Source organism: Thalassobaculum litoreum DSM 18839 (assembly GCF_900102465.1).
GTDB lineage: Bacteria > Pseudomonadota > Alphaproteobacteria > Thalassobaculales > Thalassobaculaceae > Thalassobaculum > Thalassobaculum litoreum.
Genome location: NZ_FNBW01000012.1, coordinates 57,300 through 112,063 on the forward strand (window position 1 = coordinate 57,300; position 54,764 = coordinate 112,063).

The following is a 54,764-nucleotide window of genomic DNA, read 5'->3' on the forward strand; positions in this document are numbered from 1 at the left end:
CCGACATTCACGGCGTTCCCATGATCGTCCAGGTGCTGCGCCGGGCCCAGGAGGCCGATGCCGGTCCCGTCGTCGTCGCCGCCGGCGACCGGGCGATCGCCGATGCCGTGGAAGCGGCCGGCGGCCGGGCGGTGATGACCGATCCGGCCCTGCCCTCGGGCACCGACCGCATCCACCAGGCGCTCGGCATCATCGATCCGGACCGCACCCACGACGTGATCGTCAACATTCAGGGCGACCTGCCGGTGTTGGAGGCCAAGACTGTGCGCGCCACCATCGAGGCGCTGACCCGGATGCCGGACGCCGACTGGGGCACCGCTGCCTGCGCCATCACCGAGGCCGACGATCTCGACCCGGCCAGCGGCGTCAACAAGGTCGCCACCGCCTGGGAGCCGGACGGACTGTTCGGCCGCGCGCTGTATTTCTCCAAGCACCCGGTGCCCTGGGGCGAGGGCGAGGTGTTCCACCATATCGGCCTGTACAGCTACCGCCGCGCCGCGCTCGACCGTTTCGTGACCCTGCCGCCGTCGCCGCTGGAGATCCGCGAGCGCCTGGAGCAGCTCCGCGCCCTGGAGGCCGGTATGCGCATCGAAGTGGCGCGGGTGGAGACCATCCCCCTTGGCGTCGACACCCAGCGCCAGCTCGACCAGGCCCGAGCCCTGCTTGCCCCTTCCGGAGAGTAACGATGACCGACCAGCCGAAAGTCGCCTATCAGGGGCAGCCGGGCGCCTATTCCCACCTCGCCTGCGTGGCGGCGGCCCCGGACCACGAGCCGATGCCCTGCTACAGCTTCGAGGACATGCTGTCGGCGGTGCAGGACGGCACGGCCGACCTCGCCATGGTGCCGGTGGAGAACTCGGTGGCCGGCCGGGTCGCCGACATCCACCACCTGCTGCCCGAGTCCGGCCTGTTCATCATCGGCGAGCATTTCCAGCGGGTGAACCACATGCTGCTGGGCCTCAAGGGCGCGACCCTGGCGGGGTTGAAGGAAGTCCACGCCCACCCGCAGGGGCTGGCCCAGTGCCGCAAGCTGATCCAGCAATATGGCCTGAAGCGCATGCAGCACGCCGACAACGCGGGCGCGGCGCGGGATGTGGCCGAGTGGAACGACCCGTCGATCGCCGCCATTGCCTCGTCGCTGGCGGCCGAGGTCTACGGGCTGGAGATCCTGGCCGACTCGGTGGAGGATTTTGAGCATAACACCACCCGCTTCCTGGTGATGTCCCGCGCGCCCAAGCTGCCGCCGGTGACCACCGACAAGGTGGTGACCACCATCGTCTTCCGGGTCCGCAGCGTGCCGGCGGCCCTGTACAAGGCGCTGGGCGGTTTCGCCACCAATGGCATCAACCTGACCAAGCTGGAAAGCTATCTGGTCGGCGGCTCGTTCGAGGCGGCCCAGTTCTATGTCGATGCCGAGGGCCATCCCGACGAGCGGAACATGGCCCTGGCCCTGGAGGAGCTGAAGTTCTTCTGCCCGCCGGACGCCGTGCGGATCCTGGGCACCTATCCGATGAGCCCGTTCCGCGCCAGCGCGCCCCGGCCCGAGGGGGATTGAGAGCCGGATCCGCCTAATCAGTAACTTGTTCGGTGGTTTGTGGCGGAGGAAGTGTCTATGGCTAGGCCGGATGATGCGGTAAAGTGTTGGTGTAATAGATGCCGTTCTGACACTTATCATCATATTGCGGCTTCTCATGAGACCGTGGTTTCAGGCACGGATCCACGAGGTAGAGATGCTTCTCGTAGATTAATTTATTATGTGGTCGAATGTCTTGGGTGCAAAGATATTCATTTTTTGAAGATTGATATTAGCCCCGAGGATCTTATTTGGTGCAGCAATTCGGAGCACCCCTTCGATAGTCCATATGTTCAGGAAAATTATCCACCCAGAAATATTGCAAGAAGAGTACCGGAATGGATTGATCTTATTGATGTTTCTCTTGCTTCAATGTTGAGGGAATCATATATGGCTTTAAGCATTGGTGCCGTGAGGCTTGCTGCAATGGGCGGGCGGGCTGCTCTTGAGTACATTGCTATAGAAAAATGTGAAGATATGGGAAGTTTCAAAAAAAATGTGAACGAATTAGTAAATGCCGGTTTCTTGGCGAAAAACTTAGAGTCCACGATTCTAAGCGCTTTAGATGTTGGCAGCGCTGCGATTCATCGTGGTTATACCCCGGGTTTAGAATCGATTAATGATGTTTTTTCGATTGTGGAGAACATAGTTGAAAGCGTTTATTTGCTTCCAGAATCCGGTGAGCGATTAAGTTTTACTACTCCAAAAAGGCCAGAGAAGCGTAAAAGCTAGTTAGTCTCGACTTTAGTTTCAGTCCTCCACCGCCGCCAGCCTCGGCGGGGTCGGTGCTGCGTCCGTAATTGCGCTCGGTTGCTCCAGCTCGATTTCCTGAATCCGCTCGCTGCGCTTGGTGACCTTGTCGGTCGAGATGCGGATCTGGCGGATGTCGTCAGTCGCCTGATTGAAATGCCGGTCGAGTTTGCTCACCCGGTCATCAAGCCGGACGATGTCGTCCAGCAATCGGCCGACCTCCGCCTGAATCACATGCGCCTGCTCGCGCATGGAGGCGTCCTTCAGCACCGCGCGCACCGTGTTCAGCGTCGCCATCAGCGTCGTCGGCGAGACGATCCAGACCCGGCGGCGGAAGGCGTCCTGGACCACGGTGGGCAGGTTGGCGTGCAATTCGGCATAGACCGCTTCCGAGGGCAGGAACATCAGCGCCGATTCCGCGGTCTCGCCCGGCACGATGTATTTCTCGGCGATCGCCCGCACATGCACGCCGACCTCCTGGGCCAGACGCCGGCGGGCGGCCACCCGTTCCTCGTCGGTCGCCGCCGCCTGTAGCAGGTGATAGGCCTCCAGCGGGAACTTGGCGTCGATGGCGATGGCGCCGGGCGGGTTCGGCAGGGTCAGCAGGCAGTCGACCCGGCGGTTGCCGCCGACCGTCGCCTGGAAGCTGTAGGCGCTGGGCGGCAGGGCCTGGGTGACCAGATCGTTGAGCTGGATCTCGCCAAATGCGCCGCGGGCCTGCTTGTTCGACAGGATCGCCTGCAGCCCGTCGACCTGGGTCGACAGCTCAGTGATGTTCTTCTGCGCCCGGTCGATGACGGCGAGCCGTTCCTTCAGGTCGCCCATTGTCGTCTCGGTGGATTTCGACGACTTCTCCAGCCCCTCGCCGATCCGCTTGGTCACGTCGGCCAGACGTTCTTCCAGCTTCTTGGCGATCTCGCGTTCCTGGACCTGCAGCGCTTCCGCCATGCGCGCCTGGGCGGCGGACTGGCTTTCGGCGATCTGGGCGAGGCGGCCGGAAAGCTGCTCCTGGCTGGTCGACAGCCGTTCGGTCAGCTCCGCCTGGCGCCGGTCGCGCTCGGCCAGGACCTCTTCCAGGCCGCTACCGGCTCGCTGACGCAGCAGAAGGACGGCCGCGACCCCGAGGACGGCGGCGATCAGGGCGAGGAGAAGAATATCGGTTCCTGTCATGTTCTCACGCTAGCACGCCGACGCCGGGCCGTGCGCGCCGCGCGTGCAAGCCATCGGATTCTTGACGATTTCGCGGAGTTCCCCTAACTCCACCGCATTCCGACACTGGCGAATCGACCGGACATACCGACATGGCGAAGCGGCCGATCATCTGGGCACCCGATCCCGTTCTGAAAACCAAGTGCACGCCGGTGTCGGCGGTGGATGACGAGATCCGCGCCCTGATGGACGACATGCTCGACACCATGTACGCGGCACCGGGCATCGGGCTGGCGGCGCCGCAGGTCGGCGTGACCAAGCGGGTGATCGTGGTCGACGTGTCGGAAAAGGACGAGCCGAACGCCCCGATCTGCCTCGCCAATCCGGAGATCGTCTGGAAGTCCGACGAGACCGCGCCGCACGAGGAGGGCTGCCTGTCGCTACCCGACCTCTATGCCGATGTGGAACGTCCGGTGGCGGTGCAGGTGCGCTATCTCGACCGCGACGGCGCCAGCCAGGAACTGGCGGCCGAGGGCCTGCTGGCGATCTGCCTGCAGCACGAGATCGACCATATCGACGGCATCCTCTTCGTCGATCATCTCTCCGCGTTGAAGCGGAACATGTTCCTCAAGAAGATGGTCAAGGCGAAGAAGACCCGCGCGCGCGAAGAGGCGGCCTGAGCCCGCCATGGCCCGCGCGTCATGACATCGGCGGACACAACGCCCCTGCGCATCGCCTTCATGGGCAGCCCGGATTTCGCGGTCCCCAGCCTGCGGGCCCTGGTCGAGGCCGGCCACGAGGTGGTCTGCGTCCATGCCCAGCCGCCGCGCCCGGCCGGCCGCGGCCAGAAGGAGCGTCTGACCCCGGTGGACGAGGCGGCGATCGAGCTCGGCATCCCGGTGCGCACGCCGCGCAGCCTGCGCGGACCCCAGGAACAGGCGGCGTTCGCCGCCCTGGATCTCGACCTCGCGGTGGTCGCCGCCTACGGGTTGATCCTGCCCAGGGAGATCCTGGACGCGCCGCGGCTCGGCTGCGTCAACGTCCATGCCTCCCTGCTGCCGCGCTGGCGCGGGGCGGCCCCGATCCAGCGCGCGATCCTGGCCGGCGACGCCGAGACCGGCGTCACCATCATGCAGATGGATGTGGGGCTGGACACCGGCGACATGCTGCTGAGCCGGTCGGTGCCGATCACGGCCGAGACCACGGGCCAGAGCCTGCACGACCAGCTCAGCCTGCTGGGTGCGGAGCTGATCGTCCCGGCGGTCGCAGCTCTGGCCCAGGGCGCGCTGGTCGGCACGCCGCAGCCGGAGGAGGGCGTCACCTACGCCAAGAAGCTGGAGCGCGACGAGGGCCGGCTCGACTTCCACCGTCCGGCGGTGGAGCTGGAGCGGCTGGTCCGCGCCTTCGACCCCTGGCCCGGGGCCTTCTTCGAGCACGAGGGCACGCGCATCAAGGTGCTGGCGGCCGAGGCCTTCGATATCGGGGCGATCTCCAACATTCCCGGGACGGTACTGGATCCGGAGCTTACGATCTCCTGCGCCGACGGGGCGTTCCGACCGACCCGGGTGCAGCGGCCGGGCAAGGGGCCGGTGGACGTCCAGGCCTTCCTGCGCGGCTTCCAGATCCCTCCGGGGACGGTCCTGACCGGGTGATGCGGTGCCGCGTTTCAAGCTGACGATCGAGTATGACGGCCGGCCCTATATCGGCTGGCAGCGGCAGGCCGACGGCCCGACCGTTCAGGAATGCCTGGAGGACGCGGTCTTCGCCTTCTCCGGCGAGCGGGTCGAGGTCGCCGGCGCCGGGCGCACCGACAAGGGCGTGCACGCCACCGGCCAGGTCGCCCATATCGAGCTGTCCGGCACCCGGTTCGACGCCGGCACGGTGATGAACGCGATCAACGCCCTGATCCGACCGGAGCCGATCGCCGTGGTGGCGGCCGAGGCGGCGGCGGACGATTTCCACGCCCGGTTCTCGGCCAACGAGCGGCGCTACCGCTACGAGATCCTGAACCGCCGCGCGCCGCCGGCGATCCACCAGGGCAAGGTCTGGCACGTCGCCGTGCCGTTGGACGTGGACGCCATGCACGCCGCCGCCCAGCGCCTGGTCGGGCATCACGACTTCACCAGCTTCCGCGCGACCCAGTGCCAGTCGGCGTCGGCGGAGAAGACGCTGGACCAGCTCGACATCTTCCGCGAGGGCGAGGACCGGATCGTCGCCATCGCCCGGTCGCGCTCCTTCCTGCACCACCAGGTGCGCAACATGGTCGGCACCCTGAAGCTGGTGGGCGAGGGCAAGTGGACCGCGGACCGGGTGTCGGAAGCCCTGGCCGCCCGCCGCCGCGCCGCCGCCGGCCCGACCGCCCCGGCGGACGGGCTCTATCTGACGGGCGTGGGATATCCGGACGAAATCGAAGCCAAACCCCAGGCCGGGCACAAACCTCAAACCCAATAATCGTCATCCCGGGAGACCCCGGACCCGATCCGGGGGCTGCCCGGGACCCAGCCTGCCGCAAATGCTTGAATTACGGTCCCGGCCTCGCCCCGGGACGATCCGGGATGACGGGGGCGTGTTTTCGGGTGAACCGCCTACCCCAGCAGATCCGCCACCGCCTTGCGCAGCACCGCTTCGTCTTGCGGGTTCAGGTTCGGGTTGCCGGCGCGGTGGCCCCAGTCCGATACGATGGGGCGGAACTCGGCATTCGGCATCTGCGCCGTCTCGCGCTCGCTGTCCGACGCGGTGAAGTACAGGTCGGTGGTCGAGGGCATGATGATGCTCTTGGCGGTGATCGCGCCGAGCGCCTTGGCCAGGTCGCCCTTGTGGATCTCGTTGTCGGAGATGTCGGAGCGGTACCAGGTGTCGAGGCTGGCCAGCAGGTCGTCGCCGCTGCGCCGCAGGAAGTTGCCCTCCCAGCTCCGCACCAGCCAGTCCTCCAGGGAGCTGAACCCTGCGCCGCGCCACAGCTCCTCGCGGTAGAAGGTCTGGCTCATCGCCCAGCCGGCATAGACCCGGCCCATGGCGCGCAGCCCGGTCACCGGCCGGTCGCGGAAATGGGTGCCGGCCCAGGCCGCGTCGGCGGTCAGGGTGGCGCGCACCCCTTCCAGGAACACCTTGTTGTGCGGCGAGGTCTTCGCACTCGTGCAGGTCGCGCAGATCCGCTGCACCATCTCCGGGAACAGGCTCCCCCAGTGCAACGCCTGCTGGCCGCCCATGGACCAGCCGTAGATCAGCGCGATGCTGTCGACCCCGAACACCTCCTGCACCAGCCGCTTCTGGGCGTGGATGTTGTCCCAATGGGTGAAGACCGGGAAGCGGCCATGCCCGAACGGTTCCGGCAGGGTGCTCGGGCTGGTCGACAGCCCGTTGGTGAACATGTTGGGGATGACGATGAACCAGTCGGTCGGATCGAGGACCCGACCGGGGCCGATCAGCCATTGGGTATCGTAATGCTGGGCGCCGTAGGAGGTCGGATAGAGCACCAGGTTCGAGCGGTCCGGCGCCAGGGTGCCGTAGGTCTTGTAGGCGAGGCGCAGATTGGGGACGGTCGCCCCGTGCTGCAGCACGGTGGGGCCGAGGTCGTAATAGGCGTAGTCCGGCATGGGGCGCTCCGGGTTCGGACGGGAGCGGCGATTAGATCACGGTTCCCGCTTTGTCCGACAGGTGGGGAAACACCTGGTGATTTTTCAAATATCATCAAAATCGCCAGGTATTCATGGCCGACGGTCCGGGGGCCCCGTTGCCTGCATCAGTCCTTCGCCCGATAGGCCGCCGGGATTGTTCGTTTGAAGTGGGTTTTGCATGGTGTCGGACCTGCCCGAGGATTTGTCGGGCAGGTCCGCGGCAGGCGCCCGGGCCGGGGGCCAGGTCGTTGACGGTGATGCCGCTTTTCGCCCTCGACCCGCAGAATCGGCGGCTCTCCCCGCGGGTTCGTGTATTTCTTGACTGGAGGGCCGAGCTCTTCGCCAAGGCCTTGCTGTGAGCGTCGGGATCAGCCAATGGCCGAAAGACGCAATTGGCCCAAGCGGCCATGACGGTTACCATCCTACCGTCCAAATGCCGCCACCGGCGCGCTGGGGAGGATGCTGGTTGACCATCGGAATTGATTTCTGGATCGCTGCTGTCGTGGCGATTGGGGCAATTGCCGTATCAGCCTGGCTCTGGTGCAGACTGCGAACGCTGGCGACCGCGCAGCGGAAGTCCGCCGAGGAACTCGCCCGGCTGCGGTCCTTCATCGTCGTCTCCGCCGATTGGACATGGGAGCAGGACGACCAGTTCCGCTTCACCTACGTGTCGGAATCGGTGGCGAACGTCCTGGGGCTCAGCCCGGAGTCCTGTATCGGCAAGACCCGGCAGGAGATCGCGCCGGACTCCCTGGACCACCTCGCCTTCGCCGTCCATGAACAGCAGCAGAGCCTGCGGGCGCCGATCCGCAATCTGCGCATGCGCTACAAGCTTCCCACCGGCGAGATGCGCTATGTCGAGATCGACGGCGATCCGGTGTTCGACGAGGGCGGCAAGTTCCTGGGCTATCGTGGGGTCGGCCGCGACGTCACCCTCCTGGTCGAGGCAGAGCGCGAGGCCTCGGAGACCCAGCGCCGGTTTCTCAGCGCCATCGAGGCCCGCTCGGAAGGCATCTCGTTCTGGGATCGAGACGACCAGCTGCGGCTCTACAACAGCGCCTATCTGACCCTGTCCCCCGGCGCCGAGACCACCCTGCGCGAAGGAGTGCGGTTCGAGGATTACATCCGCGCCTCGGTCAACAGTGGGGTCATCCCCGACGCCATCGGACGCGAGGAGCAGTGGATCTCCAACCGGCTCGAGATGCGCAAGCACGCGCCGATGAGCCACGAGATGGTCCGCGGCGAGCGCTGGCTGAAGGTCAGCGAGATGCGGACCGCCGACGGCTGGCTGCTGCAGACGGTGCTGGATATCAGCGAATCCAAGGAGCGCGAGGTCGCCATGCGCCGGGCGGTCGCCGATGCCGAGATCGCCAACCGCGCGAAGATGGAGTTCCTCGCGGTCATGAGCCACGAGCTGCGCACGCCGCTGAACGCCATCATCGGCTTCTCCGACGTGATCCGGAACCGGGTGCTCGGCGACGCCATGGACACCTACATGCGCTATGCCGAGCACATCAACGAATCCGGGACCCACCTGCTGGCGCTGATCAACGACCTGCTCGACGTCTCGCGCATCGAGGCCGGGCGTCTGGAACTGGAGGAAAGCGGCTTCGGCATCAGTGAGCTGATGAACGAGTGCGCCCGGATGCTGCGGGTCCGCGCCGACGACAAGGATGTGGATCTTGCCGTCGAGGGCGGCGATCCGGCCGACGGCCTGCATGCGGACCGGCGGGCGGTGAAGCAGATCATCGTCAACCTGGTGTCCAACGCCATCAAGTTCACGCCGGCCGGCGGCAAGGTCCGGATGCGGGCGGTGATGGACGACCGGTCGCGGATCCAGATCATCATCGCCGACACCGGCATCGGCATCCCCGCCGACCGGCACGACGTCGTGTTCCGTCCCTTCGAACAGCTCGAGAACGCCCATTCCCGGCGCCATGACGGCACCGGTCTCGGCCTCTACATCACCCGCAACCTGGCCGAGGCCCATAAGGGCGCGATCCATCTGGAAAGCGTCGTCGGCGAAGGCACCACGGTGACGGTCACCTTTCCGACGGAGCGCACGATCGACCTGCCGAAGGATCCGCCGCTGTCCCTGGTCCGCGGACCGGAGACGAGCTGAGCCGGCGCGTCAAAGGGTGCTGCGGCGGACCTGCGCATCGGGGCGCTTCGTGATGTCGGGCAACAGTTCCAGGCCGAGCCCCGGTCCCTGCGGCGCCCGGATCCGGCCCTGTTCCACCGGCGGAAGCTGGGTCACAAGTTCGCCGTACCAGCCGTAATAGAACGCCCGCACCATCTCCTGGATGAAGCAGTTGCGGGCATGCAGCGCCAGGTGCGTCGAGGCGGTCAGCGCCACCGGGCCGGTGCAGTCGTGGAACGCCACCGGCACGTGCCAAGCGTCGCACAGGGTGGAAATCTTGCGCCCCTCGGTCAGCCCGCCGCACCAGGTCAGATCGGCGATGATCACGCTCAGGGCGTCGAGTTCCACCAGATAGCGGAAATCCGCCTTGCCGCCCCGGGTCTCGCCGACGGCGATGGGGGACGTCGTGGCGCGGGCGACCTCGCCGAGCGAGCCGAGGTGGTCCATGAACACCGGATCCTCGACCCAGGTCGGCTCGATCTCCTCCAGCGCCCGGGCGATCTTCACCGCGCTGGGCCGGTTCCACATGGAGTGCAGCTCGCACATGATGTCCATGCGGTCGCTGACGGCGGCGCGGATCTTCTCGAACGGCTCCAGGCCCTTCTTCAGGTCGGATGCTGAGATGTAGTGGCCCTGGCTGGCCTCGGCGGCGTAGTCGAACGGCCAGATCTTCATGGCGTCGATGCCCATCTCCAGCAGGGAGTGGGCGAGCTCGTCGGCGTTGTTCAGGAAGGCGTCCAGGTCCTCATACGGACCCTCGGCGCCGCCGATGCCGAAATTCTTGGTGCCCTGGACCGGCCTCTGGCGGACGTACTGATACCCGGCGCAGGTGTTGTACACCCGGATGTCGTCGCGGCTGGAACCGCCGAGAAGCTGGTGGATCGGCTGGCCCGAGGCCTTGCCCCAGAGGTCCCAAAGCGCGATGTCCACGGCGGAGCGGCCACGCTGTTCCGCGCTGGCCCCGGAGAAGCCGACATAGCCGATCATATTGGCGTGGTGCCGCTCGATCTGCAGCGGATCCTGGCCCAGCAGGTAGGGGGCGATGATGGCGTGGACATGCGCCTCGGCGGACTGGGCGCCGTAGAAGGTCTCGCCCAGGCCCTTGAGGCCTTCATCGGTTTCGACATGAACCCAGAGCAGGTTCGGGAATTCATCCAGACGGATGGTCTCGATGCCGGTGACCTTCACGGTTTTCCTCCCTCATGCCGACACACCGGTCAGCTCCACCCCGTTGCCGTCGGGGTCTTTCATGTAGATCGACGGCCCGTCGCCACGGGCGCCGAAACGCACCTTGGTTTCCTCGGGGCTTACGCCCTTGGAGACGAGGTAATCGCGGATCTCGGCTTCGTCGAAACTCGCCAGCTTGATCGCCACGTGATCGACATTGGGCGCGCCGTCCGGAGCCGGGCCGCCCGCCTGTCCCAGGGTGCCGTTGATGTCCACCAGGTCGATCATCGAGCCGCCGGCATCCAGGTGCCACAGGCCGAGCGGCGCGTTGTGCTTGGCAACCTTCAGGCCGAGCACGTCGCGGTAGAAGCCGAGCATCGCGTCGATGTCGCGGGCACGCAGCACCACATGGTCGAGACCGGCGAGGGCGAGGGGGCTATCGGTCATGGGAACCTCCCGAATTGGAGCTTGAGGCTACGACTGCGGCGACGGCCTGTCACGCCGTCACCTTCGGCCGAACACCGCGACCCAGAGATGGGGCAGCACCAGGGCGCCCTTGGCGATCGGCCCATAGCGATAGGCGATGCCGACCTCGTCGAACTCGATGCCGTAGAGGGTCTTGGCGTGACCCGGGCTGGAGTCCCAGGCCTCCACCGCGAGCTGTGCCGAGCCCTGTCCGGCGGCGGTGTTCTCGGCCGCCCAGGTAAAGTCGTAGCCTACCGCCTTGACCCGGTCGATCAGGTCGGGACCGCCGGGGCTGCCATGGCCGATATAGCTGTTGGCGGCCATGTCCTCGGCCTGCATCTCGGCGGCGCGCATGAGCTTGTCGTTGATGCGCACCGGATCGATTCCCTTGCGGGCGCGGGCGGCGTTGATCTGACGCAGCAGCTCGGCCACCGCGTCGGTCACCGGCGCCGGCGTGTCCTGGGCGACGATGATCGACCACGCCTCCGCCGTCAGGCCGCCATCGGCGAGGCGAAACATCTTCTCGTGGAAACCCACGCCGATCTTCACCGGACCGGGCCACTGCAGCACATCGGCCATCGACTGGGTGCGCAGCACAGCCTTGGCGAGGTTCCAGTGCTCCGGCAGGTTGCTGACGGCGACGGCGCTGAACACCGGCGTCTGCACTCCGGCGCGCTGCAGCCAGATCCCGGCATCTGTGCCGTCGGGCGCATGGACGCCGACATAGCCGCGTTCCACCATGTCGCCGACATGGGCCTCCGCCGCCTGCATGAGGGCGGGCGCTTCGACGAGCGCAGGCAGGCCCCGGCTCTGCCGATCCTGGTTCAGCGCACCGATCAGCTCCGCCCGCGCATCGGCATGGGCCGGCAGGGCCGCCATCGTCATCAGCAGGACGACGAGGGCGGCGCAAAGCGACCGCGGGCCGTTCAGGGAACGACCTTCATGTCGCGGAACTCCTGGAAGATCCGCAGGAACATCTCGTCGGTGCGCAGGCAGTCGTGGAAGCCGTGCAGGCGCAGCTTGAGGGTGTCGGTCATCACGTCCCAGTCCGTGCCGAACACATAGTCGGCGAAGGGCCAGGCGGCGACGTCCTTGTAGGGGATCTTCTGAAGCCCGTATTTCTCGACGATGCTGTCCCACAGCGGTCCCTTGTCGGCCATGAAATCGGTCAGGGAGATGGTTTGCAGGTCTCCGACCTCCATGTCAAAGAACCGCGCGAACTGGCCCCACACGTTCTTCCAGCGGAAGAAGTCGCCGTTGGTGATGTTGAAGGTGTTGTTCGCCGCGTTCGGGTCGGTGCCGCACCAGACCATGGCGTTGGCCAGATGCTGGTTGTCGCAGACCTGATAGACCGCCTCGTAGGCGCCCGGCTTGCCCGGGAAGCGCAGCGGCAGGCCCAGCTCCTTGGAGATCGTGGCGTAGACCGCGATGCAGGTGGTGATGTTCATCGGGTTGCCCAGCGCGAAGCCGCAGACGGTCTGCGGGCGAAGCGCCGTCCAGGTCCATTTCTTGCCCTTCTGGGCGGCGCGCAGCCACATCTCCTGGTCGTAGTAGAAGTTCGGCAGCATGTGGGGCGGGTCGTCCTCGCGGGCCGGCGTCTTGAACGGACCCAGATGCGAGCCGTACCACTTGTTCCCTTCGATCAGGTGGACGTGTTCGAGCCCCGCCGAGGCCTTCTCGATCGGTTCCACCGCGTTGACCAGCATGGCGAGGTTCGGCGCCGAATGCTCGGCCCAGGTCGGCCGGGCCTGGAAGGCGCAGTAGAAGATATGGGTGACGTCGGACAGGCCGCCGAGCTTGGCCTCGGCATCGGCCCGGTCGAGCAGGTCGACGGAGATGTAGGTGGCCGGGCTGTCGAAATCCGGCGACCGGCGGGACAGGCCGACGATCTCCCAGCCCCCGCGCCGCCCGAGATCCTCGATCAGCTTGCGGCCGATCACGCCGAGCGCGCCGACCACCACCGCCTTTTTTCTGTCCGCCATTACCCACTCCCTGAAAATGCTTTTCTGATTGGCCGGCATGGTGGCCGTGCCGGGCGAGCAGGGTCAATCCATCCAGTTCGACGTCACAGTAATCCGTGGAGCGGGCCTGTGAATCGTGAGACGATCCGCGCCTCCGCCCTCCCGAAGGCTGCGTGACGCCCTGACGATGCTGAAGTTCGTCCTGTTGATTCTGCTGCTCCTGACCCCCCAGAATTCGATCCTGGCGGCGGCAGGAGCCAAGAGCGGGCAGGATGCGATGCGGGCGAGCCTGAACGAAATCATCCTCGAACTGTCGGACAATCAGGTCACCGACACGCGCTACTCCGACGCGTTACGGGCTGAGATCAAGCGCCAGCGCGACTTCATCGTTCCGACCCTGACGGCGGCGGGACCGCTCAAGAGCCTTACCTTCCTGGACTCCACCCAGCCGGCGCCGGATCGGCAGGTGGACCGGTTCCTGGCCGAGCATGAGAAGACCAGTTTCGAGTGGACCATTTCCCAGGACGAGGAGGGGGTGGTCACGCTCCTCGTCCTAGCGCCTCCCCATGCTTCGGCGACGCCGGAAGAGAAGCGGACCGCCTTGGCGGGCGCGACCCTGACCGAGCTGATCGGTGAGCTGCGGGACGGCAGGATCGCCGAGACCCGGTATTCCAAGCCGCTGATCAAGGAGATGAAGAACCAGCGCGATTTCATCATCCCGACCCTGGCGGCGGCCGGTCCGCTCAAGACCCTGAAATTCCTCAACTCGACCCGCTCGGAGGCAGAGCAGCCGATCCACCAGTTCCTGGCGGAGCACGAGGCCGCCAAATTCATGTGGACCGTCTCGGTCAACGCCAAGGGCGTGGTCACCCTGCTGATCATGCAGCCGGGGAACTGAGTACGCACGCTGGGGTTTGTCTGGGTGGTCGCCAGTGCCGGTTCGACCGCCTCAGGTCGATGGTCCGGCCCCTAGAGGATCTGGCCCCTAAAACGCGATCTCGATGGTCCGGGGCTGCGGGGCCGCTTCGAGCGGCCAATAGAGGTTCCAGGCCAGATCGTTGATCAGATAGAAGGACAGATCCGCCACCGCGCTGACCGCGGTAAACCCGGCTGCCGTCACCGGATCGGCGGTGAACAGCAACCCGAGACCATAGTTCTTCGCCGAGCTCACAACCCGGTAGCTCGCCGTCCGGATCGGGAGTGTCCAGCCGCCGAACGGTTGCGGATTGCCGAAGCCGAGGTCCCAGACCGTCTCGTGGGTGTAGTACGCCGCTGTCGATAGCGCCGCGTTGGTGAGGATGAAAGCCGGCGCGGCCGCCGCGGTCCCCCCGAGCAGTGTGCTGTAGAGGACGATGTCGAACCCGTTCGCCATCACTTCGTAGGTGAAGGTCTTGTAGAGGTTTCGCTCCCAGACCTCGGACCGGCCGGCATCGATCACGGCACGGTCCTGCGCAATCCCCTCGGAGATGCTCGACAGCCAGATCCCCGCCGCCAGGGCCAGAATTGCCGCCAGCATGCCGAGGTGCCTCCGTCGCAGGCATGGCATCGTCATCGGGCTCAGTCCGCGATGTAGCGGATCGCCACGACCTCGATCTCCTTCGGCCCCTGGGGGGTGTGCACGGTGACGGCGTCGCCGGTCTCCGCCTTCATCAGCGCCTTGGCGATCGGCGAGATCCAGCTCACGGCCCCGGCCTCGGTATTGGCCTCGTCGACGCCGACGATGCGGATCGTGTGCTCGCTCTCGCTGCCGTCGTCATGCAGTTCGGCATAGGTCACGGTGGCGCCGAAGAACACCTTGTCCAGATGGGTCTGCAGGGCCGTGTCCACCGGCTCGGCGGTGTCGATCCGCTTGGAGAGGTAGCGCATCCGGCGGTCGATCTCACGCAGGCGCTTCTTGCCGTAGATGTAGTCGCCGTTCTCCGAGCGGTCGCCGTTGCCGGCGGCCCAGGAGACGACCTCGACCACCTTCGGCCGCTCCACGCTGCGCAGGTGCTTCAGCTCCGCCCGCAGCGCTTCCAGGCCCTTCGGGGTGATGAGGTTGCGGCCCATCTGCGCGTCGAGCGCGTCCTCGGCGTCGTCATGGACCTCGTCGGTCTCGTCCCAGCCGTCGAGTCCGCCGTCGTCTTCTTTCACGAATGCCTTGTTCATGGGGACAGTCTAGCGAGAGACCGGCGCCGAGGACAGGGCCGTGGCGGCTACTACTCGATCCCCATCAGGGAATTGGCGAAGGCCCGGGCCTCGAACGGGCGCAGGTCGTCGGCGCCCTCGCCGACACCGACCGCGTGCACCGGCAGGCCCACGCTCTGGGCCAGGGCGACGACCACGCCGCCGCGGGCGGAACCGTCGAGCTTGGTCACCACCAGGCCGGTGATGTCGACCATCTCCTTGAACGCCTTCACCTGGGCATGGGCGTTCTGGCCGACCGTGCCGTCCAGCACCAGCACTGTGGCGTGGGGGGCGGCGGGGTCCTGCTTCTTGATGACCCGGACCACCTTGGCCAGCTCGTCCATGAGCTGGGTCTTGTTCTGCAGCCGGCCGGCGGTGTCGATCATCAGCACGTCGCTGCCGGCCGCCTTGGCCGCGGCCAGGGCATCGAAGGCCAGGGCGGCGGCATCGGAGCCGTGCGGCTTCTCGATCACCGGCACCTTGGCCCGCTCGCCCCAGACCTTGAGCTGTTCGATCGCGGCGGCCCGGAAGGTATCGCCGGCGGCGAGCATCACCGACTTACCCTCGCGGGACCACTGATGCGCCAGCTTGCCGATGGTGGTGGTCTTGCCGGAGCCGTTGACCCCGACCATCAGCAGGACGAAAGGCTTGTGGCCGACCGGCTCCAGCGGCTTGGCGACCGGGGCCAGGATCTCCGCGATGTCCTGCGCGAAGGCGGCGCGGACCTCGTCGCCGGTCACCTCCTTGTCGAACTTCTCGCGCGCCAGGTTGGCGGTCAGCTTCATCGCCGTCTCGACCCCGAGATCGGCGGTGATCAGCAGCTCCTCCAGCTCCTCCAGGGTCGCGTCGTCGAGCTTGCGCTTGGTGAACAGCCCGCCGATGCCTTCCACGAGCCGCTTGGACGACTTCGACAGGCCCTCGCGCAGGCGGGCGAACCAGCCCTTTTTCGGAGCGCCGGTGTCGTCGGTCTCGGTATCCGTGTCGGTCATGCTGCCATGCTCATGCGGCGGCGCGGGCACGGCGCTCGCCGGTCAGTGTGGTGCCGTCGCGCCCGGTGAGGGTCACCTCGACGATCTCGCCCGCCGACGCACCGCCGACGACGCGGATCTCGGCGAAGCTCTCGCCATGGCCCAGGCCGTCGCGCTCGACCAGCACCCGGTCGGTGGTGCCGATACGGGTGTCGAGCCAGCGCGAGAGGTTCTCCACACCGATGGCCCGCAGCTCGGCGGCGCGGGCCTTGCGGGCATCGCCGTGGACCTGGGGCATCCGGGCGGCCGGCGTGCCTGGACGCGGCGAATAGGGGAATATGTGCAGGTACTGCAGACCGAGATCGCGGATCAAAGCGGCGGTGTTCGCGTGCATTTCGTCGGTCTCGGTCGGGAAGCCGGCGATCACGTCGGCACCGAAGGCCATGTCCGGGCGCAGGGCGCGGGCGCGCTCGACCACGCGGATCGCGTCGTCGCGCAGGTGGCGGCGCTTCATGCGCTTCAGCACCATGTCGTCGCCGGCCTGCAGGCTGAGATGCAGGTGCGGCATGAACCGGGGCTCGCTCTCCAGCAGCCGCCAGATATCGTCGTCCAGCTCCACCGGATCGACCGAGGACAGACGCAGGCGCGGCAGCTCCGGCACCAGGGCGAGCAGCCGGCGCACCATCTGTCCGAGCGACGGCCTGCCCGGCAGATCGCCGCCATAGGAGGTGATGTCGACCCCGCTCAACACCATCTCGCGATAGCCGGACGCGACCAGGGTGCGGACCTGCTCGACGATCACGCCCATGGGCACCGAGCGGCTGTTGCCGCGGCCGAAGGGGATGACGCAGAAGGTGCAGCGGTGGTCGCAGCCCTGCTGGACCTGGACGATGGCCCGCTCGCGCCCCTGCGCCTCGGTGACCAGATGGGCGGCGGTCTCGCGCACGCTCATGATGTCGTTGACCAGGATCTTCGGCGCGTCGTCGGTGGCGGAAGCGTTCCAGGTCTCCGGCCGCAGCTTCTCCTCGTTGCCGACCACGCGGGCGACGCCGGGAATGGCGGCGTAGCGGTCCGGGTCGATCTGGGCGGCACAGCCGGTGACGACCACGTTGGCGGTCGGGTTCTCGCGGATCAGCCGACGGATCGCCTGGCGCGACTGGCGCTCGGCCTCCGAGGTGACGGCGCATGTATTGACCACGATGGTGTCGCCGGCACCGGACGCCGCCAGGTGCCCCTGGATCAGGTCGGACTCGTGCGCGTTCAGCCGGCAGCCGAAGGTCTCGACCCGGTGAGAGGGAGCTGTCTTGGTGTCAGCCGTGTGCGCCATAGGGCGGTAGATGCCTGCATGGGGGACGGAATGCAAGACTCCGGGGTAGATCCGGCAATTGTGGACCGGTCGCTCCGTCCCCTACATTGGCCGGACAATCAAAACGACCAAGCGTCAGGGAGCTCCCATGAAGACCTACAAGATCGCGGCCATTCCGGCTGACGGTATCGGCCCGGAAGTGATCGCCGCCGGCCTGCAGGCGCTGGAAGCGCTGGAGCGGCGCGACGGGTCGTTCAAGCTGGAGGTCGAGCATTTCGACTGGGGCTCGGACTACTACAAGAAGCACGGCGTGATGATGCCGGAGGACGGCCGCGACCAGCTCAAGCCGTTCGACGCGATCTTCTTCGGCGCGGTCGGCGCGCCGGACGTGCCGGACCACATCACCCTGTGGGGCCTGCGTCTGCCGATCTGCCAGGGCTTCGACCAGTACGCCAATGTGCGGCCGACCAAGATCCTGCCGGGCATCACCTCGCCGCTCGCCGGCGTCGGGCCGGGCGATCTGGACTGGGTGATCGTGCGCGAGAACTCCGAAGGCGAATATGCCGGCAATGGCGGGCGCACCCATCGCGGCATGCCCGAGGAAGTCGGCACCGAGGTGGCGATCTTCACCCGCGTCGGTGTGACCCGGATCATGCGTTATGCGTTCAAGCTGGCCCAGTCGCGGCCACGCAAGCTGCTGACGGTGGTGACCAAGTCGAACGCCCAGCGCTTCGGCATGGTGATGTGGGACGAGATCGCCGCCGAGGTGGCGCAGGAGTTCCCGGACGTCACCTGGGACAAGATGCTGGTCGATGCCATGACCGTGCGCATGACCCTGAAGCCGAAGAGCCTGGACACCATCGTCGCAACCAACCTGCACGCCGACATCCTGTCGGACCTGGCCGGCGCGCTGGCCGGCAGCCTAGGCGTGGCGCCGACCGCGAATATCGATCCGGAGCGGCGCTACCCCTCCATGTTCGAGCCGATCCACGGCTCCGCCTTCGACATCACCGGCAAGGGCATCGCCAACCCGGTCGCCACCTTCTGGACGGCGGCGCAGATGCTGGAGCATCTGGGCGAGGCGAAGGCTGCTGCCAGGTTGATGGAGGCGGTGGAGAAGGTGACGGCGGAGGGGATCATCACCCCGGATATCGGCGGCACGGCGACGACTCAGCAGGTGACCGACGCGGTCTGCGAGGCAATCCGGATGTCGAATATCTGACATTGGGAGGCCGCGTCCCCGACCGTCATCCTGACGAAAGTCAGGAACAATGCTCGGACGGCGCGACGCTGGGCTGCAGGAACTGATCCGACGCTGGCAGCTTGGTCCTGAAACGAGTTCAGGACGACGGGGAGGGGCTGAAAGAAGGAGCCGCTATCCCCGCAGCGCCACGTCGGCCAGACGCCTCGGGGGCTCGCCCTCGCTCAGGCGGAACAGTTCCACCGTATCCAGGCGAGCGTGGATCTCGATGTCCTGGGCGTTCAGATCGTCGACCAGGGCCTTGGCGAGCTTGGCCTCGCCGAACCGGCCGAGCGTGATGTGCGGCACATAGGGCAGGTCGAGCCGCAGCACGTCGGAGAACGGACCGCTGTACAGGTAATCGTGCAGCCGGATCAGCGCGCCGTTGCCGGCATCGGGCACCAGGTAGACGTAGGTCTCGTCCGAATAGCGGTCTAGCCAGGGCATGGTCGCGCGGAAGCTGAGGTCGATCGGCGCGGTCTCGGCGGCGACGGTCGCCAGGTGGCTGGTGGCGGTGGTCGGGTCGGTGGCGTCGGTCGGGAAGATCAGGGTGACATGAGCACCGAGGCCGTCCTGGAAGATCGCGCCCCGGTGCCGCCCGCGCAGCGCATCCATCCAGGCCCGGTCGGCGGCCGCCATGGCAGGGCGGCCGAGCACCACGAGGCTCATCGCGCCCTCCTCAGGATCCGAGTGCGGAAAGGTCGAGGGTGCCGGAGAAGCTGGTCGCCACCGGTCCCGTCATCTCCACATGCCCGTCGGCGCGCCACGTAATGTCCAGCACGCCGCCGTCCAGCACCACGCTGGCCGAGCGGCCGGGGATCATCCCGCGCCGGGCGGCCGCGACCACCGTGGCGCAGGCGCCCGAGCCGCAGGCCTGGGTGATGCCGGCGCCGCGCTCCCACACCCGCATCCGCAGGCGGTCGGGGGCAAGCACGCTGACGAACTCGATATTGGCGCGTTCCGGGAAGATCGGGTTGGTCTCGATCGGCGGGCCGATGCGGGCGAGATCGAGCGCCTCGGCGTCCTCGACGAAGAACACCGCGTGCGGGTTGCCCATGTTGACCATGGTCGCCGGGCCGTAGGCCTCGGCACCCGGCACGGTGACCTCCCGCGTGTCGGTCTCCACGGCGATCGGGATCTCGGTCCAGCCGAGGTTGGCCTTGCCCATATCGACGGTCACCCGGCCGTCGGCGGCGCGCTTGCAGACCAGGCCGCCGACCACGGTCTCCAGCACGATCTCCTCCGCCCCGGCTTCGTCCATCAGCAGGGAGGCGACGCAGCGCGTGCCGTTGCCGCAGGCCTGGGCCTGGGAGCCGTCCGGGTTGTGGATCGCCATATAGGCCAGCCCGCCGTTCTTCGGCGGCAGGATGGTGAGAAACTGGTCGTAGCCAACCCCGCGGCGACGGTCGCCCACCGCACGGTACTGCGCCTCGCTCAGGGCGGCGTCGGCCTTGCGGCCGTCGACGACGACGAAGTCGTTGCCGAGGCCGTGCATCTTCAGGAAGGGCAAATTCGTGCTCATGACGCCTCATATAGAGACGGTGTAGGCTCGGCTGCAAGCGTACCTTGAACAGCCGTCCAACATCGTCCAACCAATCAAACAAAGAACACGAGGGAGTGAGATGCCGATCACCATCGGACACGAGCGCCTGACCGATATCGTCGCCGCCATGATGCAGGGGGCGAAAAGCTCGCCTGAGGAAGCCCGCACCATCGCCGAGAACCTGGTGACGGCCAACCTGATGGGCCATGACAGCCACGGCGTCGGCCTCGCCCCGCGCTACATGAAGCATGCGGTCGCCGGCACCATGAACCCGGGCGCGCGGCCGTCGGTCGTCACCGACAACGGCGCCTACCTGCTGCTGGACGGCAACATGGGCTACGGCCAGACCGTCTGCCGCGAGGCGATGGAGATGGCGATCGAGCGGGCGAAGAAGACCGGCGTCTGCATCATGGGCCTGCGCCGCACCCACCACATGGGCCGGATCGGCGCCTGGGGCGAGATGGCGGCCAGGGCCGGGCTGATCTCGATCCACTACGTCAACACGACCGGCCACCGGCCCTACGTGTCGCCCTGGGGCGGCTACGAGGCGAAGTATTCGACCAACCCGTACTGCACGGCGATCCCCGCGACCGACGACCATCCGATGATCGTGCTCGACATGGCGACCTCGCGGGTCGCCCAGGGCAAGGTGCGCGTCGCCTATTACGCCGGCAAGAAGACCCCGGCGGACGCGCTGGTCGGCCCGGACGGCAAGCCGACCGACGACCCGACGGTGATCTTCGAGGAGCCGTTCGGCGCCATGCTCTCGTTCGGCCAGCACAAGGGCTACGGCCTGGCCATGATCTGCGAGATCCTGGCGGCCGGCCTGACCGGGGGCGGCACCGCGCGCGAGGAGCTGATGAGCCAGAACACGATCTGCAACAACATGCTGACGATCGTCATGGACCCGAAGGGCTTCGGCGCCGACATCCCGTTCAAGTCGGAGATCGACCAGCTCGTCGGCCATGTCTCCACCGCCAAGGTCGCGGTCGGCCACGACAAGATCCGCTTCCCCGGCGATCCGGAGCGCGAGACCTCGGCCGAGCGCACCGCCAACGGCATTCCGATCGACGACAACACATGGGCCGAGATGACCGAGGCCGGGGTCGAGGCCGGGATGGACAAGTCCGATTTCGCGGTGAACTGACGGTCCATCGATTGTTGGGATCGTCTCCGCAAGAAGCGGATGGAGGCGCCTCGGCCGCCGGTTCAGGGTAGGATCACTGCAAGCGATGGAGATCCGCGATGACCGTCCAGATGACCGCGACCACGGCACAGGCCCGTAACCCGATGGACGACGACGACCGCTACCGGGTCGTCGTCGCCCGCGACAAATCCTTCGACGGCGCCTTCATCGTGGCGGTGCGCACGACCGGCGTGTACTGCCGGCCCTACTGCCCGTCGCGCACGCCGAAGCGCGAGAACGTCTCGTTCTTCCAGACGCCGGAGCAGGCGCGCACCGCCGGCTATCGGGCCTGCCGCCGCTGCAAGCCGGACGAGTCCGCCGCCCCGGATCCGCGCCTGGACGCGGTGCGGGCCGCCTGTCGGGCGATCGAGAGTGCCGAGGACGAATGCCCGAGCCTGGAGGCGCTGGGTGCCGCGGCGGGTCTGAGCCCGTTCCACCTGCAGCGCAGCTTCAAGGCGGTGATGGGCATCAGCCCGCGCCAGTACTGGGACGCGCGCCGGCTCGGCAAGCTGAAACAGAACCTGAAGTCGGGAGAGGGCGTGGCCATGGCGCTGTACGGCGCCGGCTACGGCTCCTCCAGCCGGCTCTACGAGAAGGCGGGGGCGCAGTTGGGCATGACACCGGCTAGCTACGGCAAGGGCGGCGAGGGGGCGGTGATCGCCTATGCCTTCGCCGATACGGCGCTGGGACGGGTGATCGTCGGGGCGACCAAGACCGGAATCTGCTTCGTCGGCATCGGCGACAGCGACGAGTCGCTGGTCGACGAACTACGCGGCGATTTTCCTAATGCGACACTTGCCGCCGATCCGGGCGGGCTGGGCGAGAGCCTGGGCGAGGTCGCCGGCATGCTGGAGGGGCGCGAGCCCCATGCCGATCTGCCGCTCGACATCCGTGGTACCGCCTTCCAGCGCCAGGTCTGGCAGGCGCTCACCGACATCCCCATGGGCGAGACCCGAACTTATGCGGACCTGGCGGCGGCCATCGGCAAGCCCAAGGCGATCCGGGCGGTCGGCAGCGCCTGCGCCAACAACCCGGTCTCGCTGATCGTGCCCTGCCACCGGGCGATCGGCACCGACGGTACCCTGCGCGGCTACCGCTGGGGGCTGGAGCGAAAACGAAAGCTCATCGACACGGAGGTCCGGGCGGCGGACCGGGCGGCGGAGAAATAGGCGCGCGGGCGCCGGCTCGGTCATCCTCCCCATCTTCCCGCATCTTCCCGCACTTTTTCCGTCTTCCCGGCCTCGCGCCGGGACCGAGGGTGACGCTTGCCGGAGCGTTGCGGAATAATGCCCGGATGCTCCAGCGGTTCTTCTCCTGGATCCCGGCGCAAGGCCGGGAAGACGAAAAGGGCCCCCTGTTACCCGCCGACCTCTGGACCGCCTCCTCTCCTCTTTCTCTGTTTTCCCGTCGCGGATTAAATCCGGGATTGCACCAGGATCCAGGGTGACGCCTGCCGGGGCGTTGCGGAATAATCGCCGGACGCTCCAGCGGCCCCCTTCCCTCGGTCCCGGCGCAATCCCGGATTTAATCCGCGACGGGAAGACGAAAAGAGGGAGCGAGCGGAAACCGCGAAACCCCAAGGGAAGGAACCGCCCATGTCCACCGAACCCGCCACCGTCGTCATGGTCGAATACGAGAACGCCTCGGACGAGGTCCGCGCGGTGTTCGACGACATCATGGCGACCAAGGGCATCGGCTTCGTGCCGAATGCCTGGAAGGTCTTCGCCTTCCATCCGCCGACCCTGAAGCGGCTGTGGTACGGGCTGAAGGAGGTGATGGCGCCGGGCGCGCTCGACCCGAAATTCAAGGAGATGATCGCCGTGGCGGTCTCCGTCACCAACGGCTGCGACTACTGCACCCGGAGCCATACGGGCGCCGCCCGCAAGCTCGGCATGTCCGACGCGGAGTATGGCGAACTGCTGGCCGTGGTCGGCATTTTCAACCAGACCAATGCTTTAGCGGAGGCGTACAAGATCCCGGTGGACGACGTGTTCATGCGCCCCTGGTCGGATCAGGACGGTTGAGGCGGCAACTCTCTATCACCCACGCCCGTCATCCCGTAACGAGTTCGGGATGACGGGCAGGGGGAACACTCCCCCTCAACCCAGATTGAACTTTTTCGACCTCAGGAACGCCGCCAGGTTCTTGCGCTGGGGCACCGCGTATTGCCGGGCCTTGTCGTCGGACCAGCCGTAGAAGTCCGGCGCGCCGAACTCCTCGACCATCCGGTACTTCTCCTTCGGCGTGGAGAACTTGGCGTCGCGCCGCCGGTCGTAGGCGTCGATCTCCGCCAGCACGTCGCCGTCGTCGTAGCGGTCGGAATGCACGGTCACGCTCGGCGGCAGGCGCAGGCTGACCCAGCCCTCGCGCTCCGGGAAGCCCAGCCCCATGCCGACGAACGGAAACACGTAGTCCGGCAGTCCCAGGACCTCCGACGCCGCCTCGATCTTGTTGCGGATCACGCTGATCGGGCAGCAGCCGAGCCCGAGTGCTTCGGCGGCGCGGATGAAGGTCGCCATGACGATGGCGGCGTCTCCCGCGCAGTTCAGGAACGCGTCCAGGTGGTCGTTGGGATAGGGCGTGCCCTTGGCCTCGGCGATCTTGTGGATGCGCCGGTTGTCGCCGCAGAACACAAGCAGGCATGGGGCGGCGGTGACCCAGGGGTCGTTGATCTGCTCGTTCAGCGCCCGGCGGATCTCCGGATCCTTGACCACGATCACCGAGCATTGCTGCAGGTCGGACTTGGCGGGCGCGGAGAAGGCACCGGCGAGCGCGATGCGCAGCAGCTCGTCGGGAACCGGCTGGTCCGTGTAGCGGCGGTGGCTGCGGTGGTTCAGGATCGCGGCGATCTCGCCCTCGGCCGGCATGTCGCGCCCGTCCTCGGTCGGCAGGCCGAACCGGTCCTCGATCAGATCGCTGATCGTCTTCCCTGCGGTCTTGTTCTCGGTCATGCGGCCCCCGGCGTGCTGGTGAGGGGCGCATCATGGCCGAGGGAACGCACCCCCGGCCACTCCCTATCTGCCCTATTCGCTCTTCACCGTCTCGCGCGCCTGATAGGCGACCCGGCGGGTCAGCTTGCGCTTGAAGGGCTCGTTGAGGAACCGGTTCAGCGCGGCGGCCAGGTCCGGGACCCAGGACGCGTGCGGGGCGGCCTCGATCTCCTCGCGCACCGCGCAGGTCATCTTCACGAGGTGGGCGGATACGATGAATTCCGGGTTGCCGTGATCGATCACCGCGCGGGCACAGTCCTCGACGAAAGCCCGGGGGGCTGTGACACGCCAGCGCTCCACCGGATAGGCCGGGTCGACATAGCCGGCGTTGCGGCCCAGGAAACAGGCGGTCTGCAGCAGCACATCGGGAGCGAGGGCCGGGTGCCGGGCCATGATCCGCCGCCCGGCATTGGCGAAGGTGATGGCATGGCTGAAGTCGAGCCGGCCGACATTGCGGCTGATCGGCTGTTCCGCCCGGGTGGCGTAGACCGGATCGGCATGGAGCAGCTGCCACGCCGCCGCAGCCATCACCGCGTCGTAGCAGCGCTGCGGATCGGCGCTGCCGGCCGATACCCGCTCCAGCGCCTTGGCGACCGACACGCGGCACAGGTCGGCCGGCTTCACCGGGCTGCGGCCGCGCCCGGTCCAGCCGTCGCGGGCCGGGCGGTAGGCCTTGAATTCCGGGATCAGGTCCTCGCGCCGGCCATAGATCAGGGCGCGGACCAGCAGCAGCGCCAGCGGCTCCGCCACCGACCCGCCATCGGCGTGCTCCGGCATGTCGTTGGCCCCGTCCAGCCGCTGCACCGCCTCGCGGGTCTTCTCCACATAGATCACCGAATGGCCGAAATCCTGGTAGTGCGCCAGGGCCGCCCGGCACAGGCCACGGTCGATCCGCGACCAGCCGCCCGCCGCCAGCCCGCCGCGCGCCAGCCGGATCGCCCGGCCCTCGTCCTCCGCCTCCACGGCGGCGACGAAGGCCTCCTCGTCCCAGGCCTCTGCGCCGTCGGCATAGGGATAGGAATCCTCGCGCAGGCTGTCGTCGACCAGATGGGCGACGATCTCGGTGACGCAGACCAGCCGGTCGACCGGATCGTCCTGTTCGTCGGCCAGGGCCAGCCAGTCGGCCAGCGCCGCATGGGCGTGGGTCATGCCCCACTGGAAGCGGTCATGGGTCCAGCGGATCGCCGCCCGCACCCCCAGGCGCGGATCGACCCCCGCCGCCTCGATCCGGGCGAGGTCGCGGGCGATGCGGTCGTCGCTCGGATCGCGGAACCCGTCGCGCAGGCCGGCCAGCGCCCGCGAGATCCGCTGCGAGGCGGGCGGGTCGGCGATGTCGATCCAGACGGTGCCGTCCCTGATCTCGCTGGGGAAGACCCGTACCGCCTCGCCGCCGCCGATCACCGCCCCGGTCGCCAGGTCGAATTTCCAGTTATGCCAGTTGCAGGTCAGCGTGCAGGGCGCGTCCCCGGTGCTCTCGGACAGCGTGCTCTCGGACAGCGTGCCCTCGGACAGCGTGCCCTCGGACAGCGGATAGCCCTGGTGCGGGCAGCGGTTGGCGATGGCGCGCACGCCGCCGGCCGTGTCGAACAGCGCGATCTGCCGGCCCTCCCGCTTCACCAGGGCGCGCCCCTTGCGCTGCAGATCGGCCAGCGGCAGGGCCTCGACCCAGATCGGCGCGGGGGCGGTTTCGGTCGGGCGGTCGTCAAAGGCAACGGACATGCGGGCCTCCTCCTTACGGCGACCCTTTCAGACAGGGCCGTTCCAGGATGATCGCGCTGTCGGTTTATTAAAGCAAGTCTAATCTTGTTTAAAATACTCGCCCGAGCGCGACCGGCTGGCGGGGCGTCCCGGATTACGGCCGCCGAGGAAGAACAGCACGGCGAGCCCGCCGGTGACCGCGAAGGCCGGCCAGGTCAGGATCGTCGAGATCACCGGGTGCCACAGGAACTGGCTGACATGGCGCGAGATTCCGGCCTCGGCGAGCTGCAGGGAGGTCGGGTGCAGGGTGAACCAAACGAACCCGGTGGAGAGCGGCTGGAAGAGGCCCTGGTCGACCAGCTGGTAGAGGTCCCGGGTCAGGAAGGCTGCGGCGAGGGCGGCGAACAGCCAGCCGAGACAGCGCAGGAGGGTACGCATGAAGTCACCTGTGGTTTGGTGCCGCGGCCATCCGCAGTAGTCATTCGCAGTTCCGGGGGCCGCGCCTGCGCCGGGAACCCGGATCTTAACCCCTTACGGCATCAGGCGAAAGAACACCTGCATGAGGGCGTTGCAAAGCGGCGCAAGCTCTATTACGTTCCCGCCTCCTCAGGAGGGGTGGCCGAGTGGTTGAAGGCGCACGCCTGGAAAGTGTGTAGGGGCGAAAGTCTCTCGCGGGTTCGAATCCCGCTCCCTCCGCCATATCCCCTAACTATCTGATTATAAGGAGATTTCTCTGCATGCCCCGGCGCGGCGATGTACCAGATCGGTACAACTCCGAGCGTGGAGACGGCGAGATGGGCTCCGAGTATCTGAAGCAGCGCGGCCGGACCTGGTACGTGCGTGTTCCTGTTCCGAAGCACCTCCAGCGACCACAGGGCCCAAGAGAGGTTGTTCGTTCCCTAAAAACCCGCAGCAAGGCCGAGGCTCAGCGTCTGCGGTGGCCTGTTATCGCCGAGATCATGGACAGCTTTGACCGTCAGCAGCGATTGCCTGACACGGAGAAAGCTTTGGAGTTCGCCCTGCGACTTCAGGAGCCCATGGACTGCGTAGAGCGCGAGAACCTTGAACTCCAGGTCTACGAACATGCCGAGGGCATCGAGGAAGACGCTGGACTGCCAAGGGCAAAGCGTTGGTTTGACGTCGCGGTGGGGAAGGGCGTTCCGGTCTCATACGTTCTGGCGAAGTTTTTGGCCGACCGTATCGGCGACCTGAACGAGCAGACCGCAGGTCAGTACCAAAGCGATATCGACGAATTCATCGCACATTCCGGCGACCATATTCTCAGTGACGTGAGCCGCAGAACGGCTGGGGCATATGTGTCAGACCATTTGACCGCGCCCCGGTCTAACGGCAAACGGCTCGCTGGTAAGACACTAAACCGAAAAGTCTCTGCCCTCTCCGCTCTTTGGAAGTGGGCTCTGAGGCGGGGCTTCGCCGAGGATAACCCCTGGAGTGATCAGGGCCGCAGCAAGGCCTTCATCGAAAAGGAGCAGCGGCGGAAACCTCTCCGTCCGTTCTCGCCAGAGGAACTGAGGAAGATCATTGAGCCAGGGCCGGAGGACAAGGTATTACGCGACCTCATCTGGATCAGCTTGTTCACTGGGGCGCGGATCGAAGAAATTTGTGCGCTTCGCCCCGGGGATGTCCAAGATGGTTGGTTCCATATCCGGGACGGCAAAACCAAGTCAGCGGATCGCTGGCTCCCGATACCCGAGCCAATAACGTCCATCTTTGAACTTCGGGCTCGAAACGAGGGCTGGCTGTTCCCCGACGTGAAGCCCGGTAGGCGCGGAAAGAAGCGCTCCCACAATGTCGACAAGCGGGTCAATCGGTGGCTAGTTAAGGCCCTGGAAGACCCGGATGCCCAGGCCTTCCACTCGTTCCGCCGATCCTACGCTACTGCCTGCGAGCATGTCGGCCTTCACCCTGATACGTGGGCGGAGCTAATGGGGCATAAAAAGCAGACCCTAGCGGCGTCGCTGTACTCTGGGGGGCAGTCTCACGAGCAGTTATGTAATGCCGAAAAAAAAGTGTCAGATTACATATTGGTCAATTGGCTGCATTTGTAGTAGTTCAGATAAACCCAAGGCTCCGTAGATAGGGATTGATTTAGAAGGATCGTTGAACTCAATCTCTTCAGTCGTATGCTTCAACATTCCGCTTGAAAGTAAGCGGTGATACCGCACCCCAACCGTCCCGCGCCGGCATATTGTTACGATATCGCAAGGCGCCCTCTTTCGTTGTTGTCGGCGCCACGCCCCTGCGAAGCAATGCATTCACGACCACCTGCCTCGGATGCTTTAGATCGTCAGGTGCCGAGGAGACTATACATTTGATTTCTCGCTCTGTTCCCTCAGAAACGGGCGGGCCAATGAAGTAGTTCAGCGCCTGAGGGGAAACATTGTTTCGGCTACCATGGTGGGGAATTTGAAAGAGCCATAAGTCGTCGCCGACAGCCAAACCGTTTTCGTTTGAGTATCGTGCTACGGCTTCTAGCGCCTTTAAACCGGCATCCGCGGTCAGCAAAACTCCTCCGCGCGTTCCAACGCGACCATAGAGAACGACGCTGCTCTCATTCTCTGCCGAGGTCGTGCCGCCGTCCTTCAGCGTCTCCGTATGCCAGTCTTCGGGAACTAGCATCTCGGTTGCCGTAGCCACTCGTTTGCCAATTCCTTTAAGCCAATGACCCAGGGTGGCGAGCAGCTCTCTATCAGGAGTTGGGGTCGCTCTGAACTGAGGCAGTAGCCCGTCATACATCGATCTTGTGGGAGACATGACCGTGAACAATCCGATCTGTCGCCCCTGAAAGGGTGCGTTGAGTTTGGTGCCTTGGGCAACCGCAAGCTCAATAAGTTGCGTGACGTTCGGGAAGGCTTGTCGCAGTGCTAATTGCAGGTTTTCAGGAAGCCAGCGGCGGCTCTTGAATAGGTGAATAATTTCCGGCGTGTGATACTCGGGGACATGGAGCCAAAGTTCTCCGACCCTCATCTCGCTAAGGACTACCTTCAGACCGCTCAGGTGGTCGCCGTCAGGGTGAGTGCCTACGACAAAGTCTATGAAATCAGTATTATACCATCGTCGAATGTGCTCGCAGATGTCGTGACCTGAAACTTCATAACCGCCGTCAACGACCATCACTCGCCAGCGGTCCACTGTGGCATCCCAATACCGCAGAACGATTGCGTCACCGCTCTTTGCGCCTGAGCCGACAGGTAAGAATTCTATTTCAATCTGCATTCCCCCCTCCCCTTGATACAGAAGCGCGTATTAGATACAGGACATTTTCAATTATGGCAGTGTAGGCATTATGGACGCTTACGATCTCCAAGCACGTCATGCGCCTGTCGTATTGACGATTTTGCCGTTGGTCCTGATCGCGGTGCTCCTCGTCCCAGAGTTCAGCGCCTCTCCAATCCTTCCTGCGACATTTGGAAGTGCGGTTGTCGTGGCCATTTACGCGCTATTAGCTCGCTACGCGAGAGCGCGTGGCCGGAAGATTGAAAGTCAGTTCTTCGAGGTATGGGGGGGAATGCCAACGACTGCGATGCTTAGGCACCGTGATGATCGCCTAAATCCCCACACCAAAGCCCGTTTTCACCTTGCTCTGAGAAATTTAGGTCCGTCGTTCATAATTCCTACAGCGGAGGACGAAAGCGTCGATCAAGCGGAGGCCGATCGTCTTTATGCTTCGGCTATGGATGAGGTGCGCAGGCGCGCGAAGGCCAAAAAGTATACCGGCGTACGTCGTGAAAACATCTCTTATGGCTTTTGCCGAAACATGCTTGCGTTACGTCCCGTAGCCCTGGCCATCAATCTCTTCTGCCTTGCGGGTTTCTGTTGGATCAAGTGGCGAGCATCCGAGGGACAGTTTGCGAACCTAAAGGAAGCCGACATTCTCGGCGTTGGAGTGATGGCGATCGCCGCCATGATCTGGATATTTATCATCCGTACAAGCCTCGTTCAGGTCCATGCAGAGGCGTATGCTCGCGAGCTTTTCGAAACTATTGATCCTGTTGCTCCGCCTAGTTGATCGAAAGGCGGCAAGGGGCCGTTGCAAAATCGACTAAGGTATCTGATATGTATCATCACTTACTAGGTTCGTTGACGATGGTGATACACCCATGAAAGCCTTAGCCTATTACCGTGTTTCGACAGACAAGCAGGGCCGCTCGGGTCTGGGCCTAGAAGCCCAGGTTGCCAAGGTTAGGGCCTACCTAGGTGAGGGTTTTCCACCTGTAGTGGCCTTCACCGAGGTCGAGAGTGGTCAGAATGCCGACCGACCCGAGCTCCGAAAGGCAGTGGACGAAGCACGACGCCGCAAGCTGCCGTTGGTCGTCGCCAAGGTCGATAGGCTGGCCCGAGACGTTCGCCTCTTCCTGGAGCTCCTGGAGCAGGGGGTGGATTTGCGGATTGCAGAACTCCCGGACCTGCCCAAGGGGGCGGCCGGACGGTTCATGCTCCAGCAGTTCGCCGCCGTGGCGGAACTGGAGCGCGGACTGATCTCGGAGAGGACCAAGGCTGCCTTGGCCGCCGCGAAAGCTCGGGGCGCGAGGCTCGGCGGTTACCGGGGCGGGCCGAAGCCCGATGCCAAGGCCGCTGCGGATGCGAGGATCAGGAAGGCCGACGGATATGCTGATGACATGGCCGAGGTCGTCAAGGGAGCCGTGGACGCCCAGGGAGGCCTGAGAGCTGCAGCGCGTTGGCTGGAGGCGCAAGGCTATCCGACGCCGCGCGGAGGGCGCTCCTGGACGCCGACCACAGTCTCCAGGACTATTGAGCGGTCGCGCGGTGGGGTCCCCAGCCAATGATGGCTCCAATTCGATGCTTGAGCGCATCGCGAAGTATGGTGGGGTTATCCCATCCTATATGATTGTATTGTTGGACATCGAAATGGATTGCCCGGCGGGCCGGGTCCAGCAAATCAGAGCGGACCGTCGAAATAACTTCCAGCCCAAGACCAGTTGCAAAACCGGCTTCAAGATATACTCCTCCGCGCGCCTGATAGTGTTCTGTTCCATCCTCGCCGCGGACGCTTCCACAAGTGTAGTCTGCTACAAGAAATCTTGCGGAACGTATCTCGCCAAGAATTTTATCCATAATTGGCCCAGTGAAAGCTTCTTCACTCACGATCACAGGTCGGTAACCGGCTGACTCAATCGCGTCTAAGATTGCGTTCTTCGCCTCGTCCATGGGGGCAGCGAACCACATAGCGACAAATGCAGTGTCGCTCTGAACGCCCACAGGAGATTGTTCTGATGCGATCCAACCGTCGGGAGTGAGACGCACACGCCCGCTGAAGTCAGTTCTAGACGGTGCGCCCTGCCCTCCAGGGTCTATAAACTCAACATGTCCTCGCCCGGCAAGGATTAGAGCCACGAGCTGGAGTTCGTCTAGCGACATGCTGTCTGTCACAGCACACGCTCGGAGAAATTCGGGTGAATTTTCCTCCAAACGGATTGCTTCTAGAGGCGCGGTCTTGTCCCGGTGAATGAGCCACTGAAATAGGCGATCAGCCTTCTCTGTAAGGGTCCAGTCCCGATACTGATTATGCTGTTCCCAATGCGAACTATGAACTGGGACCGGGAGTGTGTTGGTCATGATCCGATCAATGATCCAACGGCCAAATGCGCGTTTCGTCGATGGGTCAGGCTGGGTGATTAGCGTCTGATATAGCGTGCTCGTGAATGAGGCCTCTCCTAGTAGCCGGTGGCTTCGAACAACCGTTGTATCGTTTGGATGTACAACGGCTGTGCAGTCTGGAAGTCCAGAAACGGGACACCGAGTAGGCATTTCAGAAGGGGGCATTCCTGGCCTCCAAGCCTTCACTCCCTACAGCGAACAAGAAGGTATGAGATATCGATGCAGGTTGGGGAAATCACAGCTATTGAGCGTCTATTCGACGCAAATCTCTAGTCGATTTACGGTGCGGTTGTCAGCAGTAAAGCAGATCCAAGCAGGTCTATGCCTACAAGCTGAACCTGTACGACGCCCGTACGGGTCAGATGGTTTTGACGGTCAGCACAGATGCCAGTGGCAGTGCTTTTGCCGATGCGGAGACGTTCGGATAAAGCACTGTAGCGACAACGATCACGAAGCTCACTGAGTATGGACTGCTGGGACGGTAGCGAGCGGGCGGACGTGCAAACAGTGGTTCACATACGCACGCTGGAAGATTTCCACCTTAGCTGCGACGGGTCGGGATAGCGCCCAACCCCTTCAGTCGCTGTGAGAACCCAGGGAGACCAAAGTCTCCCCAGGTAACCACATGATCAATGGCCGGCAGGTCCGATCCCAAGCCGGAAGGGCCAGAGCCCGCATGCAACGGCAGGGCAAAGCCGGACCTCGCCCGGCTGTCCGCCACAGCAGTCCAAGCAGGCACGCCGAATGGCCTTCATTGCCTTCGGCTCTTTCGGGTGGGGAACGTCCAGGGTCTTCATGTGCTCTAGGTTGGCGCGGAATGATGCGGTTGCTTCAGATGCGGAGACTTTGGTCTGCAAGACGGCCTCTCCTCGGTCTTTCGAGACAAGTTGGGTGATGGTGGGGCGTTAGTGCTGTCTCGGCCTCACCAGCCTCAAAGACCGCCTGTGTGGCGTCCTTGGGCAAAGGCGGACAAAATTGGACCGGAGATGGATAGGCCCGCTGGAGCAGCGATAGACAGACCGCACAGCGTGCGGCTTCGCGACCGGGCCGGGCGCCTCGGACCGACCCGCACCCACGGGGGAAATGCGGAGCCCGCCCATCAGGAGATGGGTGAGGTTAAATCTCACCAGAATTTCAACGCGGGTCCCATCTGCGGGGTTGCCCAGGAAGACCGGGCCCCCAAGTGTCGAAAGATAGGGCGGCCCACCGGGAGGTACCCATGACCTTAGCCGACCTACTGATCGTGCTAGGCCGCGTCATCAGGGGCTTTCTCTTGTTGAGTATCCCGGCGGTGATCGTCGGTCTATCCGCTGTCTCTCTGGGCTACTTGATTTCCTTGGTCTCCTAGGGAGGGGGCCCCTTTCGGGGCGGCCCGGCTGGGACAGACCAGGAGACCTTAGCCACCTAAGAGGACCAGAGACCGCCAAGGCAGACCAGGGAGCTCCTCGGATTACCTAGGGATCACCTAGGTATATCTTAGTCAGACAGAGGAGAGTCTTCCTGGGGCGGACATAATTAGTCCGGTCGCGGGTTCCTGCGGGTTTCGGGAGGGGCGAGGAGGCCGGTCGCCTGAAAGACGCTCCCAGCCCCTAGGACTTCATCCGCATCCTGCTATGACGTTGCCCGGAGACGCATAGGTGTCCGGGTCGAAGGCCGTCGCGTGGTCATAGTTCCTCGAGGTCGATGGATTAGTATGGAGGAGACGGGGTGCGTCAGGATCGCAGGGTAGGCGCCCTGTCCCGCCTATTCGCCAACGAGCGGTGCGCTTCCTGCGCCGTCACCTTTTTCGACATCCCTTAGCTTCCTCGACCTTTTGGAGCGTGAACCGCCCCGACGGTGTTGTGGCCCAGGCAGTCCCCCGCCGTCCGTTATCGTCGAGCTAGCTAGGGTCTCTTTGGCATAGGCGTCCCGAATTTGTCCCTTGGCTTCTCAGGTCTCCCAGGATGCCAAGACGGCAATACGCCCGGTGACATTGGCTTAGATCCAGTTCCTGACCGGCATCCGCCACGGCGACCCAAAGTTCCTCGTCGTTCTCGATCACGCGGATGGAAGCGAGACGACCGCGCGTTCGGCCCTCATGGGCGGATAGAATTAACCGCTCTGCTTCTCAGCGTATTGTCACCAGCCGAGCGGCGCCGATAGGATGTCCGAGCTGGTACAGCGGCAAAGTTGGTACATGTTGTAGTAAATTATTCTTTATATTCAGTTTGATAGGTTGTTCGCCGGAGGGTCCCGCTCCCTCCGCCATAATTTCCCAAATTTCTGATTTCAGAGCGAGCGCCCCGGTCGGACGCTCGGGGTTGAACGCGGGTTTCGCGTTTGCTAGCCCACCGGCATGCCGCTCTCCGCCACAGTGTTCTCGGTGTTGGCAGGGCTCTCGCTGCTCAGCGTCCTGATCGGCCGGCCGTGGACCACAATCGTCGCCCGCCGGCAGGCGCCCCGGGACGCCTGGGGGCATCCGCTGTTCAAGGAGACCAACACGGTCCTCACGCTGCTGTGGGCGCTGATCTTCGCGGCCACCGGGTTCTGTGCGTGGGCGACCGACGAAGGCCTGTTGTTCGTCGCGATGGCGCTGGGCAACACCGGCCTCGGCATGGCGTCGCCCTGGATCGCTAAGCGCTACGCCGCGTGGCGGGCGCCGTCCTACGGTGCGGAGTGACGAACGCGCTTCCTCCGCCCGGTATGGCACCCCGCCCGGCCCTCAGCAGAACAGCTCGGCATGCTCCTCCACGATCTGCGGCATCCGCCGCAGGGAGCCGGAGAGGTGTTCGCGCATGGTGCGCACCGACAGGTCGCCGTCGCCGGTCTCGATCGCGTCCACCACCGCGCGATGGGCGTCCAGCACCGACGCCGTCTTGCCCGGGCTGGGCAGGTCCAGGGTCCGCAGGCGGGCCAGGTGCCCGCAGCGGGCCTGGATGTGCTGGTGCAGGCTCGACTGGTTCACGCTGGCGAACAGGGCCGCATGGAACGCATCGTCGAGCTGCTTGAACAGGTCGACCTGGTCCATGTCGTCGACCAGCGCCTCCTGCATCTTCAGGAAGCCGCGGGCCTTCTTCAGGGCGTCCGGGTCGCGCGCTTCGGCGAGCCGGCGGACCACCTCGCATTCGACGGCGGTGCGCAGGAAATGCTCCTCGCGCACCCGGGCGGTGTCGATCCGCGTCACCATCGTGCGCGACTGCGGGAAGGAGATCACCAGGCCGTCCTGCTCCAGGCGCAGGATCGCCTCGCGCACCGGCGACTGGCTGACGGTGAACCGATCGGCCAGCTCGCTGCGCACCAGGATGGTGTCCGGCGGCAGGTCCAGGGCGATGATCCGTTCGCGGATCTCGCCATATACCCGTGCCGAGGTCGTCAGGCGGGGCCCGCCCCGCATCGCGTCCTCGGAGGTGACGCTGCCGGCGATCGAGAAGGGATTCTTCGTCATCGTCGTGATCCTGGGCACCATGCCAAACGGTTGCGTCCTCTACATGAGTTGATTGGGAAGCCAAACGGTCAGACCGGAAAAGGCCACGAGCAGCGCGAAGAACAGCAGCATGGCGGCGAAGAAGGGCAAGGCCGCCCGGGTGAACGCGCCGGTCTTGCAGTCGAGAATGCCGCAGACCGTGAACATGATAACCCCGACCGGCGGCGTGAGACCCCCGAAATTGATCAGCGAGACGATCAGCACGCCCATATGCACCGGGTCGTATCCGGCCTCGATCAGCACCGGCATGACGATGGGGGTGACCAGCAGGATGTTCGCCGCCCCTTCCAGGAACATGCCGCTGACCACCAGCAGCCCCATGACCAGCAGCAGGATCAACAGCGGATCGGCGGTCAGGGTGGTGACGAAGCCGGCGATGTCCTGGGGCGCCCGCTCGATGGTCATGGCATAGCCGAGCACACCCGCCGTCATGATCAGCAGCATGATCATGCCGAGGTCCGAGACCGTCTCCCGCGCCGCCTCAAGTAGTTTCGCCAGGGTCAGCTCGCGATAGACCCCGAAGCCGATGATCAGGGCGTAGAACACCAGGAACACGCCGGCCTCGGTGGCGGTGAAGATCCCGAAGCGGAAGCCGACCACCAGGACCACCGGGAACATCAGCGCCCAGATGCTTTCCAGAAAGCCGGCGCCGATCTCCCGCGCGGCGGGGATCCGCGGCAGGTCGGGCACGTAGCCCCGGCGCTTGGCCACCAGCCAGGTGGTGGCCATCAGCACCGCGGTCAGCACCACGCCGGGGACGACCCCGCCGAGGAACAGGCGGCCGATCGACACCTCGTTGATGTAGCCGAACAGGATCAGCCCGATGCTGGGCGGGATGGTGGCGGTGATGATCGAGCCGAAGGCCAGGATCGCGGCGGTGGAGGCCTTCGAATAGCCCTGCTTGAGCATGCTCGGGCCGAGCAGCCGCGCCTCCATGGAGGCGTCCGCCACCGCCGAGCCGGACACGCCGCCCATCATCAGGCTCAGCATGATCGAGACCTGGGCGAGGCCGCCGGCCATCCAGCCGGTCAGCAGCCGGGAGAACCGGACCAGCCGGTCGGTGATCCCGGTGGCGTTCATCAGGTTGCCGGCCAGGATGAAGAACGGCACGGCGAGCAGCGGGAAGCTCTGGGTCGCGGTCACCATCTTCTGGATCGCCACCGTCGGCGGCATGGTGCCGGTCAGGACGAAGACCGGGACGGACGCCAGGGCCAGGGCGAAGGCGACGGGAATCCCGCCGATCAGAAACACCGCGAACAGCGCGGCCACCAGCATCAGCATCTGTCGGTCTTTCCCGGAGGGGCCATGTTACGCAGGTGGGCGACGAGCTGCGCCACCGAGGTGCGCAGCAGCAGGAGCAGGCCGACCACCATGGAGGCGTGGATCAGAGATCCGTTCATCTGGGTGGCACCGATCAGCCGGGGGTGCATCAGCACCATGTTCCGCCAGGCGTAGATCCACAGGAACACGAGCAGGGCGATGACAATCAGCAGGTTGACCGCCTCCAGCGCGTGTCGGCCGCGCGGGCCGAGGCTGTCGGGCAGCAACGACATGCAGAAATGCCGGCGCTGCTGCATCGCCAGGTCGGCGGCGAGCATGCACAGCCAGACGAACAGCAATTGGGCGACCTCGACCGACCAGATGATCGGGCTGCCCATGCTCCGGGCGACGGCGGCGATGCCGACGAGGATCACGATCCCCGTCAGCAGCGCCACGGCGCAGGCGGATTCCAGGTTACGCAACATTCAAGGCTCTCCGCTCCCGGGACTCTGCCTGTGCCGACATGAGGGCCCGGGTCAGCGGCCGAGGATGCCGTCGACGATCGCCTTTTCCTTCTCCAGCTTGAGCATGGCGTAGACCGGCTCCACCGCCGTCTTGAACGGCGCCAGATCGACCTCGCTGACGGTGATGCCGGCGGCGGCCACGTCCTTCATCGCCTTCTCGCCCAGCTCGATGGTCAGGCCGGAGGCGTAGCGGCCGTTCTCGACCGCCAGATCGCGGACGATCTTCTGATGCTCCGGCGAGATCTGATTCCAGGTCTCCGCTCCCACCACAAGCGCGGTGACGAGCTGGATATGGCCGGTCTTGGTGACGTGCTTGATGACCTCGTAGAGCTTCGCCCCCCAGATCGCGGTCGGCTGGGCTTCCGCGGCGTCGAGGGTGCCGAGCTGCAGGGCGGAGTAGACCTCGCCCCAGGCCATCGGCGTCGGCTCGGCTCCCATGGCGCGGATCGTCTCGATCCAGACCGGGGCGCCGATGGTGCGCATCTTCAACCCGTTCAGGTCCGTCGGACCGGAGACCGGAACCTGGGTCAGCGCGTGGCGGGCGCCCTGGTACCAGTTGGAGGCCAGCATCACGAGCCCGGCCTTCTCCGCCAACTCGTCGCCCCAGCCCAGATAGTCTTTCGACAGGGCGAACTTGTCGGCCTGATCGTAGGTGTCGAACAGGAACGGGGCGGACATGATCGCCAGGGACGGCACGAAGCTGGACAGGCGGGCGACGTCGGTCACCGTGCCCACATTGGCACCGGCCCGCGCCTGGTCGAGCATCTCGGTCGTGTCGCCAAGCTGGGAGTTGTGGAAGACGTCGATGACGACCTCCCCGCCGGTGGCGGCCTCCACGTCCTTCTTGAACTTCTCAAGCCCCTGACCCATCGGGTCGCCGGGGGCCAGCACGGTGCCGATGCGCAGCACCGTCTCGGCCTGGGCCGTTGCGGAACATCCACCCACGGCCGTACCGATCGCCAGCCCGATCGCCAGCATTTTCATGGCGGGAAGCAGGCGCACTCGTCTTGTCGCGTTTCTCATGACGTTCCTCCAAACATGGCGCTGCGGCCATTTGTTATTTTTTTAACACTAAAATATTAGTTAGGGTCGATCGGAAGAGTCAATCGGGGTTCTACCGATGGTTACGGCCCCCGCTTGTCCCGCCGGGATCGCGGGCCAAGTAATGCGGCATGACCGATGCGAAACGGATCCCCACCCGAACCGGCCGCCGCCGATTTCTGGCCGCCGGTGCTACCGCCCTGACCCTGTCCGGCCTGTCCCGCGCGGGCCTCGGGATCGGCGCTGGCCCGGCTGCTGCCCAGACCGGGGCACAGACCGGCGCCCCGACCGCCGGCCCCGTCCTGCGGCGCACGATCCCGTCGACCGGCGACACGCTGCCCGCCGTCGGGCTCGGCAGCTGGATCACCTTCAATGTGGGCGACGACCCGGTGCTGCGGGCCGACTGCGCGGAGGTGATGGCGGCCTTCCTCGACGCGGGCGGCTCGGTCATCGACTCCTCGCCGATGTACGGCTCGTCCCAGGCGGTGATCGGCGCCGGGCTGGAGCGGCTCGGGCGGCGGGACGCGGCGTTCTCCGCCGACAAGGTCTGGACCGGCGACACGGATGAAGGACGTGCCCAGATCGAGCGGTCGCGCGAGAACTGGCGCGTGCCCCGGTTCGATCTGGTCCAGGTCCACAATCTGGTGGAGTGGGAGGCGCATCTCGACACCCTGGCGGCCATGAAGGCGGCGGGGGAGGTGCGCTACGTCGGGATCACCACCTCCCACGGCCGGCGCCACGGCGATTTCGAGGCGATCATGCGCTCCCAGGATCTCGATTTCGTGCAGCTCACCTACAACCCGGTCGACCGGGAGGCGGAGGACCGTCTGTTGCCCCTGGCCCGCGAGCGCGGGATGGCGGTGCTGGTGAACCGGCCGTTCCGGCGCGACGCGCTGACCCGGCGGCTGGAGGGCGAGCCGCTGCCCGGCTGGGCGTCCGAGCTCGGTGCCGAGACCTGGGCGCAGCTCGTGCTGAAGTTCATCCTGTCGCACCCGGCGGCGACGATCCCGATCCCGGCCACCACGAAGCCTGAGCACGCTCTCGAAAACGTGCTGGCGGCCACCGGACCGCTGCCGGATGACGCGCTGCGCGAACGACTGGCCCGGCACATCCAAGACATCTGATGGAAACCTGGCTGACCTACAGCCCGCAGGATTTCCTGCTGTTCTCCGAGCGGGTCTACTGGCGGCTCTTCGAGCTGCACAACGCGGAACTCTCGCCGGCGCAGATCCCGGCGCTTCTGGCCGGGCTCGCCGTGCCGGCGCTTCTGGTCTGGCGCCCTTGGTGGGCGGGCCGTGCTATCGCCGGCATCCTCGGCCTGGCCTGGGCGGTCGCGGGTCTGGCCTTCCTGCCGCGCTATGCGACCGTCAACTGGATGGCCGGCGACCTGATCCCGATGTTCCTCGGCCAGGCGGTCCTGATCGCGGTGCTCGGCTTCGCCGCCAGGGCGCTGGTGCCATCGCCGGGCGGGGCGCGCCGATGGATCGGGGTAGCGCTCTGCCTCTACGGCCTGGCGGCGCCCCTGGCCGCCGCCCTTTATCTGGGGCGGGGGATGGCGGGTGCGGAGATCTTCGCCCTGACGCCGGATCCGACGGCGATCGTCACCCTCGGCGCCGTTCTCGCGGCGGAGCGGCGGTGGCCGGCCATGATCGTCGGCATCGTCGCGGCGCTGTGGTGCGTGGCGAGCTGTGCCACGCTGGCCACGCTGGGCACCCTCCAGGCCTGGCTCTTCGCGCCGGTCGCCCTGGCGCTCCTTGCCGCTGCCGCGGTCTCCCGGATGCGTCGGAGCGGCTGACCGGGGTCGTCGCGCGCCATGTTCGAATGAATGTTCATTTGAGCGTCACACAAAGATGACGTGGCTGTCACACCCCGCGGATAGGTCAGAGCCCTGATCGATCGACGGGGGCGCCGCGTGACGACGCATGTGACATCCGAACGCCAGGCGGAAATCTCCGAGCTGGTCCGGCAGAACGGGTTCCAGTCCGTCGCCGACCTCGCCCTGCATTTCGGCGTCACCACGCAGACCATCCGCCGCGACATCAACGAGTTGAGCGATGTGGGCGTGCTGCGCCGCCGGCACGGCGGTGTCGAGTTGCCGCTGCCGACCGAGAATATCGGCTTCGAGGAGCGCCAGACCCTCAACTTCGCCGCCAAGGAGCAGATCGCCCGGGTCGTGGAGGCCCATATTCCGGACGGGGCCAGCATCGCCATCAGCATCGGTACCACGCCGGCGCTGACCGTGCGGCATCTGGCGAGCCGGCGCGGCCTGACGATCGTGACCAACAACCTGGTCGCCGCCGTGAACGCCTGCGCGCTGCCGGCGGTCGAGGTGCACGTGCCGGGCGGCGCGGTCCGCCCCGGATCGCGCGACATTCTCGGCGCCGATGCCGAGGCGTTCTTCGAGGGCTTCAAGGTCGATATCGGCCTGTACGGCGTCGGCGGCGTCGATGCCAACGGCGAGCTGCTGGACTTCAACCGCCACGAGGTCCAGGTGCGCGAGACCATCCGGCGCAACGCGCGGCGCTCCTACCTGGTGCTGGATGCCAGCAAGTTCGGCCGCGCCGCCCATGTGCGCGGCGGCTGGATCAGCGATGCCGATGTCGTGTTCTGTGACCGCGAACCGCCGGCCGCCATCCGCTCGCTGATCGCCGTCGCCGGCCACGACTTCGTTCTCTGCGCCGAGGGAGCGGGGTTGTGAGCGTCGCCATCGAAACGCGCGACCTGCGCAAGGCCTGGGGCGCCGCGGTCGCTGTCGACGGCATCAGCTTCACCGCCCCGGCCGGCGAGTTCACCGTGCTGCTCGGCCCGTCCGGCTGCGGCAAGTCGACGACGCTGCGGCTGATCGCCGGGCTGGAGGAGGCCACGGACGGCGCGGTGCTGATCGACGGCGCCGACGTCACAAGGCGGCCGCCGAACGACCGCCAGATCTCCATGGTGTTCCAGTCCTACGCCCTGTTCCCGCATCTGAACGTGGCCGAGAACATCCTGTTCGGCCTGAAGGTCCGCCGGGTGCCCGCCGCGGAACGGGCCGAGCGGCTGGCCCGGGTTGCCGGGTTGCTCGGCCTGGAGCGTCTGCTGGACCGGCGGCCGAGCCAGATCTCCGGCGGCCAGCAGCAGCGGGTGGCGCTGGGCCGGGCGATCATCGCCGAGAAGCCGATCTGCCTGATGGACGAGCCGCTCTCCAACCTGGACGCCAAGCTGCGCCACGAGATGCGGGTCGAGCTCAAGGCCCTGCAGCGCAAGCTCGGCATCACCATGGTCTACGTCACCCACGACCAAGTGGAAGCCATCGCCATGGCCGACCGGATCATCGTGCTGAACGGCGGCCGGATCGAGCAGAACGCGGATCCCCGAACCCTGTACGACAAGCCGGCTAGCACCTTCGTCGCCCGCTTCATCGGCACGCCGCCGATGAACATCCTGGATCTGGCGCCGGGTGACGGCGGCTGGTGCATCGCCGGGGACAGGACGGCGATTGCGCCGCCACACGCCGCTCTCCCGGACCGGGTGCAGCTCGGGGTGCGGCCGGAGGACATCGCGCTCGCCGATGCCGGCGGCGTGCCGGCCACGGTCGAGCAGGTCGAGTATCTCGGCGCCGATCTTCTGGTCGACTGCCGCATCGCCGGCCAGCCGCTCGTCGCCCGCGTGGCGACCCGTCACCCGGTCGCGGCCGGCGAGCGGGTCAACCTCATCTGGCCGGCGGAGCATCAGCACCTGTTCGACGCCGCCACCGGCGCCCGGATCGAGGCGGCCCCCGGTTTCCCGAATCCAACCGTCACTTCCCGGTCCGCCGGGCCGTGACCCCAAGAGGGCCGCGCCGGACCGGCGAAGGCCCCCGAATACGACCAGACACCCGTAGTGAGGAGTGGACAGACATGACCCTGATGAAGACGATGACGACGACCCTGGGGGCGGCCGCGCTCCTGGCGTCGACGGCGACCACCGCGCTGGCGGTCGACCTGCAGTTCTTCTTCCCCGTGGCCGTCGGCGGCAAGGCGGCCGACACCATCCAGGCCCTGACCGACGAGTACGCCGCGGCCAATCCTGACGTGAAGATCGACGCGGTCTATGCCGGCAGCTACCAGGACACCATCACCAAGACCCTGACCGCCGTTCGCGGCGGCACCCCGCCGCAGCTCTCGGTGATCCTGTCGGTCGACATGTTCACCCTGATCGAGGAGGACGCGATCATCCCGTTCGACGGGCTGGCGAAGAGCGACGCCGACAAGGCCTGGCTGACCTCGTTCTATCCGGCGTTCATGGACAACTCCATGACCGGCGGCAAGACCTACGGCATCCCGTTCCAGCGCTCCACCCCGGTGCTGTACTGGAACAAGGAGGCGTTCAAGGAAGCCGGCCTCGACCCCGAGACGCCGCCGGCGACCTGGGAAGAGCAGATCGCGTTCGGCAAGAAGCTGACCAAGCGCGACGCCAACGGCAACGTCACCCAGTGGGGCATGCGGATCCCGAGCTCCGGCTTCCCGTACTGGCTGTTCCAGGGCCTGACCACCCAGAACGACGTGATCCTGGCCAACGATGCCGGCAACAAGACCAACTTCGACGATCCGAAGGTCGTGGAAGCCCTGCAGTACCTGGTCGACCTGTCGGCCAAGCATGAGGTCATGCAGCCGGGCATCATCGAGTGGGGCAGCACGCCGAAGGCCTTCTTCGAGGGTCAGACCGCGATGATGTGGACCACCACCGGCAACCTGACCAACGTCCGAGACAACGCGCCGTTCGACTTCGGCGTCGGCATGCTGCCGGCCAACAAGCGCCGGGGTGCGCCGACCGGCGGCGGCAACTTCTACATCTTCAAGGACTCTACCGACGAGCAGAAGGCGGCGTCCTTCGAGTTCATCAAGTGGATCACCGCGCCGGAGCAGGCCGCCAAGTGGACGATCGCGACCGGGTATGTCGCGCCGCGTCCGGACGCCTGGGAGACCCCGGCGATGAAGCAGTATGTCGCCGACTTCCCGCCGGCGCTCGTCGCCCGCGACCAGCTCGAATATGCGGTGGCCGAGCTGTCGACCTACCAGAACCAGCGCATCACCACGATCCTGAACGACGCGCTGGAGGCGGCGATCACCGGCCAGAAGGCCCCGGCCGCCGCCCTCGAGGAGGCCCAGGCCGAGGCCGACCGCATCCTGGCGGACTACCGCTAAGCCGACCTGCCGGACGGCCCCCGGACTTGTCCCGGGGGCCGTTTCGGCTTTGAGGACACGACGCGATGACCCTTCTCCTCTCCCCCCGTCATCCTGACGCAGGTCAGGATCAACGCACGGACACCCGCCGTCGCCGGAGCGCGGATCCTGACTTGCGTCAGGATGACGGCAAGGGTTGTGGAGAAACACACCCATGACCCGCCCCTCCCTCACCCTGCGGCGCGAGTGGGTCCATGGCTGGCTGCTGCTGACGCCGGCGCTGGTGCTGTTGTTCGCCTTCACCCATCTGCCGGCGGTCACCACGATCTGGGACAGCTTCTTCTCCACCCCTCGCGGCCGGCGCGAGGCGAAATTCGTCGGGCTGCGCAACTACGAGACCCTGCTGGCCGACGACACGTTCTGGCAGGTGCTGTCGAACAGCCTGTGGTACGCGGCGGTGACCATCCCCGTCTCCGTGGGACTGGCGCTGCTCATGGCGTTGTGGGTCGACGGCAGGCTGTCCGGCCGGGGCTTCGTGCGGCTGGCCTATTTCGCTCCGACCGTGCTGCCGCTTATCGCCGTCGCCAATATCTGGATGTTCTTCTACACGCCGGGCTTCGGTCTGATCGACCAGATCCGCGGCGCTTTCGGCCTGCCGGAGGTCAACTGGCTCGGCAACCCGGATCTGGCTCTGGGCTCGGTCATGGTGGTGGCGATCTGGAAGGAGGCCGGCTTCTTCATGATCTTCTACCTCGCCGCCCTGCAGTCGATCCCGCCTCAGCTGCGCGAGGCCGCCGCCATCGAGGGGGCGAGCCGGTGGACGTTCTTCCGTCGGGTCACCTTCCCGCTGCTGATGCCGACCACGCTGTTCGTTTCGGTCAACGCGGTGATCAACTCCTTCCGCATGGTCGACCACGTCTTCGTCATGACCGAGGGCGGGCCGGACAACGCCAGCTCGCTGCTGCTGTTCTACATCTACGAGACCGCCTTCAAGTACTGGGACACGGCCTATGCCTCCACGCTGACGGTGGTGCTGCTGGTGCTGCTGTCGGCCCTGGCGCTCGGCCAGTTCTTCCTTCTCGACAAGCGGGTGCACTACCGATGAGCCGGACCGCCCTCGACCGCTGGCTGAACACCACCGGCGCCTGGGCGCTGGCTCTGCTCTGGTTCCTGCCGCTGATCTTCGCCGTGTGGACGGCGGTGCATCCGGGCGAGTTCGCCACACGGTTCGCGCCGCTCGCGCCGCTGACGGGGGAGAACTTCGTCAACGCCTGGAACGCCGCACCCTTCGCCCGCTACTTCCTGAACAGCTTCCTGCTGGTCACCTTCATCCTGATCGGCCAGTTCGTGCTCTGCACCCTGGCCGCCTACGCCTTCGCCCGCTTCACCTTCCCCGGCAGCGGGGTGCTGTTCGCGCTGGTGCTGCTGCAGCTCCTGGTGATGCCCGACATCCTGATCGTGGAGAACTACGCGACCATGCGGATGCTCGGGCTGATCGACACCATCGCCGCGATCGGCCTGCCCTATATCGCGTCGGGTTTCGGCATCTTCCTGCTGCGCCAGACCTTCAAGACCGTGCCGAAGGAACTGGACGAGGCGGCGCGGGTCGAAGGCGCCGGCCCGCTGACGGTGCTGTGGAGGGTCTATATCCCGCTGGCGAAGCCGACCTATCTCGCCTACGGCCTGGTCTCGGTCAGCCACCACTGGAACAACTTCCTGTGGCCGCTGATCGTCACCAACTCGGTGGAAACCAGACCGGTGACGGTCGGCCTGTCGGTCTTCGCCTCGGTCGATCAGGGCATCGACTGGTCGATCATCAACGCCGCGACGCTGATGACCTCGGGCCCGCTGCTGATCGCCTTCATGCTGTTCCAGCGCCAGTTCGTGCAGAGCTTCATGCGCGCCGGCATCCGCTGACACCCATCACTCAGGCGGATGCGCGACCCGGAGCACGCGGACGTCCGGGCGTCCCGCGGCATCGGTGGTGATCTCGCTGTCGACCGAATACACGGCGGCCAGGTTCTCCCGGGTCAGGACCTCGCCGGCGGTTCCCGCCGCGACCAGGCGGCCCCGGTGGATCAACGCCAGACGGTCGCAGTAGCGGGCGGCGATGTCGAGGTCGTGGACGGCGACCACACCGACCCCGCCGCGGGTCGCCAGCCGGTCGCGCACGATGTCCATCAACGACAGCCGCCAGTAAAGGTCCAGCGCCGAGGTCGGCTCGTCCAGCAGCAGCACGTCGGGGTCGCGGACCATCGCCAGGGCGAAGCCGACGAGCTGGCGCTTGCCGCCCGACAGGGTCGCCAGCGGCGCCATGGCCAGGGCCTCCAGTCCGAGCGAGGCGAACAGCCCGTCGATCCGCGCGCCGAGCGCCCGGTCGGACAGGCCGAGATCGAGGGTGCGCGCCGTGCTCCACACCAGCTCCACCGGCCGCAGCGCGCTGAGCGAGGGCGGCGCCTGGGGCATGGCGGCGACGGCGCGGTACCAGTCGGCGTGGCCGTAGTCCTGGATCGCCCGGCCGTCGACCGTGATGCGGCCGGTCGCGGGATGCTCGCGCGACAGCGCGCGCAGCAGGGTCGACTTGCCGCTGGCATTGGGACCGAGCAGGCCGAGAAGCTGGCCGTCCTCCACCGTCGGGATCGTCACGTCGTGGATCACCCGGTGGCGGCCATAGGCGACCGACACCCCCTCCAGGCTCAGCCGGGTCATCGCATCCTCCCCTGTACCGCCAGCAGGGTCAGGAACACCGGCACGCCGATCACCGCGGTCAGGATGCCGACCGGCACGATCGCCCCCGGCAGCACCGACTTGGACAGGAAGGAGGCGGCCGACAGCATCAGCGCGCCGCAGATCGCCGCCCCGGGCACCAGGGCCCGGTGGTCCTCGCCGAGCAGCAGCCGGGCGATATGCGGGCCGACCAGACCGACGAAGCCGATCGAGCCGACGAAGCACACCGCGAAAGCGGCCAGCACGGAGGTCCGGAGCACCACCCGGACCCGCAGCCGCGCCACGTCGAGCCCGGCGCTGCGGGCATAGGCCTCTCCACCCCGCAGCATGGTCATCCACCACACATGGCGCAGGCTGAACGGCGCGATCACGAGCAGGCAGGCGGTGACGATGGCCACCTCCCACCAGCCGGCCCGGGTCAGGTTGCCGATGGTCCAGAACACGATCTGCTGCAGGGCGTCGGCATCGGCGACATAGTGCAGGGCCGAGGTCAGCGCGTTGCACAGGAACACCAGGGCGATGCCGAACAGCACCACGGTCTCGCGCGCCGCCCCGCCGAAGCGCACGACGGCCAGGATCACCGCGCCGGCGCCCAGGGCGAAGACCAGGGCGAGGGCCGGCAGGGTCGCGGTCTGCGGGATCAGCGGCATGGCCGGGCTCAGCACGATGGCGACGCTGGCGCCCAGCACCGCGGCGGAGGAGACCCCCAGGGTGAACGGGCTGGCCAGCGGGTTGTCCAGGATCGTCTGGGTCTCCACCCCGGCGAGCCCCAGCGCGGCGCCGACGACGACGGCGATCAGCGCGTCCGGCAGCCGCACCTGCCACAGGATCACCCGGTGGCGGATGTCCAGGCTCTCCGGGTCGACGAGGCCGCCCAGGATGTCGGCGATGCCGAGCCCGGCCGGGCCGGCCGAGAGGTCGAGCAGCAGGCTGACCAGCAGTCCGGCCGACAGCAGGGCCAGCGCGATGTAGCGCCGGCGGGTCAGCCCGGCATAGGCGTCCAGCGTCGAGGCCATGCGCTCAGTCCCGGCTCGCCGTGGCGAAATAGGTGCCGTCCAGCTCGAAGGGCAGGAAGTCTTTGAAGATCCGTTCCAGCGTCTGTTGCGGATCGGTATCGGCGAACAGGTCGGGATGCAGCCAGCCGGCCAGCGCCTCGAGCACCACGACGTTGAAGGGCGAGTTGTAGAAATTGTGCCAGAACACATGCGCCCGGCCGGTCCGCACGGCGGTCAGAGGGGCGAATTCCGGGGCCGCCAGGTAGCGGCGCAGGCTGTCGCGGGCGGCGTCCGGCGACATGCCCGGTCCCAGGGCCACCGGCGGGTCGCCGCGTGCGTTTTCGTCGGCCGTTCCCGAGGCCGTGCCGATCCAGACATCCGGGTCCTCGACGATCAGGAACTCGGCGGTGTGCTGTGTCGTCGGTCCCGGGGCGGCGGCGTCGGCGATGTTGATGCCGCCCGCCTGGGCGACGAAGGGACCGAGCATGCCGTCGGCCATGCCCCAGCAGCACTCGCGGCGTCCGGGATGCACCTGCATGAAGACGGTCGGGCGTGTCGTGGCGGCCGCGACGCGGTCGAGCACCGCCCGGCGCCGCTCGCGGTAGAAATCGGAATAGGCCGCCGCCCGGTCCTCGGCCCCCAGCACCCGGCCGATCAGCGCGACGGAGGGGGTCGTGTTGTTGAGCGGGTCCATACGGAAATCGATGAACAGCACGGCGATGCCGGCGGCTTCCAACTGGGCGATCAGCTCGGCGTTCTCCGCCCCCGGCCCGTGATCGCCGATGCCGAAGATCGCCACTTCGGGTTTAAGGTCGATGATCCGCTCGACCGAGACGCTGTCGGCGCTCCTGTGTCCGAACAGCGGGATGTCGCGGGCTTCGGGGAAACGCGCATAGAGCTGCGCCTCCAGCCCCGGCTGGGTCCAGCCCAGGGTGGTCATCATTCCGACCACGCCTGCGACCGGCGCCTCAGGACGCAAAAGAGCGAGGAGCGGAATGTACCGCCCCTCGCTGATCACGAACCGCTCGACCGGCCGCTCGATGCTGACCGTCCGGCCGACGATGTCGGTGACCTCGACGGTCTCCGCCATCGCCGGCGCGGCCAGCACACAGAGGGCCGCCGCCAGCGGCCGCAAGGATTTGAGGGCTGCGACCACCTAGAACCGCACCTTGGCGCTCAGCAGGAAGGACCGGCCCGGCTCGTTGAGCACCTCGACGCCCGGGTATTCCTGGCCGTAGGAGGCGCGGTCGGCATAGGTCTCGTCGAAGATGTTCTTCACCGTCGCCCGTACCGTGATGAACTGGTGGCTCTCCGGCGTGTAGGAGACGAAGGCGTTCGCCACCTCGTAGGCCGGATAGGGCGAGCCCGGGGAGGAGGAGTAGATGTCGGTGCTGTCCTCCTCGAAGAACACCTGGGCGTCGGCGCCGATGGTCACGCCGGTGGACGGCAGGGTGTAGGCCGCCTCGGCCGACAGGACCTGGCCGATCGTGGTGCCGATATACTGGTATTCGGAGCTGCCGGAGTTGCCGTTGATCTCGGTGTCGATGTCGGCGTAGCTGACCCGCACGAACCCGTCCATCCACTCGTAGCCGGCGCCGATCTCGAAGCCGACGGCTTCCAGGTCGCTGTAGACGTCCGGGCCGCCGCGGTATTCCTCGTCGCGGATGTCGTCGATGGTGGTGTTGAACACCTTCCCGTAGACGGTGAAGCCCGCCAGGCTGGGGTCGATGCCGTCGCCCCGGAATTCCAGGCCGGCGAAGACGTTGTTGGCGGTCGACGGCTCCAGCCCGCCGCCTGGATAGGCCCAGTCGGGATTGACGATGAACGGCTCGGCCAGCTCCACGCCGCCGAAGACGTGGGAGGCGCCGGCGCTCGCCGTCAGGAAGGGCAGCAGGTCGTACTCGCCGGAGATGTTGCCCGACAGGCCGCTGTTCTCGGACTCCGACCCGTCCAGACCCTCGAAGCGGTGGTGATCGCCGCGCCCGCCGAAGGACAGGCGGAACCGGTCGGTCGGTTCCAGCCGGGCCTGGGCGAAGACGCCGACATTCCGCGACTCCTCCGTCAGGTTCATCCAGTCCGACCCGTAGTCGGGAAAATTGCCCTCGCTGGTGTCGGAATAGAAGTCGGCACCGACATCCACCGTGCCGAGCGCGAATTCGGACGTGTTGGCCAGGGTGCCGTTCAGGCTCTCGTAGGTGCCGAAATTGTCGTTGCCGGTCTCCAGCGTATCCAGATGGGTGGTGCTGAAGGCGATCCGTGCATAGGGGTTGAACAGGCCTTCCGGCGTGGCGTTCTCGAACGAGGCGACCAGGTTCTCGCGCTTGATCCGATAGTTGCGGGTCGCCGCCGTCGGACGGCCGCTGTCGGTGGAGATGAAGTTGGCGCGGTACGGCCGGTCGCCGTCATCCTCCACGTTCTCGTAGGAGAGTTCGGCCCTGTAGCCGCTGCCGTGCTGATAGGCGAGCTTGCCGAGGCCGCTGACGAAGTCGGTCTCCGACCCGGTCACCTGGGTGCCGTCGCCGTCCTCGAATTCGTCGCCGCGCGCCAGCTTGAAATAACCGAGCGCCTCGAAGCCGGAGTTGCGGCCGAACAGGGTCAGGTCGTTGGAGAGGGTGCCGCCGTTGGTGTTGTATTCGGTGCTGGCCGTGCCGCCGAAATTGTCGCCCGGCTGCAGCAGGTCGGCGACGTCCTTGGTCTCGTAGGCGATGGAGCCGCCGAGCGCGCCCGGTCCGGCATCGGCGGGTGCGACGCCCGGATTGACCCGCACCGCCTTCAGCAGGTCGGGGTCGATCAGCGTCGTGGTGTTGTGGTGGAACAGCTTGTTCTTCTGCCGCGACCCGTCGATCGTCACGGCCAGATTGGTCTCCTCAACGCCGTTCACATAGACCTTCTGGGAGACCGGCAGGGAGCTGCCGACCTGAACGCTCGGCGTGCTCCGGAAGACGTCCTGCAGGTCCTGCGGGTCGAGCCGCTCCAGGGTCTCCGTGCCGATCGAGACGCCGGTGGGACGGGCCGACGAGCCCGCACCGCCGCTGCCCGCCACCAGGATCGGGTCGAGGGTCACCGCCGAGGAACTGCCGGCGGCCGGGTCGAGGATCACCGCCCCGCCGTCGCCGAGCTCGTAGGCCAGGCCCGTGCCCGCCAGCAGGGCGCTCAGCGCTTCGCGCGGGGGCATGGAGCCCGCCAGCGCATTGGAGGTCTTGCCGCGTACCAGATCGCCATGGGCGGAAACCTGCATGCCGGCCTGCTGGCCGAACAAGGTAAGGGCGTCGGACAGGCTCTGCGCCGGAATGTCGAAGCGACGCTCCGCGCCGGCCTGGGCCACCGTCTGGATCCGGTTCTGGCTGTCCGCCAGCGCCGGCGTATCCGCCATCGCCGTACACGCCGCCAGGACCAGGGCTCCGCCCCGCACCCAGTGCCTCCGCGTTGCCGGTACAAACCTCGTCATCTTTCCCCCCGTCCCTCCGCCTCGCGCGGAAACGAAATCAAATGCAATTGCGACTTAGTCGCATGACTGCACTGAAGACGAACGGGAGAACCGGGCGTTCAAATTTTTTTCGTCGCTGCCGTCAGTCGCCGTCGAGCACCAGGATCCAGGGCGAGATCCGATAGAGCGCCGCGCCCTGGGAGGCGGCGAGCAGCGCGAGTGCCGCCGCCGGGTCGGACACGTCGAAGATGCCGCTCACTGGCTGTCCGGCCAGCCCGTCGCCGCGCAGGATGATGATGCCGTCGAAGTAGCGGCGGATCTCCGCCACCAGGTCGGCAACGGGCCGCTCGCGCGCCGTCACCAGCCTGTCGGCCCACAGTCCGATCTGACCGGGGATCACCGTGCCGCGCTGGACCGACCCGGCGGCCGAGACGCGGACCGCGTCGCCCGCCTGCAGCCGGGCGGGCTCGGCCGCCGCGGCGGTGGCCACGTCCACAACACCCTCGCGGACGGCGACTGCGTCGCCCGATGCGATGCGGCGCACCTCGAAGGCGGTGCCGATCGCCGTGGCGGTGGCCTGGGCCGCCGAAACCGAGAAGGGACGCGCCGGATCCGGCGCGACGTCGAAGACGGCGATGCCGTCCAGCAACTCCACCCGCCGTCCCTCCGACCCGAAATCGACGGCGATGGCGGTCTGCGGGGCCAGCCGTACCACGCTGCCATCGGCCAACTCGATGCGGCGGATCTCTGCTGTGCCGGAGGTGAAATCGGCCTGGAGCGACTGCAGCAGGGACGGCAGAGCCACCAATGCCAGGCAGGCCGCCATGGCGGCCCCGACGCAGGCGGCGACCCAGCCGCGTCTGCCCCGTCGGGACGGCAGGGGCGTCACCTCTGCCGGCCGACCCGTCTCCACGCTGGCACCGGCGTCGAGGGCGCGATACGCCCGCACGACCGCCTTCCACTGACCGGGGTTGTCCGGATCGGCGGCGAGCCAGTCGGCGAAGCGGGCGCGCAGAACGGGATCGTCCGGATCGTCCGTCAGCGCCACCAGCCAGTCGGCCGCCATCCATGCCTCGTGTCCGTCAGCCGTCACGCGTTCCTCGACCGTTGCGCCGGCCGGTCGGGCAGGAGGCCCGACCTTGGCGTCATGCTCCTTAGACGTTCGGCGGCCGCCGGCGTTCAATCTCCGCTCGGTCATCGCCGGTCCAGCCTTGCCCGGCAATGCTCCAGCGCCTGCGCGATCAGCCCGTGGGCCGTGCCGACGGAGACGCCGAGGTCCCGGGCGACCTGCTTAACCGTCAGCTCGTTGAAACGGTGCAGCTCCAGCGCCCGGCGCATCCGCTCGGGCAGCTCGGCCATCGCCTCCTGCAGGCGGCGCAGCTCCTGGCGGGAGAGGGCGGCGGCTTCCGGCGTCGGTCCGGCATCGCGCAATCCGTCCAGATCGCCCAGCGCGTCGGCCAGCAGCAGGTCGCGCCGGCGGTCCCGCTCGGCCCCGCGCTTGGTGTCGAGACAGAGGTTGCGGACGGTGCGGTAGAGATAGGCCAGCGGCTCGTCGATCACCGTGGTGTCGGCGGAGGCGGCGAAGCGGATGAAGGCCTCCTGCACGACCTCCTCCGCCCGCCCGACATCGCCCAGGATCCGCCCGGCATAGCCGACCAGTTCGCCGCGATGATCGGCGTACAGCGCCGCAAAGCCTGTGGTCCTGATCACCCAGAGCGTTCCTGCAGTCTCTCCGGCGACCCTCGGGTCCCTCGCCGCACTCGGCGCGTGCCGCCGAGGCCGGGCCTAACCTAAGAGCTATTGCGAGTTATTCGCAATAGGCATTACAAGGATCGACGAAACGGTGCGCGCCCCCGCGCCCCCGACCGGGATTCAGAAAAGGTATGGACCGTGGAAACATCGACCGCGCTGGTTCGAACGGACAAGGCGAGCCGCTTTCTGGTGCAGCTCTGCAAGCATTTCGGCCACAAGGTGCCGGCCGAATGGACCGAGACCGATGGCGTCGTCCGGTTCGAGCCGGGCACCTGCCGGATGGCCGCGTCGGAAGGCGCACTCACGCTCGCCTGCGAAAGCGAGTCGCCCGAGGCTCTCGCCGTGGTCCAGGACGTGATCGCCAGCCACCTTCAGAGGTTCGCCTGGAAGGAGGAACTCAGCGTTTCCTGGGCCGGGGGCACCGGGGGCACGGCGTCCCGCTGATCTCCCCGCTAGAGCAAATCACGATCAGATGGAAACATCTGATCGTGTGAATTTGCACTATTCTTAATGCGTTAGAGGACGATTCACGGGTCAGATCGATTCGATCTGACCCGATCGTGCTCTATCCGCGCGGTCTGAGCCGCGCGCGGAGCATCGGCCACAGCGGCGTCTGCGACAGCAGCATGGTCAGGAACCCGACGGTGAGAACGAGCGAGATCGGATGGGACACGAAGTCCCACAGGAAGACGCCGACATCCTGGCGCGCGCCGATCATCGCCCGGCGGTAGTTCGCGTCCATCATCGGCCCCAGGATCACGCCGAGGATCACCGGCCCGACCTGGAAGCCGTAGGTCTTCATGAAATAGCCGACCACGCCGAACAGCAGCATCCAGTAGATGTCGACCGGGTTGTTCTGGATCGCGTAGGTGCCGACCGCCGACAGCACGATGATCAGCGGGATCAGTACCGCCTTGGGGCATTCGACGATCTTGGTGAACACCCGGATGCCGGTCAGTCCGAAGATCAGCAGGAAGATGTTCGCCAGGGTCAGGCTGCCGACGGTGAACCAGAACAGGTGCGGGGTTTCGACCAGCAGCAGCGGCCCGGGCTTCAGCCCGTGGATGAACAGGGCGCCGATGATCACCGCCGTCACCGCGTCGCCCGGGATGCCGAGCGTGAGCATCGGGATGAAGGCGCCGCCGACCGCCGCGTTGTTCGCCGCCTCCGGCGCCACCAGCCCTTCCTTCGCCCCCTCGCCGAACGGCCGTTCGGGGTTCTTGGTCGAGCGCTTGGCATGGTCGTAGGCGAGCAGGGCGGCGATGTCGCCGCCGGTCCCGGGCAGGGCGCCGATGATCGTGCCGATCCCGGACGCGCGCATCGCCAGCCCGAAATACCGCCGCACGTCGGACAGGCGCGGGATGACCCGGTCGATCTTCTGCCGGATCGCCGGCATGCCCAGCGTATGGAGCTGGACCAGCGCCTCGGCCACGCCGAAGAACCCGATCATGGCGGCGACATAGGGAATGCCGCCCATCAGGGTGATCGTGCCGAAGGTGAAACGTCCCTCCGCCGTCATCGGGTCGAGCCCGACCATGCCGATCAGCACGCCGAGCGCGCCGGCGAAGGCACCCTTGGCGAAGCTCTCGCCGGACAGGGTGCCGACCAGCAGGATGCCGATCATGCCGAGCAGCAGGTAGTCGCGGGACTGGAACATCAGCGCGAAGTCGGAGATCACCGGCGCGAAGATCGCCAGCGCCAGGATGCCGACGAAACCGCCGAACACCGACATGACCGTGGTAAGGCCGATCGCTTCCCCCGCCTCGCCGCGCTTGGCCAGCGGATAGCCATCCAGGGCGGTGGCGATCGCGCTCGGGGCGCCGGGGATGTTCAGCAGAATGGCGGTGCGCGACCCGCCATAGACGCCGCCGATGAAGATCCCGGCGATCAGGGCAAGCGCCTCGTCCACCGGCCATTTGAAGGTGAAGGAGATCAGGATCGAGGTCGCCATGGTGACCGAGAGACCCGGGATGGCGCCGACATAGATTCCCGCCAGCGTGCCGGAGGCGGTCAGGAACAGCAGCCAGGGATCGAGCCAGACGGTGGAGAAATTGGCCAGCGCGTCCATCATCTCACACCAGCCCCCGCATCAGGCTGCCCTCGGGCAGCACGACCTGGAACACGATCCGGAAAATGACGTAGACGGCGGCCAGCGCCCCCGCCGACAGCAGCACAGTGACCAGCACGTGGCGCCGCCACAGGTACTGGAACGCCGCCAGCAAGAAGAGGGCGGAGCTGACGATGAAACCGAGCATCGGCAGCAGCAGCAGGTAGGCCAGCACGAGGCCGATCAGCACCATGTGGCGGATCGGCAGGATGTCGACAAAGAACCGCCGCGTGACGGCCTGCGTGTCCGCATCGGGACGCCGGCGCGCGGTGTCGGACAGGATGAACAGCGCGGCCACGATCATCGTCCCCGTCGCCAGCATCGGGAACACGCCAGGTTCGGTCAGCCCGTCGAATCCGGAGATCTCGTAGGCCTGCCAGAAGGCCGCCAGGCTGAAGAGCAGGACGGCCACGGCGAACACGAGCTCGCCGGGCCTGCGGGCAGGCGTGGACTGCATGGGCGTGTCCCCCGTCGCGGCGAAGGGCCGCCGGCCCGCGCATCCCGCAGGCCGGCGCTGGAGCAAATCACGAACAGATGGGAACATCTGATCGTGTGAATTTGTTCTATCTTTAATAGGTTAGAGGGTGATCGATTTGATCTGAATCGATCGCCCTCTAGGCGGATGTTACGGACGCGGAATGCCGAGCGTCTCGGGGCTGACCTTGGCCGCACCGGTGTCCTGCAGCACCCAGGCGGTGACCTGCTGCCACTTCGTCAGGAAGGCGATCGCCTCCTCGCCGGAGATGTCCATGATCACGTTGCCCTTGT

At 66.3% G+C, this 54,764-nt stretch carries 54 protein-coding genes and 1 tRNA gene (2 of these 55 cut by a window edge); 25 read left to right on the plus strand and 30 right to left on the minus strand.

The window, feature by feature from the left end; genetic code table 11:
• The 3 genes in view from BLS34_RS18290 to BLS34_RS18300 are tightly spaced (at most 57 nt apart) and all read left to right on the plus strand, a layout consistent with a single transcriptional unit that may run on beyond the window.
• A protein-coding gene (locus BLS34_RS18290) for a 3-deoxy-manno-octulosonate cytidylyltransferase (protein WP_093152625.1) crosses the window boundary here: on the plus strand, positions 1–683 show its 3' portion. Its footprint begins 64 nt before the window's first position; 683 of the gene's 747 nt are visible here — the last part of the coding sequence; its start codon lies off the left edge, out of view; its stop codon occupies positions 681–683.
• 2 nt (positions 684–685) lie between these two features.
• Positions 686–1,555 carry a prephenate dehydratase gene (locus BLS34_RS18295; RefSeq protein WP_093152627.1) on the plus strand — a complete coding sequence of 290 codons (870 nt, stop codon included), beginning with the start codon at positions 686–688 and terminating at the stop codon, positions 1,553–1,555.
• Positions 1,556–1,612: 57 nt separating this feature from the next.
• Entirely contained in the window at positions 1,613–2,305 is a 693-nt protein-coding gene (locus BLS34_RS18300) for a DUF4145 domain-containing protein (protein WP_093152629.1), read from the plus strand.
• Between the two features lie 18 nt (positions 2,306–2,323).
• Here BLS34_RS18300 and BLS34_RS18305 read toward each other — a convergent pair whose 3' ends face one another.
• The gene (locus BLS34_RS18305; protein ID WP_093152631.1) at positions 2,324–3,493 is read right to left on the minus strand and encodes a DNA recombination protein RmuC; all 1,170 of its coding nucleotides are present in this window, start codon (positions 3,491–3,493) and stop codon (positions 2,324–2,326) included.
• Between the two features lie 131 nt (positions 3,494–3,624).
• Between BLS34_RS18305 and def the strand changes: the two genes are divergently transcribed.
• The 3 genes from def to truA are packed head-to-tail and all read left to right on the plus strand — an operon-like array spanning position 3,625 to position 5,923.
• Complete coding sequence (def, locus tag BLS34_RS18310) at positions 3,625–4,152, plus strand: peptide deformylase (RefSeq protein WP_093152633.1); 528 nt, start codon at positions 3,625–3,627, stop codon at positions 4,150–4,152.
• Positions 4,153–4,173: 21 nt separating this feature from the next.
• Entirely contained in the window at positions 4,174–5,124 is a 951-nt protein-coding gene (fmt, locus tag BLS34_RS18315) for a methionyl-tRNA formyltransferase (protein ID WP_093152635.1), read from the plus strand.
• Between the two features lie 4 nt (positions 5,125–5,128).
• Positions 5,129–5,923, plus strand: coding sequence for a tRNA pseudouridine(38-40) synthase TruA (truA, locus tag BLS34_RS18320; protein WP_093152638.1), 795 nt, complete (start codon positions 5,129–5,131; stop codon positions 5,921–5,923).
• Positions 5,924–6,057: 134 nt separating this feature from the next.
• Here truA and BLS34_RS18325 read toward each other — a convergent pair whose 3' ends face one another.
• A complete protein-coding gene (locus BLS34_RS18325) occupies positions 6,058–7,068 on the minus strand; it encodes an alpha/beta fold hydrolase (protein ID WP_093152640.1) in 1,011 nt (336 codons plus the stop codon).
• A 487-nt stretch (positions 7,069–7,555) separates the two neighbouring features.
• On the opposite strand from BLS34_RS18325, the gene BLS34_RS18330 reads away from it, so the two are divergent.
• Positions 7,556–9,211: a PAS domain-containing sensor histidine kinase gene (locus BLS34_RS18330; RefSeq protein WP_175474294.1), complete on the plus strand. Its 1,656-nt coding sequence runs from the start codon at positions 7,556–7,558 to the stop codon at positions 9,209–9,211.
• A gap of 9 nt (positions 9,212–9,220) precedes the next feature.
• Here the strand turns inward: BLS34_RS18330 and BLS34_RS18335 are convergent, their stop codons facing one another.
• Genes BLS34_RS18335 through BLS34_RS18350 form a run of 4 tightly spaced genes read right to left on the minus strand, consistent with a single transcriptional unit; the run spans position 9,221 to position 12,843 of the window.
• Entirely contained in the window at positions 9,221–10,417 is a 1,197-nt protein-coding gene (locus BLS34_RS18335) for a mandelate racemase/muconate lactonizing enzyme family protein (RefSeq protein ID WP_093152644.1), read from the minus strand.
• Between the two features lie 12 nt (positions 10,418–10,429).
• Positions 10,430–10,843, minus strand: coding sequence for a VOC family protein (locus BLS34_RS18340; RefSeq protein WP_028795767.1), 414 nt, complete (start codon positions 10,841–10,843; stop codon positions 10,430–10,432).
• Positions 10,844–10,900: 57 nt separating this feature from the next.
• On the minus strand, positions 10,901–11,746 hold the full coding sequence (locus BLS34_RS18345) for a CAP domain-containing protein (protein ID WP_084619051.1): 846 nt from the start codon (positions 11,744–11,746) through the stop codon (positions 10,901–10,903).
• A gap of 41 nt (positions 11,747–11,787) precedes the next feature.
• Positions 11,788–12,843: an SDR family oxidoreductase gene (locus BLS34_RS18350; RefSeq protein ID WP_028795766.1), complete on the minus strand. Its 1,056-nt coding sequence runs from the start codon at positions 12,841–12,843 to the stop codon at positions 11,788–11,790.
• Between the two features lie 166 nt (positions 12,844–13,009).
• On the opposite strand from BLS34_RS18350, the gene BLS34_RS18355 reads away from it, so the two are divergent.
• Positions 13,010–13,720, plus strand: a complete 711-nt coding sequence (locus tag BLS34_RS18355; protein WP_093152646.1) for a hypothetical protein — start codon at positions 13,010–13,012, stop codon at positions 13,718–13,720.
• A gap of 87 nt (positions 13,721–13,807) precedes the next feature.
• Here the strand turns inward: BLS34_RS18355 and BLS34_RS18360 are convergent, their stop codons facing one another.
• Genes BLS34_RS18360 through mtaB form a run of 4 tightly spaced genes read right to left on the minus strand, consistent with a single transcriptional unit; the run spans position 13,808 to position 17,283 of the window.
• Positions 13,808–14,338, minus strand: coding sequence for a hypothetical protein (locus BLS34_RS18360; protein ID WP_093152648.1), 531 nt, complete (start codon positions 14,336–14,338; stop codon positions 13,808–13,810).
• Positions 14,339–14,379: 41 nt separating this feature from the next.
• Positions 14,380–14,970 (minus strand): transcription elongation factor GreB, encoded by a 591-nt coding sequence (gene greB / locus BLS34_RS18365; RefSeq protein ID WP_028795763.1) that lies wholly within the window; start codon positions 14,968–14,970, stop codon positions 14,380–14,382.
• A gap of 50 nt (positions 14,971–15,020) precedes the next feature.
• Positions 15,021–15,977 (minus strand): signal recognition particle-docking protein FtsY, encoded by a 957-nt coding sequence (ftsY, locus tag BLS34_RS18370; RefSeq protein ID WP_093152795.1) that lies wholly within the window; start codon positions 15,975–15,977, stop codon positions 15,021–15,023.
• A gap of 10 nt (positions 15,978–15,987) precedes the next feature.
• Complete coding sequence (gene mtaB, locus BLS34_RS18375) at positions 15,988–17,283, minus strand: tRNA (N(6)-L-threonylcarbamoyladenosine(37)-C(2))-methylthiotransferase MtaB (RefSeq protein ID WP_093152651.1); 1,296 nt, start codon at positions 17,281–17,283, stop codon at positions 15,988–15,990.
• A 127-nt stretch (positions 17,284–17,410) separates the two neighbouring features.
• Here mtaB and BLS34_RS18380 point away from each other — a divergent pair, with 127 nt between their 5' ends.
• Complete coding sequence (locus tag BLS34_RS18380; RefSeq protein WP_093152653.1) at positions 17,411–18,484, plus strand: tartrate dehydrogenase; 1,074 nt, start codon at positions 17,411–17,413, stop codon at positions 18,482–18,484.
• 153 nt (positions 18,485–18,637) lie between these two features.
• On the opposite strand, the gene BLS34_RS18385 is transcribed toward BLS34_RS18380, so the two are convergent.
• The gene (locus BLS34_RS18385) at positions 18,638–19,171 is read right to left on the minus strand and encodes a 2'-5' RNA ligase family protein (RefSeq protein WP_051245054.1); all 534 of its coding nucleotides are present in this window, start codon (positions 19,169–19,171) and stop codon (positions 18,638–18,640) included.
• Between the two features lie 10 nt (positions 19,172–19,181).
• Positions 19,182–20,024, minus strand: coding sequence for a diaminopimelate epimerase (gene dapF / locus BLS34_RS18390; protein WP_093152655.1), 843 nt, complete (start codon positions 20,022–20,024; stop codon positions 19,182–19,184).
• Positions 20,025–20,124: 100 nt separating this feature from the next.
• Here dapF and BLS34_RS18395 point away from each other — a divergent pair, with 100 nt between their 5' ends.
• From BLS34_RS18395 to BLS34_RS18405, 3 genes are all read left to right on the plus strand, one after another.
• The gene (locus BLS34_RS18395; protein WP_093152657.1) at positions 20,125–21,192 is read left to right on the plus strand and encodes a malate/lactate/ureidoglycolate dehydrogenase; all 1,068 of its coding nucleotides are present in this window, start codon (positions 20,125–20,127) and stop codon (positions 21,190–21,192) included.
• A gap of 98 nt (positions 21,193–21,290) precedes the next feature.
• Entirely contained in the window at positions 21,291–22,400 is a 1,110-nt protein-coding gene (gene ada, locus BLS34_RS18400) for a bifunctional DNA-binding transcriptional regulator/O6-methylguanine-DNA methyltransferase Ada (RefSeq protein ID WP_215906156.1), read from the plus strand.
• A gap of 426 nt (positions 22,401–22,826) precedes the next feature.
• Entirely contained in the window at positions 22,827–23,255 is a 429-nt protein-coding gene (locus tag BLS34_RS18405) for a carboxymuconolactone decarboxylase family protein (protein ID WP_093152659.1), read from the plus strand.
• A 75-nt stretch (positions 23,256–23,330) separates the two neighbouring features.
• Here BLS34_RS18405 and BLS34_RS18410 read toward each other — a convergent pair whose 3' ends face one another.
• The 3 genes from BLS34_RS18410 to BLS34_RS18420 all read right to left on the minus strand — a co-directional run bounded on the left by BLS34_RS18410 (position 23,331) and on the right by BLS34_RS18420 (position 26,357).
• Positions 23,331–24,182 carry a nitroreductase family protein gene (locus BLS34_RS18410; protein WP_093152661.1) on the minus strand — a complete coding sequence of 284 codons (852 nt, stop codon included), beginning with the start codon at positions 24,180–24,182 and terminating at the stop codon, positions 23,331–23,333.
• A gap of 72 nt (positions 24,183–24,254) precedes the next feature.
• Entirely contained in the window at positions 24,255–25,940 is a 1,686-nt protein-coding gene (locus BLS34_RS18415; RefSeq protein WP_093152664.1) for a Rieske (2Fe-2S) protein, read from the minus strand.
• Positions 25,941–26,018: 78 nt separating this feature from the next.
• The gene (locus BLS34_RS18420; RefSeq protein ID WP_093152666.1) at positions 26,019–26,357 is read right to left on the minus strand and encodes a hypothetical protein; all 339 of its coding nucleotides are present in this window, start codon (positions 26,355–26,357) and stop codon (positions 26,019–26,021) included.
• A gap of 171 nt (positions 26,358–26,528) precedes the next feature.
• On the opposite strand from BLS34_RS18420, the gene BLS34_RS18425 reads away from it, so the two are divergent.
• Together BLS34_RS18425 and BLS34_RS18430 are read left to right on the plus strand one after the other, a co-directional pair.
• Positions 26,529–26,618: transfer RNA gene (locus BLS34_RS18425), tRNA-Ser, on the plus strand.
• A gap of 38 nt (positions 26,619–26,656) precedes the next feature.
• Positions 26,657–27,988 carry a DUF6538 domain-containing protein gene (locus BLS34_RS18430; RefSeq protein ID WP_093152669.1) on the plus strand — a complete coding sequence of 444 codons (1,332 nt, stop codon included), beginning with the start codon at positions 26,657–26,659 and terminating at the stop codon, positions 27,986–27,988.
• 67 nt (positions 27,989–28,055) lie between these two features.
• Here the strand turns inward: BLS34_RS18430 and BLS34_RS25550 are convergent, their stop codons facing one another.
• Entirely contained in the window at positions 28,056–29,156 is a 1,101-nt protein-coding gene (locus BLS34_RS25550) for a ComEC/Rec2 family competence protein (protein WP_139189390.1), read from the minus strand.
• A gap of 70 nt (positions 29,157–29,226) precedes the next feature.
• Here BLS34_RS25550 and BLS34_RS25555 point away from each other — a divergent pair, with 70 nt between their 5' ends.
• Positions 29,227–29,949: a hypothetical protein gene (locus tag BLS34_RS25555; protein ID WP_139189391.1), complete on the plus strand. Its 723-nt coding sequence runs from the start codon at positions 29,227–29,229 to the stop codon at positions 29,947–29,949.
• A 91-nt stretch (positions 29,950–30,040) separates the two neighbouring features.
• The gene (locus BLS34_RS18440; protein WP_093152674.1) at positions 30,041–30,727 is read left to right on the plus strand and encodes a recombinase family protein; all 687 of its coding nucleotides are present in this window, start codon (positions 30,041–30,043) and stop codon (positions 30,725–30,727) included.
• Here the strand turns inward: BLS34_RS18440 and BLS34_RS26250 are convergent.
• Positions 30,690–31,517: a hypothetical protein gene (locus BLS34_RS26250; protein WP_139189392.1), complete on the minus strand. Its 828-nt coding sequence runs from the start codon at positions 31,515–31,517 to the stop codon at positions 30,690–30,692. The genes BLS34_RS18440 and BLS34_RS26250 overlap by 38 nt on opposite strands.
• A gap of 2,404 nt (positions 31,518–33,921) precedes the next feature.
• On the opposite strand from BLS34_RS26250, the gene BLS34_RS18450 reads away from it, so the two are divergent.
• A complete protein-coding gene (locus tag BLS34_RS18450; RefSeq protein ID WP_139189393.1) occupies positions 33,922–34,218 on the plus strand; it encodes a hypothetical protein in 297 nt (98 codons plus the stop codon).
• Between the two features lie 42 nt (positions 34,219–34,260).
• Here the strand turns inward: BLS34_RS18450 and BLS34_RS18455 are convergent, their stop codons facing one another.
• Genes BLS34_RS18455 through BLS34_RS18470 form a run of 4 tightly spaced genes read right to left on the minus strand, consistent with a single transcriptional unit; the run spans position 34,261 to position 37,829 of the window.
• Positions 34,261–34,983: a GntR family transcriptional regulator gene (locus tag BLS34_RS18455; RefSeq protein WP_245702031.1), complete on the minus strand. Its 723-nt coding sequence runs from the start codon at positions 34,981–34,983 to the stop codon at positions 34,261–34,263.
• Between the two features lie 39 nt (positions 34,984–35,022).
• Positions 35,023–36,303, minus strand: coding sequence for a TRAP transporter large permease (locus tag BLS34_RS18460; RefSeq protein ID WP_028795751.1), 1,281 nt, complete (start codon positions 36,301–36,303; stop codon positions 35,023–35,025).
• Positions 36,297–36,767 (minus strand): TRAP transporter small permease, encoded by a 471-nt coding sequence (locus BLS34_RS18465; RefSeq protein ID WP_093152680.1) that lies wholly within the window; start codon positions 36,765–36,767, stop codon positions 36,297–36,299. Before BLS34_RS18465 ends, BLS34_RS18460 begins: the two co-directional genes overlap by 7 nt.
• A 51-nt stretch (positions 36,768–36,818) precedes the next feature.
• Complete coding sequence (locus BLS34_RS18470; RefSeq protein WP_245702033.1) at positions 36,819–37,829, minus strand: C4-dicarboxylate TRAP transporter substrate-binding protein; 1,011 nt, start codon at positions 37,827–37,829, stop codon at positions 36,819–36,821.
• A gap of 149 nt (positions 37,830–37,978) precedes the next feature.
• Here BLS34_RS18470 and BLS34_RS18475 point away from each other — a divergent pair, with 149 nt between their 5' ends.
• From BLS34_RS18475 to BLS34_RS18505, 7 genes are all read left to right on the plus strand, one after another.
• Positions 37,979–38,971 (plus strand): aldo/keto reductase, encoded by a 993-nt coding sequence (locus BLS34_RS18475; RefSeq protein WP_093152682.1) that lies wholly within the window; start codon positions 37,979–37,981, stop codon positions 38,969–38,971.
• Complete coding sequence (locus BLS34_RS18480; RefSeq protein ID WP_093152684.1) at positions 38,971–39,642, plus strand: DUF6064 family protein; 672 nt, start codon at positions 38,971–38,973, stop codon at positions 39,640–39,642. The genes BLS34_RS18475 and BLS34_RS18480 overlap by 1 nt, the downstream gene beginning before the upstream one ends.
• Positions 39,643–39,759: 117 nt before the next feature.
• Positions 39,760–40,545: a DeoR/GlpR family DNA-binding transcription regulator gene (locus BLS34_RS18485; RefSeq protein ID WP_093152686.1), complete on the plus strand. Its 786-nt coding sequence runs from the start codon at positions 39,760–39,762 to the stop codon at positions 40,543–40,545.
• Positions 40,542–41,648: an ABC transporter ATP-binding protein gene (locus tag BLS34_RS18490; RefSeq protein ID WP_093152688.1), complete on the plus strand. Its 1,107-nt coding sequence runs from the start codon at positions 40,542–40,544 to the stop codon at positions 41,646–41,648. The genes BLS34_RS18485 and BLS34_RS18490 overlap by 4 nt, the downstream gene beginning before the upstream one ends.
• Positions 41,649–41,722: 74 nt before the next feature.
• Positions 41,723–43,009, plus strand: a complete 1,287-nt coding sequence (locus tag BLS34_RS18495) for an ABC transporter substrate-binding protein (protein ID WP_245565654.1) — start codon at positions 41,723–41,725, stop codon at positions 43,007–43,009.
• A 193-nt stretch (positions 43,010–43,202) separates the two neighbouring features.
• Positions 43,203–44,093, plus strand: a complete 891-nt coding sequence (locus BLS34_RS18500; protein ID WP_093152690.1) for a carbohydrate ABC transporter permease — start codon at positions 43,203–43,205, stop codon at positions 44,091–44,093.
• Complete coding sequence (locus tag BLS34_RS18505; protein ID WP_028795743.1) at positions 44,090–44,905, plus strand: carbohydrate ABC transporter permease; 816 nt, start codon at positions 44,090–44,092, stop codon at positions 44,903–44,905. Before BLS34_RS18500 ends, BLS34_RS18505 begins: the two co-directional genes overlap by 4 nt.
• A gap of 6 nt (positions 44,906–44,911) precedes the next feature.
• On the opposite strand, the gene BLS34_RS18510 is transcribed toward BLS34_RS18505, so the two are convergent.
• The 6 genes from BLS34_RS18510 to BLS34_RS18535 form a co-directional block, all read right to left on the minus strand.
• Positions 44,912–45,697 carry an ABC transporter ATP-binding protein gene (locus tag BLS34_RS18510; RefSeq protein WP_093152692.1) on the minus strand — a complete coding sequence of 262 codons (786 nt, stop codon included), beginning with the start codon at positions 45,695–45,697 and terminating at the stop codon, positions 44,912–44,914.
• A complete protein-coding gene (locus tag BLS34_RS18515) occupies positions 45,694–46,731 on the minus strand; it encodes a FecCD family ABC transporter permease (RefSeq protein WP_093152695.1) in 1,038 nt (345 codons plus the stop codon). The genes BLS34_RS18510 and BLS34_RS18515 overlap by 4 nt, the downstream gene beginning before the upstream one ends.
• Positions 46,732–46,735: 4 nt before the next feature.
• Entirely contained in the window at positions 46,736–47,866 is a 1,131-nt protein-coding gene (locus BLS34_RS18520; protein WP_245702035.1) for an ABC transporter substrate-binding protein, read from the minus strand.
• Positions 47,867–50,122: a TonB-dependent receptor gene (locus tag BLS34_RS18525; RefSeq protein WP_175474296.1), complete on the minus strand. Its 2,256-nt coding sequence runs from the start codon at positions 50,120–50,122 to the stop codon at positions 47,867–47,869.
• A gap of 157 nt (positions 50,123–50,279) precedes the next feature.
• Positions 50,280–51,230 (minus strand): FecR family protein, encoded by a 951-nt coding sequence (locus BLS34_RS18530; protein ID WP_175474297.1) that lies wholly within the window; start codon positions 51,228–51,230, stop codon positions 50,280–50,282.
• A gap of 101 nt (positions 51,231–51,331) precedes the next feature.
• Positions 51,332–51,847: a sigma-70 family RNA polymerase sigma factor gene (locus tag BLS34_RS18535; RefSeq protein ID WP_051245049.1), complete on the minus strand. Its 516-nt coding sequence runs from the start codon at positions 51,845–51,847 to the stop codon at positions 51,332–51,334.
• Positions 51,848–52,027: 180 nt separating this feature from the next.
• Here BLS34_RS18535 and BLS34_RS18540 point away from each other — a divergent pair, with 180 nt between their 5' ends.
• Positions 52,028–52,333, plus strand: a complete 306-nt coding sequence (locus BLS34_RS18540) for a DUF2218 domain-containing protein (RefSeq protein WP_093152702.1) — start codon at positions 52,028–52,030, stop codon at positions 52,331–52,333.
• A 121-nt stretch (positions 52,334–52,454) separates the two neighbouring features.
• Here the strand turns inward: BLS34_RS18540 and BLS34_RS18545 are convergent, their stop codons facing one another.
• The 3 genes from BLS34_RS18545 to BLS34_RS18555 form a co-directional block, all read right to left on the minus strand.
• Positions 52,455–53,960 carry a tripartite tricarboxylate transporter permease gene (locus tag BLS34_RS18545; protein WP_245702036.1) on the minus strand — a complete coding sequence of 502 codons (1,506 nt, stop codon included), beginning with the start codon at positions 53,958–53,960 and terminating at the stop codon, positions 52,455–52,457.
• Position 53,961: 1 nt separating this feature from the next.
• Complete coding sequence (locus tag BLS34_RS18550) at positions 53,962–54,453, minus strand: tripartite tricarboxylate transporter TctB family protein (RefSeq protein WP_175474298.1); 492 nt, start codon at positions 54,451–54,453, stop codon at positions 53,962–53,964.
• Positions 54,454–54,621: 168 nt separating this feature from the next.
• Positions 54,622–54,764, minus strand: the 3' end of a protein-coding gene (locus tag BLS34_RS18555; protein WP_215906157.1) for a Bug family tripartite tricarboxylate transporter substrate binding protein. The gene runs 853 nt beyond the window's last position; only the last 143 of its 996 coding nucleotides appear in the window; its start codon lies off the right edge, out of view — the gene reads right to left on this strand; the stop codon is at positions 54,622–54,624.

Excerpts from the sequence above, each read along its gene's own strand:
- BLS34_RS18295 (WP_093152627.1), top strand. The coding sequence starts at position 686 with ATGACCGACCAGCCGAAAGTCGCCTATCAGGGGCAGCCGGGCGCCTAT.
- BLS34_RS18300 (WP_093152629.1), top strand. The coding sequence starts at position 1,613 with ATGGCTAGGCCGGATGATGCGGTAAAGTGTTGGTGTAATAGATGCCGT.
- BLS34_RS18305 (WP_093152631.1), bottom strand. The coding sequence starts at position 3,493 with ATGACAGGAACCGATATTCTTCTCCTCGCCCTGATCGCCGCCGTCCTC.
- def (WP_093152633.1), top strand. The coding sequence starts at position 3,625 with ATGGCGAAGCGGCCGATCATCTGGGCACCCGATCCCGTTCTGAAAACC.
- fmt (WP_093152635.1), top strand. The coding sequence starts at position 4,174 with ATGACATCGGCGGACACAACGCCCCTGCGCATCGCCTTCATGGGCAGC.
- BLS34_RS18325 (WP_093152640.1), bottom strand. The coding sequence starts at position 7,068 with ATGCCGGACTACGCCTATTACGACCTCGGCCCCACCGTGCTGCAGCAC.
- BLS34_RS18340 (WP_028795767.1), bottom strand. The coding sequence starts at position 10,843 with ATGACCGATAGCCCCCTCGCCCTCGCCGGTCTCGACCATGTGGTGCTG.
- BLS34_RS18345 (WP_084619051.1), bottom strand. The coding sequence starts at position 11,746 with ATGACGATGGCGGCCCTGCCGGCCCATGCCGATGCGCGGGCGGAGCTG.
- BLS34_RS18350 (WP_028795766.1), bottom strand. The coding sequence starts at position 12,843 with ATGGCGGACAGAAAAAAGGCGGTGGTGGTCGGCGCGCTCGGCGTGATC.
- BLS34_RS18355 (WP_093152646.1), top strand. The coding sequence starts at position 13,010 with ATGCTGAAGTTCGTCCTGTTGATTCTGCTGCTCCTGACCCCCCAGAAT.
- BLS34_RS18360 (WP_093152648.1), bottom strand. The coding sequence starts at position 14,338 with ATGCTGGCGGCAATTCTGGCCCTGGCGGCGGGGATCTGGCTGTCGAGC.
- greB (WP_028795763.1), bottom strand. The coding sequence starts at position 14,970 with ATGAACAAGGCATTCGTGAAAGAAGACGACGGCGGACTCGACGGCTGG.
- ftsY (WP_093152795.1), bottom strand. The coding sequence starts at position 15,977 with ATGACCGACACGGATACCGAGACCGACGACACCGGCGCTCCGAAAAAG.
- mtaB (WP_093152651.1), bottom strand. The coding sequence starts at position 17,283 with ATGGCGCACACGGCTGACACCAAGACAGCTCCCTCTCACCGGGTCGAG.
- BLS34_RS18380 (WP_093152653.1), top strand. The coding sequence starts at position 17,411 with ATGAAGACCTACAAGATCGCGGCCATTCCGGCTGACGGTATCGGCCCG.
- BLS34_RS18385 (WP_051245054.1), bottom strand. The coding sequence starts at position 19,171 with ATGAGCCTCGTGGTGCTCGGCCGCCCTGCCATGGCGGCCGCCGACCGG.
- dapF (WP_093152655.1), bottom strand. The coding sequence starts at position 20,024 with ATGAGCACGAATTTGCCCTTCCTGAAGATGCACGGCCTCGGCAACGAC.
- BLS34_RS18395 (WP_093152657.1), top strand. The coding sequence starts at position 20,125 with ATGCCGATCACCATCGGACACGAGCGCCTGACCGATATCGTCGCCGCC.
- ada (WP_215906156.1), top strand. The coding sequence starts at position 21,291 with ATGACCGTCCAGATGACCGCGACCACGGCACAGGCCCGTAACCCGATG.
- BLS34_RS18405 (WP_093152659.1), top strand. The coding sequence starts at position 22,827 with ATGTCCACCGAACCCGCCACCGTCGTCATGGTCGAATACGAGAACGCC.
- BLS34_RS18410 (WP_093152661.1), bottom strand. The coding sequence starts at position 24,182 with ATGACCGAGAACAAGACCGCAGGGAAGACGATCAGCGATCTGATCGAG.
- BLS34_RS18415 (WP_093152664.1), bottom strand. The coding sequence starts at position 25,940 with ATGTCCGTTGCCTTTGACGACCGCCCGACCGAAACCGCCCCCGCGCCG.
- BLS34_RS18420 (WP_093152666.1), bottom strand. The coding sequence starts at position 26,357 with ATGCGTACCCTCCTGCGCTGTCTCGGCTGGCTGTTCGCCGCCCTCGCC.
- BLS34_RS18430 (WP_093152669.1), top strand. The coding sequence starts at position 26,657 with ATGCCCCGGCGCGGCGATGTACCAGATCGGTACAACTCCGAGCGTGGA.
- BLS34_RS25550 (WP_139189390.1), bottom strand. The coding sequence starts at position 29,156 with ATGCAGATTGAAATAGAATTCTTACCTGTCGGCTCAGGCGCAAAGAGC.
- BLS34_RS25555 (WP_139189391.1), top strand. The coding sequence starts at position 29,227 with ATGGACGCTTACGATCTCCAAGCACGTCATGCGCCTGTCGTATTGACG.
- BLS34_RS18440 (WP_093152674.1), top strand. The coding sequence starts at position 30,041 with ATGAAAGCCTTAGCCTATTACCGTGTTTCGACAGACAAGCAGGGCCGC.
- BLS34_RS26250 (WP_139189392.1), bottom strand. The coding sequence starts at position 31,517 with ATGACCAACACACTCCCGGTCCCAGTTCATAGTTCGCATTGGGAACAG.
- BLS34_RS18455 (WP_245702031.1), bottom strand. The coding sequence starts at position 34,983 with ATGACGAAGAATCCCTTCTCGATCGCCGGCAGCGTCACCTCCGAGGAC.
- BLS34_RS18460 (WP_028795751.1), bottom strand. The coding sequence starts at position 36,303 with ATGCTGATGCTGGTGGCCGCGCTGTTCGCGGTGTTTCTGATCGGCGGG.
- BLS34_RS18465 (WP_093152680.1), bottom strand. The coding sequence starts at position 36,767 with ATGTTGCGTAACCTGGAATCCGCCTGCGCCGTGGCGCTGCTGACGGGG.
- BLS34_RS18470 (WP_245702033.1), bottom strand. The coding sequence starts at position 37,829 with ATGAGAAACGCGACAAGACGAGTGCGCCTGCTTCCCGCCATGAAAATG.
- BLS34_RS18475 (WP_093152682.1), top strand. The coding sequence starts at position 37,979 with ATGACCGATGCGAAACGGATCCCCACCCGAACCGGCCGCCGCCGATTT.
- BLS34_RS18480 (WP_093152684.1), top strand. The coding sequence starts at position 38,971 with ATGGAAACCTGGCTGACCTACAGCCCGCAGGATTTCCTGCTGTTCTCC.
- BLS34_RS18495 (WP_245565654.1), top strand. The coding sequence starts at position 41,723 with ATGACCCTGATGAAGACGATGACGACGACCCTGGGGGCGGCCGCGCTC.
- BLS34_RS18500 (WP_093152690.1), top strand. The coding sequence starts at position 43,203 with ATGACCCGCCCCTCCCTCACCCTGCGGCGCGAGTGGGTCCATGGCTGG.
- BLS34_RS18505 (WP_028795743.1), top strand. The coding sequence starts at position 44,090 with ATGAGCCGGACCGCCCTCGACCGCTGGCTGAACACCACCGGCGCCTGG.
- BLS34_RS18510 (WP_093152692.1), bottom strand. The coding sequence starts at position 45,697 with ATGACCCGGCTGAGCCTGGAGGGGGTGTCGGTCGCCTATGGCCGCCAC.
- BLS34_RS18515 (WP_093152695.1), bottom strand. The coding sequence starts at position 46,731 with ATGGCCTCGACGCTGGACGCCTATGCCGGGCTGACCCGCCGGCGCTAC.
- BLS34_RS18545 (WP_245702036.1), bottom strand. The coding sequence starts at position 53,960 with ATGATGGACGCGCTGGCCAATTTCTCCACCGTCTGGCTCGATCCCTGG.
- BLS34_RS18550 (WP_175474298.1), bottom strand. The coding sequence starts at position 54,453 with ATGCAGTCCACGCCTGCCCGCAGGCCCGGCGAGCTCGTGTTCGCCGTG.